Here is a 57,671-nt window from a genome sequence, read left to right as displayed (position 1 = left end):
GGTCCTCGGCCCGGGAACGCCTGGACGCGGTGGCCTCCACGACGGACGGTTTCAAGCTGGCCGAGCTGGACCTGGAACAGCGCCGGGAGGGCGACGTGCTCGGTGCCACCCAGTCGGGCCACCGCTCGCACCTGCGACTGCTGTCGCTGCTGCGCGACACCGACCTGATCCGCGACGCCCGCGCCGAGGCGATCGCCCTGGTCGAGGAGGACCCGGAGCTGGCACGGCATCCGGCCCTGGCCGCATCGGTCGCCGCGCTGGTGGACGAGGAACGCGCCGAGTACCTGGAGAAGGGCTGACCGGCCGGCGTTGCGTGCTCTCGGTGCCGGCACCCGTCGCTTTGTCGGGTGCCGACCGATCAGGCTGTCAGTGGCTCCGCCGGACCGGACCACTGTCGTGGCCCCTGTCGAAGCTGGTGACGTAGACGATTCACGGCGGTGTGCCTCGCCTCGCCTGTCGGGCGTGGCTCCTTTGGAGCTGATGACGCAGGCGATTCACGGCGCCGTGCCTTGTCCGCGCCTGTTCGTCGGGGCTCCTGTCGAGCTGATGACGTAGACGATTCACGGTGCCGGGCCTCGCCTCGCTCGCCCCTTGCGGCTGGCCCCGGTCGCTCCCTGCCGTGCCGTCGCACCCTGCCCGGGCGTGCCACGGCATCGCCCCGCACTCGCCCGCGCTGAATCGTTTACGTCATCAGGTCTAAAGGACGCGCAGGGGTGAAGTGCGCCCTGCACGGCTACGTGCGCCGCGCCGACCGCCCAACCGCGAGCCGAGCGCCCCAACCGCGCCCGACCGCGTGCCGACCGCCCGGACCGCGCCCGACCGCGTGCCGACCGCCCGGACCGCGCCCGACCGCGTGCCGACCGCCCGGACCGCGCCCGACCGCGTGCCGACCGCCCGGACCGCGCCCGACCGCGTGCCGACCGCCCGGACCGCGCCCCGACCCCGCCCTGACCGCGCGCCACCACGGCGCAGGTGCCGACCGCGCGCCGGAGGCGCAGGCCGGGTGAGCACCGGTCGAGCTGATCCGCAGCTGGGCGCCATCGCGGACTCCGACCGGGACGGGGCGGGAACGGCGCGAGGGCGCGCCGACCGGTCGGTCGACGCGCCCTCGGCTTCAGGCAGGTGGTGCTCAGGCGGTGAAGCGCACCCGGCGGCGGCGGGCCACCACGAACAGGATCGCGCCCGCGGCCAGCAGCACGACGGCACCGGCGGCGATGCCACCGGTGGCGGCGCCGGTGACCGGGAGGCCGCCACCCTCACCCTCGTCGCACTTCTTCGGCTGGGTGTACTCGATGGTCTCGGAGCCCTCGACCACGTCGTAGGAGACGGTGACCTTCAGGCCCGCGTACGCGTCGAAGCTGACCGAGCTGGTCTTGCCCGGGGTGGACTCGAGCTTCTTGGTGACGCCCTTCTCGGTGGTGAACGTGGCGGTGAAGGGGATGCCCTTCGCCGGGTTCTCCACGATGAAGGTCATCTCGTCGCAGGTCTCCTCAAGCCGGAACACCGGCTCCTCCGGCGCGCTCGGGGTGCTCGACGGGGTCGCGGTCGGGCTGGTGCTCGACGGCGACGGGGTGACCTCGGGAGACTTGGTCGGCTCCGGGGACTTCGTCGGCTCCGGGGTGGTCGGCGACGGCGACGGCGACTCGGCCGGGCCGCAGTCGCCGGCGGGCTGCGCGGTGACGGTGCGCTCCTCGGTGATGATCCGGTCGCCCCGGTCCCACCGAGCCTCGACGGTCAGCTTCAGCTCGGGCAGCGCACCGGTGAAGGTGTGCGACTGGGTGCCGGTCAGCACCCCCTCACCCTTCTTCGGCAGCGGCGCGTTCAGCGCCAGCGCGCCGGTGACGTCACCCGGCACCGTCGAGACGAGCTTGGTGATGGTGCCGGCGAGGTCGGTCTCGCTGTTGCCGACGGTCCAGTTGACAGTGATCTTGCCGTCCAGCGCGGCGCAGAAGGTGCCCGACGGCTCGGGGTGGTGGGCCATTGCGGGGCCGGCGACCGTCGCGACGCCGGCGAGGCCGATCAGCGTGCCGGCGGCGATCGCCGCGACGCGCCGGAACTTCAGGCGGTTCACGTGTACTCCTGACGGGGGGAGGTGCGCGGGGTGTGCGGCCGGGAGGCGGGAGCCGGCGGGACCGAGGGTCGTGGCTCAGCGCGGCCTCCTCGGGCCACGGCGCGTCCGCGCGAGCGTACGCGCCGGGTGACTGTACCGACGGGTAGCGGGCCGCCTCGCAGCCGACGGCGGTTGTTGCCGTTTCGAGATCATCGATATACCGACCGTCACCGGACGACTGCAACCAGGTCCATGGTGGACGGCGGGTACGCGAAGGGCGCGCCGACCGGTGGAGTCGGCGCGCCCTCACGGGGACCACAGTGGATCAGGCGGTGAAGCGGATCCGTCGGCGTCGCGCCATGACGAAGAGCACCGCGCCGGCCGCCAGCAGGGCGAGCGCGCCCGCGGCGATGCCGCCGGCCGCCGCGCCGGTCACCGGCAGGCCGGGCTCACCGCCGCCCGTGCCGCCCTCGGCGCAGTCCTTCGGCTGTTCCCAGGCCAGCGGGCCGCCGGAGTCCAGGTCGCCGGTGACCGTGACGGTGAGGCCCTTGCTGGCCTTGAAGCTGACCGACCCGGTACGGCCCGGCTCGACCGTCAGCGTCTTCGCCTCGCCCTTGCTGGGGGTGAAGGTCGAGGTGAGGGTGGCGCCGTCCTCCGGGTTGCTGATCTGGAAGATCATCGCGTCGCAGGTCGACTCGAAGCCGGCTTCCGGAGCACCGACCTCGGGCTGCTGGCAGTCCTCGGGCTTCTCCCAGTCGCCGGAGAAGTCCGGCATGCCCTTGGCGGTCACGGTGACCTTCTGCGCCTGCCCGGGGTTGAGCTTCCGGGTCTCGATCTTGCGCATGGGGACGGTGACGGTCTCGGTGAAGCCGCCGCTGCCGGTGATGGTGAAGGTGGCCGCCGCGTTGCCGGTCCGGTTGACCAGGGTCAGCTCGACGCTGCCCTCGCAGTCGGACTCGGCGATCACCTCGGGCACAGCCGAGCAGGTGCCGGAGCCGCCGTTGTACCAGCCCTGCGGGCCGGTGGAGCGGGCGCCGATGCCGGCGGAGCTGCCGACCTTGCGGTTGCCGTACCGGTCGCTGGTGTCGGTCAGCGGGTCGATGATGGTGCTGCCGAAGACGAAGTCGACCTGGGTGTAGCAGTTCGGCACCTCGACCCGGAAGTCCAGGGTGGCCACGCCCAGGTCACCGGCGCCCACGCCGACGAACTTCTTGACCGACTTGTCGAGCACGTACTGCGGCACGGCGAACTTCGCCGACGGCGTCACGTACGACACCAGGGCCAGCTCCTGCTCCTCGCCGGCGCAGAGCGGGCCGTTGGTCAGGGTGATCGAGGCCTCGCCCTTCGGCCCGTCGAAGGTGTGCGTGTACTTCGCGTCGGCGGCCTTGACGCAGTCCGGCGCCGGCTGGGTCGGGCTGCTCGGCGAGGCGGTCACGGTCGGGGAGGCCGACGGCGAGGGCGACGTGTTGGTGGCGCTCGCTGGCGCCGTGAAGGCGAACGCCGTGGCGAGGCCGGCCAGCGCGGCGGCGGCCACGGCGAGCGGTCGCCGGGGCGACAGCTGGGGACGGATCACGCGTACTCCCGGGGTGAAGAAGCGTCAGGGTGCGGCGTGGGGTGGCGGTGCTCTGGTCGTGGTCGCATGCGGCACGTCCCGCGACGGCGCGCTCCCCGCGCCCTGCGGCCGGCGGAGGGTCGCCGGCACCCGGCCGACCCTAGTGAAATCGCCACCCACGGCACAGCGCTCAGGATCGGCTAAGAATGATGTTATAAATCTGAGATCATTGATGAACCGGTCGTGATCATCCAGGCACCCGATCGGGACGGACCGTGTCGGCCGGCCCGGCCCGCCCGTCGCGTAGCGTCATCGTCATGAGCAGGGGGAGACCGTGACCCGGATCGTCGCCGGCACGCTCGGCGGCCGGCGGATCGCCGCGCCGCCCGGCGCCGGCACCCGACCCACCTCGGACCGGGTCCGCGAGGCGTTGTTCAGCGCGGTGCAGGCCGAGATCGACCTGGTCGGCGCCCGCTTCGCCGACCTGTACGCCGGCTCCGGCGCGGTCGGGCTGGAGGCGCTCTCCCGGGGCGCCGAGCACGTGCTGCTGGTCGAGTCCGACCCGCGGGCCGCCCGCGTGATCAGGGAGAACGTCGCCGCGCTCCGGGCCACGCCGGCCGCCCGACTGGTCACCGGCAAGGTGGCCGGCGTGCTCGCGGCCGGCCCCGGCGGCGAGCCGTACGACGTGGTCTTCGCCGACCCGCCGTACGCGGTGCCCGACGCCGAGATCACCGCGATGCTGGCCGCCCTGGTGGAGCACGACTGGCTGGCCCCCGGCGCCCTGGTGGTGGTGGAGCGTTCCAGCCGCACCGGCCCCGTCGAGTGGATGCAGGGCGTCACCGCCGAGCGCAGTCGCCGTTACGGCGAGACCACGCTTTGGTACGGTCGCCGATCATGAGACGTGCGGTGTGTCCCGGCTCGTTCGACCCGGTCACCAACGGACACCTCGACATCATCGGACGGGCCAGCCGGCTCTTCGACGAGGTGATCGTCGGCGTGCTGGTAAATCAGGCGAAGAAGGGCCTGTTCACCGTCGAGGAGCGGATCGACATGCTCCGCGAGGTGACCTCCTCGTATGAGAACGTCCGCGTCGAGTCCTTCCGCGGCCTGCTGGTCGACTTCTGCCGGGCGCAGGAGGCCAGCGTGCTGATCAAGGGCCTGCGGGCGGTCAGCGACTTCGACTACGAGTTGCAGATGGCCCAGATGAACATCGGCCTCGCCGGGGTCGAGACGCTGTTCATGCCGACCAACCCGCTCTACTCGTTCCTCTCCTCCAGCCTGGTCAAGGACGTGGCGAAGTGGGGTGGCGACATCTCCGCGCACGTGCCGGACGTGGTGCGCCACGAGCTGGTCGCCCGGCTCGGCCCGGAGCACCGGGGCTGACGTTCGCCGCGCACCGCCGCCCGCCGGAACCGGCGGGCGGCTCGTCGCGACGCGCCGCGCCGGGGCGGATGGGGCGAGGCTCGCCCGCACACGACATCATGAGTGGAGCGGGAATCCGGCCGTAGCCCGCATCATGTAGGTCGGCCGACGAACGACAGGAGTGAGGTACCGGTGGACCCGCTCGATCGCATCGACGAACTGATCGCCATGGTGGAGCAGGCCCGCTCCGTCCCGATGTCGCGGAACAACTGCATGGTCGACCGGGGCGAGATGATCGCGGCCCTGGACGAGCTTCGCGGCGAACTCCCCGCCGACCTGCGTCGCGCCGCCGCCCTCCTGGAGGAGCGGGACAAGATCATGGAGGCCGGCAAGCGGGAGGCCGACCGGATCATCAGCGAGGGTGAGGCGGAACACGCCCGCCTGGTGTCGGTGAACGAGATCACCGTCTCGTCGGAGCACGAGGGGGCCCGGATCATCGCCGAGGCCCGGGCCGAGGCGCAGCGGCTGCGCGACGAGGTCGACGACTACGTCGACACCGCGCTGGCCAATTTCGAGCAGTTCCTCACCCGGGCCCTGGCCTCGATAGAGCGTGGCCGGGACAAGATGCACGCGCTGCGGGAGATCGGCACCTTCGGTGGGGATGAGGCGGAACGCCCGCTACCCTTTTGAGCGGCACCTCATCGCACCGACACACAGGTCGGGCGCTGCCCCCGGTTCGACGGTGGGGCGGTCGCCCAGGTAACCTTTTTTGTCGGCCTCTCACCGGCCGGAGTCTGACTATGCCCAAACACTCGCCATCGACACTCAACCCCAGGTCGCCGCTGGTCCTCGACACGAGGGACCTGCCGCGTCGGCCTGGCGCGTTGCGTACGGTCAAGCGGGTCGCCCCGGCACCGGCGGACCTCGGCGTGGAGTTGATCGGCGTGCCGGAGGGCGCGGACCTCGACCTCGACCTGAGGCTGGAGTCGGTGTCCGAGGGCGTGCTCGTCTCCGGAACCATCAGCGGTCCCGTCCGGGGCGAGTGCGGCCGGTGCCTGCGCCAGATCAACGACTCGGTGGTCGTGAACATCCAGGAGCTGTACGCGTACGAGAACAGCACCACGGACGACACGACCGACGAGGACGAGGTGGGCCGGATGCAGGGCGATCTGATCGACCTGGAGCCGGCGCTGCGGGACGCGGTGGTGCTGACGCTGCCGACGAACCCGCTCTGCCGGGAGGACTGCCCAGGACTGTGCCCCGAGTGCGGGGTGCACTGGGACGATCTGCCGGCCGACCACAGCCACCAGCAGATCGACCCGCGTTGGGCGGGCCTGTCGCAACTGAACCGTACAGAGGAGTAGGAACCGTGGCCGTCCCGAAGCGCAAGATGTCGCGCAGCAACACCCGGTCCCGCCGGGCGAACTGGAAGGCGGCCGTGGTCGCGACCGTGGCCTGCCCGCAGTGCAAGTCGGCCAAGCTGCCGCACGCCGCGTGCTCCGTCTGCGGCACGTACAACGGCCGCCAGGTCCTCGAGGTCTGAGACCTGGACGCCGAGTGACGCCCCCGACCACGGGTCGGGTGGCGCGCGCACCCTGGCGATCGCCCGGTGCCCCGGCTCCCTCCGACGCCGGCCGGCCCGCTCCGGCCGGCGTTTCGATGGAGCCGGGCACCGCGCGGATCGCCGTTGACCTCCTCGGCGGGGACGACGCCCCCGCCGTCGTGGTTGACGGCGCTCTGCGAGCCGTACGCGCCGATCCGGACCTGCACCTGCTGCTCGTCGGCCCGACCGAGGTCGCGGCCGCGCTGATCGACGCCCTCACCCCGGAGCAGCGCGCCCGGACCACGCTCCGGCCGGTGCGGTCCGCCGCCGGCCCGGCGCACCACGCGCCGCGCGCCGACAGCACCGTCCGCGCGGCCGTCGCCGCCGTCCGCGACGGCGCCGCCGACGCGCTGGTCTCCGCCGGTTCGACCGGCGCCACCGTCTCCGCTGCCGCGCTCGGCTTCGGCCGCTGGGCGGAGGTCCGTCGGCCGGCCCTGGTGGCCACCCTGCCGGCCGTCGCCGGCCCGGTGGTCCTGCTCGACGTCGGCGGCTCCCTGGAACCCCGCCCGCTCACCCTGGCCCGGCACGCCGTGCTCGGCGCCGCCTACGCCGCGCTCACCCACGCCGTCGACCGGCCCCGGGTGGGCCTGCTGTCGGTGGGCACGGAGGCGGGCAAGGGCGACCGTCCCCGCAAGGCCGCCGACGCCCTGCTCGCCGCCGCGTCGCTGCCCTGCGGGGCGCGCTACGTCGGCCTGGTCGAGGGGTACGACGTCTCCCTCGGTGAGCGCGCCGACGTCATCGTCACCGACGGCTTCACCGGTAACGTGCTGCTGAAGGCGATCGAGGGCGCGTACGCGATGGCCGGCGGCCCGCCCGCCGGCGGCGGCGCCCCCCGGGCGGCGGCCCTGCTCGGGGTGGCCGGGACGGTGGTGGTGTGCCACGGCGCCGCCGGGGCCGACGACGTCGCCTCCGGCATCGCCCTCGCCGCCCACCTGTGGCGGCGGGGCACCAGTGAGCGGGTCCGCGCACTGCTCGACGGCGCCGTCTCCTCGCCGGTCGGTGACCGCACCGAGGACGTACGACCGTGAGCGCGAGAACGGGGTTCGCGCCCCCGGCAGTTCCGAACGAAGAGGTAGGCCCATGACGAACGACAAGCGGCGGCGTGCTCCCCTCGATCACCTCGAGGCGGCGTTCGGTGTGACGCTCGACCCCGAGCTGCTGGAGCGGGCACTCACCCACCGCTCGTACGCCTACGAGAACGGCGGCCTGCCCACCAACGAACGGCTGGAGTTCCTCGGCGACTCGGTGCTCGGGGTGGTGATCACCACCGCGCTCTTCCGCAACCACCCGGACCTGCCCGAGGGGCAGCTCGCCAAGCTGCGGGCCAGCGTGGTGAACATGCGCGCCCTGGCCGACGTGGCCCGGGGCCTGGGGCCGGAGGGGCTCGGCGCGTACCTGCTGCTGGGCAAGGGTGAGGAGAGCACCGGCGGCCGGGACAAGGCGAGCATCCTCGCCGACACCCTGGAGGCGCTGCTCGGCGCGATCTACCTCCAGTACGGCCTGGAGACCGCCGCGATCGTGATCCACCGGCTCTTCGACCCGCTGATGGCGGAGTCGGCCGGCCGGGGCGCCGCGCTGGACTGGAAGACCAGCCTCCAGGAGCTCACCGCCGCGTTGGGGCTGGGCGTCCCGGAGTACCGGATCGAGGGCACCGGCCCGGACCACCTCAAGACCTTCACCGCGTGGGTGGTGGTGGCCGGCAACCGCTACGGCGGGGCCGAGGGGCGCAGCAAGAAGGAGGCCGAGCAGCGGGCGGCCGAGGCGGCCTGGCGGGAGCTGACCGCGCAGGCCGAGAAGGAGCAGGCCGAGCGGGCCGCGGCGGAGGCCGGGGCGGAGACCGACCCGGCCGAGGCGGGACTGGGCCGTGCCTGAGCTGCCCGAGGTCGAGACGGTCCGGCAGGGCCTGGCCCAGTGGGTCACCGGCCGCCGGATCACCTCGGTGGAGGTGCGCCACCCGCGCGCCGTCCGGCGGCACGTCCCGGGCCCGGCCCACTTCGCCGACGTGCTGGCCGGCCGTACGGTCACCGACGTGCGCCGGCGCGGCAAGTACCTCTGGCTGCCGCTGGACAGCGGCGACGCCCTGATCGGTCACCTGGGGATGTCCGGCCAGCTGCTGCTGCAGCCGGCCGGCGCGGCCGACGAGCTGCACCTGCGGGTCCGGTTCCGGTTCGCCGACGACGGTCCGGAGCTGCGCTTCGTCGACCAGCGCACCTTCGGCGGTCTCTCCGTCAGCGAGGGCGGTGCCGAGCTGCCCACGGAGATCGCGCACATCGCCCGGGACCCGATGGACGAGGAGTTCTCCGACGCCGGGTTCGTCGCCGCGCTGCGGCGGCGGCGTACCGAGGTGAAGCGGGCGCTGCTGGACCAGACGCTGATCTCCGGGGTGGGCAACATCTACGCCGACGAGGCGCTGTGGCGGGCCAAGCTGCACGGCGCCCGCCCGACCGACGCGCTCACCGCGCCGGCGGCCACCCGGCTGCTCGGCCACGTCCGGGACGTGCTCGGCGAGGCGATCAAGCAGGGCGGCACCAGCTTCGACGAGCTGTACGTCAACGTCAACGGCGAGAGTGGCTACTTCGACCGGTCGCTCAACGCGTACGGGCGGGAGGGTGAGCCCTGCCGGCGGTGCGGTACGCCGATCCGCCGCGAGTCGTTCATGAACCGGTCGTCGTACAGCTGCCCGCGCTGCCAGCCGCGGCCCCGGGGCGCCCTGAAGGGGTGACCCCGAGCCGGCTCGGGGTTGCGCCGGTGTGCCATCCCCGGGCGTGCCGGAGATCGGCCTGGTTTGTCCGGCTGTCCACTCCGCTCACCCGCACGGCCGGGCTGCGCCGCCTCCGGGAGGAGCCGGGGCGGATCTCCGATGTCCGCGCCCGCCGGTTTCCCTAGTGCGGTGTCCACTAGCGTTCACCGGGTTTCCGGTGGTCGTTGTGGATCCTCGCTTTTCGAGCGAGCGACTCCCCACGAATGTGGTGGGGCGGGCCTCCGCGGGCCAACTGATCCTCGCGCCGCCTGTGGTGGGCGGCGGGGATCACGCCGGGACCGGCCGGCACCGGGCAGGTGCCGGCCGGCTCGACGGTGCGTGAGCACCTCGGGCAGCGCAACGGCTGCTGGGGTGGTGGGTCCGCCGCCCGGGCTGCGGGTGGCGATGCTGGCGGCCGCGACCAGGTCGCGGTGCCCGGAGAACTGGCAGTGCGGGCAGGACATGCTCCGCCCGCGCGGTTTCGGCACCCGGCGGTGACAGACCGGGCAGGTGGACGAGGTTCCCCGTTCGTCAACCAACCGGACGGTGATGCCGGCCAGGGTGGCCTTGTCGGTGAGGATCTGCAGGAGCCGGCCGATCTGCCACTGCCGCAGCCGCAGGTTGTGCCGCCGCCCCGCCGCGATGTCCAACACCCCGCGCGGGTCGCCGACATGCAGCACACCCACCCGCCGCCGCACCGCCCAGGACACGACCGCGGTAGCGGCTTCGTGCTGGGCCTGACGCACCCTACGCCGGTGCCGGCCTTCCACCAGGCGGACGCGGCGCCGGTGCTGGCGCCACCGCCGCGACCCCCGCTGACCCGGTTTCGGTGCGCGGCGGGCCACGGCCCGACGGCGGGCCTTGCTGTCGGCCAAGTGCATGCGGTGCTCCGCGCGGACAGCCCGCCCCGACACCAACAACCCCTCACCGTCCGGGCCGGCCACCGCATACGGGTGAATGATCCCCACATCCACCCCCGCCACCCGGCCCGGGTCCGGCCCCTCACCCGGCGGATACACCGCCACCGGAACCTCGGCGCTCACGTCGAGGAACAGCCGGCCACCCTCACACAGCAGGGTGACCGAGCGGACCTGCTCGACCGGTTACGGCACCTCCCGCGCCAGCGTGACCCACAACGACGACGTGCCCCTGGCCGTGGGAAGGCGGACCCGACCGCCGTCAAGGGTGAATGTGCCGTGATACCAGCGCACCGGCATCAACGCCCGCCGACGACGCGGAAACCCCGCCGACACGTCACCGTCGCGGCGGCGCTTCGCCGCAGCGAACCACGCATCCGAGAACCGCCGAAACACCGACCGGGCACCCGTGCTGTCCAACTCGCCGAACGTGCCCGGCCCCGACCCGGACAACTCCCGACACAACTGCTGATAACCAGCCAGCGGCGCATCCCGGCGACGCCGTCGCCACGCGTTGACCTCCAGGACACACGCCCACACGTCACCGGCCGAGCGCAGCAACCCGAAACACCGCCGCCGCTGCCCAGCCGTCACCCGCAGAGCTACACGAGCCGTGCGATACACCACCCGAGGCCCGGTGGGATCCCGACGGCGAGGCACAACCACACCCAACCCCACGGGTACGACAAAATCCAGCAGGAGCCAACCCGGCGAACGTTAGTGGACACCGCACTAGCGTCGACACCGTCGGCAGCGGGCCGACGCGTGGAGGGGGCCCGGGCGATGGGCAGGAGACCGGTGACGGTGCGATTGGCGCGTCGTGGTGCTCTTCGGGCTCTCCATGGACTACCACGTCTTCGTGGTCAGCCGGATCCGTGAGGGGATCCGGGCGGGCATGTCGAATTCCGAGGCGGTGGCGTACGGGATCACCTCGTCGGCGGGCGTGGTGACCAGCGCGGCGGTCGTCATGGTCGGGGTGTTCGGGATCTTCGCCTCGCTCAGCACGATCGACATGAAGCAGCTCGGCATCGGGCTGGCCGCCGCGATCCTGCTGGACGCCACGATCATCCGCGCGGTGGTGCTGCCGTCGCTGATGACGCTGCTCGGCGACGCCAACTGGTGGGCCCCGCGGTTCCTGCGGGAGAAGCCGGCCACCCCACCGGCCGACCCACCCGCCCCGACCCCGGAGCTGGTCGGCGCCCGCTGAATCCGACGCCGAAGAGGCCCCTGCTCACGCAGGGGCCTCTTCGGCGTCAGGCGAGCTGGCAGGGGTCGCGCCAGGCGTCCAGGGACCGGTTCTTGCGGATGGAGGCGAAGCCGTACCCGAGGGTGGTCACGCAGAACGTGGCGGTGTGCCCGGTGTACTCGACGTGGAAGACCGGCTTGTCCGCGTCGGCGAAGGGCAGCAGCTTGGCGCAGACCTTCAGCCGGACGCACTCCTCGACGACGGCGAAGTCGAAGTCGGGTGCGAGCGCGGCGACCTGACCCACGTCGTTCATCAGCCCGGGGGAGAGGTCGAGCTTGCGGGCCAGCACGGCCAGCCGCCGGTTGAACGTCAACTGATCGTCGAAGGTAAGCGGGAAGCCGGAGCGGTGCGCGTACCCGTCGGCGTCGGCGAGCGCCACCGCGCCGAAGCCCTTGCCCCGGCAGAGCCGGAACCGGTCGGCCAGCACCGGCTCCAGCACGTCCCACCGGCGTACGTCGAGCCAGCGGCGCCGCTGCGTCCGGTCGGTGGGGGCGCCCCGGAGCGCGGGCGGGAAGCGGGTGGCGTCCGGGTCGGTGCCGGCGTACGACCCGACGTGCACCTGGCAGACCAGCCGGCGGTCCCGCCGGCGCAGCGCGGTGGTCTCCTCGGCGGTGGTGCGTACCGGGTCGAGCAGGAAGACGTCGGCGGCGACGTCGGTGTCGACCGGGCCGTCGAGCTGCCACTGCCACTGCCACCGGTGCGCGTACTCCGCCGGCCACGGCGTCGGCGCGCCCGGCGGGACCAGTGGCCGGTGGCAGGCGAACACCGGGCTGAGCAGGGTGAGCGCGACGGCGGCCGGCAGGGCCCGGCGGACTCCGCGCCGCGTCGGCGGCCGCCGGCGCACGGCGGCCGGCAGCGGCCCGCTGCGCCGCGCGGACGCTGGCAGCCGGATCCGCATGGGCAGCTCCCGGGTCGTCGGGCGGCACCGCGCCGCCCACGCGCCGTGCCGTCCGGCGCGGCGCACCTCACCCGGTCAAACGAAGCGCCCCCGCCGACGACGCGGTCGCGTCGTGGACGGGGGCGCCCGGGTTACGCCTCAGCGCGGTGCGGCGAAGACCTGGGTCCAGTACGGGCCGTTGCTGCTGGCCACGCCGACGCCGATCTCGGTGAACGCGCAGTTGAGGATGTTCTCGCGGTGCCCTTGGCTGTTCATCCACGCCCGCATGACCTCGGCCGGGGTCTTCTGGTTCCAGGCGACGTTCTCGCCGTAGGTGCGCCAGGTGTAGCCGGCCCGCTCGATCCGGTCACCGGCGTCGCTGCCGTCGCTGCCGGTGTGCGACATGTTCCGGTGGTCGGCCTGGTCCTGGCTGTGCCGCTGGGCGGCGGTCATCAGCTTGTCGTCGATGCTCAGCTTCCCGCAGCCGGCCTTGGCCCGCTCGGCGTTGACCAGGTCGACGACCTCCCGCGCCTGGCTGCTGACGCCCGGGCTGACGGAGTTCGGGGTGCCGGTCGACGCGCTGCCGGTGCGGTTGGCGCCCTGCCGGGACGCGGCCGTGGTCCGCTTCGGCGCGGGCGTCGGCTTGACCGTCCGGCTCGGCGACGGGGTCGGGCGGGCGGTGGTCGGGGAGGCGGTCGGGGAGGCGGTGGCGGTGCCGGCCAACGCGTCGGCCGGGGTCCCGGCGTCGGGCACCAGCGGGGCGGCGGCGATGGTGTCGTCGACCGAGGCCGGGTCGGTCGCACCGCTGTCGTCACCGCCGGCCAGCGCCAGCGCGCCCACGCCGAGGCTCACCACCAGCGTGGCGGCCGCGGCGGCGCCGCCGAGGACCAGCGGGCGGGGGAAACGGCCGCGCTGCCGGTGCCGGCCGTGCCCCTCGGCGGGCGGGTCCGCGTCCACGGCCCGCAGGCCGCCGGTGGTGTGCCGCCAGTCCGCGGGCGGGTCCGCGTCCACGGCCCGCAGGCCGCCGGTGGTGTGCCGCCAGTCCGCGGGCGGGTCCGCGTCCACGGCGCGCAGGCCGCCGGTGGTGTGCCGCCAGTCGGCGGGGGGCGCGAAGGGGGGCGCCGTCGGGTCGGGCCGACCGGCCGGCGGGGTGGTCGGGGCCGGGTCGGACTCGGCGTAGGGCCGCTCGTCCCGGCTGGTCCGCCACTGCGCGGTCGGGGCGTCCGCCAGGTCGTCGCCCGGCAGCTGCGGCTCGTCGCCGAACAGGTACGCCGAGCGCGGCTCGGGACGGTCGGTCAGCCAGGCCGGTGGCTCGTCGGTCGGTGGTTGCGGGCGCCGGTTAGCGCCATCCGGGTCGATCGGGTCGGTCCAGCCGTACACGCCTGTCGCCTCCACGGGTCGGTTGTGGGCCGCGCTGACGCTACGGGTGGGCCCTGAGCTGCGGCAACGTGGCTAAGGAAGAGTTAAGGCGATGTCGACTCACGTAGTGACCGTACGCACATTTCCCGGCGTACAGTTAAGGAGTCCGGACAGAGCGTGTCCGAGCCTTGCGGCCCCCGGCAAGTGGACAGGGTAGACGTGGAGATGATCTACGGCCTGCGAGAACTTGACGAAGAGGGGGGTGGCGGCTCAATATATAGGTGTCGCCAGTCGCGCCCAGTCATGCCCGGATTATGCCGGGGTGGCAGTCGCGGACAGTAATTGGGCGCGCGTTGGCCGGCCTTTCCGGCAGCGCATATCAAGGAGTCAGCATGGCGAAAGCCCTCTACGGCCACGTAGGTGCAGCGCCCGACCGGCGCCTGCTCGACGAGGTCACCCGTCTGCGGTCCAGGGTCCAGGCACTGGAATTCGAGATCACGCGGCTGCGTGCCGACAATGATCGGCTCGCTGCGGCCGCCGCGGAGGCCGACGACCTCCTCCGGCTGGCCGAGCCGGCCCTCACCTGATCGACGGGATCCGGTAAAACTGAATCGCACCACCGCGAAAACGCGCGCCGACACTTATGTGCCGGCGCGCAGCTCTGTCTCCCGCGGTTTTCCGCCCGCAATTTTACGATCTTGCACGGGTCGTCCTCACCATTCGCCGGCCGTATCCGCACGTTCCGCCGCCCGACGTGGGGCGGGTCGCGTGCCGACGGGCCGTCGCCGAGGGGTTAGTCTGCGGGTTCACCAGGTCCGCGCAGCCGGCGACGGTACGGCGGCCACCGGACGAGGATCGAGAAGGTGCATCTCAAGAGCCTGACGGTGAAGGGGTTCAAGTCCTTCGCCTCCGCGACGACGCTCAAGCTGGAGCCCGGGATCACCTGCGTGGTGGGCCCGAACGGCTCCGGCAAGTCCAACGTCGTCGACGCCATCGCCTGGGTGCTGGGCGAGCAGGGCGCCAAGGCGCTGCGCGGCGGCAAGATGGAGGACGTCATCTTCGCCGGCACCGCCGGGCGGGCGCCGCTGGGCCGGGCCGAGGTCACCCTCACCATCGACAACACCGACGGTGCCCTGCCGATCGAGTACACCGAGGTCTCCATCACCCGCCGGATGTTCCGCTCCGGTGAGAGCGAGTACGAGATCAACGGCGACTCCTGCCGCCTGCTCGACATCCAGGAACTGCTCTCGGACTCCGGCATCGGCCGGGAGATGCACATCATCGTCGGCCAGGGCCGGCTCGACGGCATGCTGCACGCCAAACCGGAGGACCGGCGGGCGTTCATCGAGGAGGCGGCCGGCGTCCTCAAGCACCGCAAGCGCAAGGAAAAGGCGCTGCGGAAGCTCGACGCCATGCAGGTGAATCTCAACCGCTTGACCGACCTCACCGCCGAGCTGCGCCGCCAGCTCAAGCCGCTGGGCCGGCAGGCCGAGGTGGCCCGGCGGGCCGCCGCCATCCAGGCCAACCTGCGCGACGCCCGGCTGCGGCTGCTCGCCGACGACCTGGCCACCCTGCGCACCACGCTGGACCGGGAGATCGCCGACGAGACCGCGCTGCGCGAGCGGCGCGAGCAGGTCGAGGCCGAACACAGCGAGGTGCAGTCCCGCCTGGGCGAGCTGGAAGCGGCCCTGGCCGAGGACGCGCCGCTGCTCGCCGCCGCCCAGGACACCTGGTACAAGCTTTCCGCCCTGCAGGAACGGTTCCGCTCCATCGAGCAGCTCGCCCGGGAACGGCTGCGCCACCTCAGCGCCACCTCCGACGACGAGCGGCCCGGCCGCGACCCGGAGCAGCTGGAGGCCGAGTCGCAGCGGGTCCGCGAGCAGGAGGAGGAGCTGCGCGCGGCGCTCACCGACGACCAGATCCGGCTGGCCGAGGCGGTGGAACACCGGCAGGAGCTGGAACGGCAGCTCGCCGCCGCCGAGCGGGAACTGGTCGCCGCCGCCAAGGCGATCGCCGACCGCCGCGAGGGCCTGGCCCGGCTCACCGGGCAGGTCAACTCGGCCCGGGCCCGCACCACCAGCGCCGGCGAGGAGATCGAGCGGCTCGCCGCCGCCCACGCCGACGCGCTGGCCCGCGCCGACAAGGCCCAGGCGGACCTGGACGCGGTGGCCGAGCAGTCCACCGAGGCGGACCGGGACAACGCCGAACTCGACGAGCGGCACGCCGAAGCGGTCGCGGTGCACGAGCGGGCCCAGGCGGCCGTACGGTCCCTGGTCGACGCCGAGCGGGCCGCCGAGAAGGACGCCGCCACCTGGAAGGCCCGCGAGGAGGCGCTCGTCCTCGGCCTGCGCCGCAAGGACGGCGCCGGCGCGCTGCTGGCCCGCGCGGGCGAGGTGCCCGGCCTGCTGGGCAGCCTGGCCGGCCTGCTCACCGTCGCCCCCGGCCACGAGGCGGCCCTCGCCGCCGCGCTCGGCGGGCTCGCCGACGCGGTCGCGGTCAGCGGGGTGGACGAGGCCGTCGAGGCGATGCGGCTGCTCAAGATCTCCGACGCCGGGCGGGCCGGCCTGCTGGTCGGCAGCCCCGCCGGCCCAGGCATGGACGGCCCGGCCGACGCCCTGCGCCCGAAGCTGCCGGACACCGCCCGCTGGGCGCCCGACCTGGTCGAGTGCGCCGCCGAGATCCGTCCGGCCGTGCACCGGGCGCTGCGCGACGTGGTGCTCGTCGACGACCTCGCCGCCGCGGCCGACCTGGTCGCCGGCAACCCGGAACTGCGCGCGGTCACCCCGGACGGCGACGTGGTCGGGGCGTACGCGGCGGCCGGTGGGTCGGCCAAGGCGCCCAGCTACATCGAGGTGCAGGCCGCCGTTGAGGAGGCCCGTACCAACCGGGCCACCGCCGAGCGGACCAGCACCGAGCTGCGTGGGCAGCTCGTCGACGCCCGGGCCGAGGTGGCCGCCGCCAAGGAGGCGGTGCAGCACGCCGCCGCCGCCAAGCGGGAGGCGGAGAGCCACCGCAACGCCGCCGCCCGCCGGCTCGCCGAGCTGGGCGCCGCCGCCCGCTCCGCGAAGGCGGAGACCGACCGGCTCGGCGAGTCCCGCTCCCGCGCCGAGGCGGCCCGCGAACGCGACCTGCTCGCCCTGGCCGAGCTGGAGGAGCGGCTGCGGCTGGCCGAGGACACCCCGATCGACGCCGAACCCTCCACCGAGGAACGCGACCAGCTCGCCGCGATGGTGCCCCGGGCCCGGCAGAACGAGATGGAGGTCCGGCTCGCGGTGCGTACCGCCGAGGAGCGGGTCTCCTCGATCGCCGGGCGGGCCGACTCGCTGGCCCGGCAGGCCACCGCCGAGCGGGCGGCGCGCGAACGGGCCGCGGCCCGGCGGGCGGCGCGGACCCGCGGCGCGGCCATCGCCCGGGCCGTGGTGGGCGGCGCGCGCGAGGCGCTCACCCGGCTCACCGCCTCGATCGCCGCGGCCGAGGAGCACCGCGACGCGGTGGCGCGTGAACGCGCCGCCCGCGAGGCCGAACTCCAGGAGGTACGCGGCGCGGCCAAGCGTCTCGGCGCGGAGCTGGAACGGCTGACCAGCCAGGTGCACCGCGACGAGGTGGCCCGCGCCGAGCAGCGGCTGCGCATCGAGCAGCTGGAGGCGAAGGCGGCCGAGGACTTCGGCCTGGACGTGGAGACGCTGGTCGCCGAGTACGGCCCCGCCCAGCTCGTCCCGCCCACCCAGGTGGACGTCGCGGCGGCCGAACGCGACGGCCTGCCGGTGCCCGAGCCGGTCCGCTACGAGCGGCCGGTGCAGGAGAAGCGGGCCGCCAAGGCGGAACGGGAGCTGGCCCTGCTGGGCAAGGTCAACCCGCTCGCGCTGGAGGAGTTCGCCGCGCTGGAGGAGCGCTTCAAGTTCCTCTCCGAGCAGCTGGAGGACCTGAAGGCCACCCGGCGGGACCTGCTCACCGTGGTCAAGGACGTCGACGACCGGATCCTGGAGGTCTTCGCCAGCGCGTTCGCCGACACCGCCCGGGAATTCGAGCAGGTCTTCACCGTGCTCTTCCCCGGCGGCGAGGGTCGGCTGATCCTCACCGACCCGGAGGACCTGCTCACCACCGGCGTCGAGGTCGAGGCCCGCCCGCCGGGCAAGAAGATCAAGCGGTTGTCGCTGCTCTCCGGCGGCGAGCGGTCGCTGACCGCGGTGGCCATGCTGGTGGCGATCTTCCGCGCCCGGCCCAGCCCGTTCTACATCATGGACGAGGTGGAGGCGGCCCTCGACGACGTGAACCTCGGCAGACTGATCACGCTGCTGGCACAGTTGCGGGAGAAGAGTCAGCTGATCGTCATCACGCACCAGAAGCGGACGATGGAGATCGCCGACGCGCTCTACGGCGTGACCATGCGCAGCGGGGTCACCCAGGTGATCAGCCAACGGCTCAACCGGGCCGACGAGGACGAGCGGCCTGGCCGCGGCGAGGAGAACGGGTAGTGGCTCGGGAACGCGCGACGGCGCTCCTGCTGGACTTCGACGGCGTACTGCGCCGCTGGGACCCGGCGGTCGCCGCCGGTGTCGAGCGCGAGTACGGCCTCTCCGAGGGCGTGCTCGGCGAGATCGCCATGCAGTGGGGGCGGCTCCAACCGGTGTTGACCGGGCGGGTCAGCCACGCCGAGTGGGTGACCAGCGTGGTGGACGCGCTCAGTGCGTCGGTGGGCAGCCCGGAGCGGGCCCGCGCCGCGGTGGAGCAGTGGCAGCGCTACCGGGGCGAGGTCGACCCGGAGGTGCTGGCGTTCGTCCGGGAGGTCCGCGCGGCGGGCGTCCCGGTCGGGCTGGGCACCAACGCCACCGACCTGCTCGACGCCGATCTCGCCGCGCTCGGCCTGGTCGGCGAGCTGGACGTGGTGGTCAACTCCTCGGTGATCGGCGTGCACAAGCCGGCCAAGGAGTACTTCCAGGCGGCCTGCGGGGCGCTGGACACCCCGCCGGCGCGGGTGCTCTTCGTCGACGACGAGGACTGGGCGGTACGCGGCGCCCGCGCCGCCGGCCTGTCGGCGCACCGGTACAGCGGCCCGGCCGACCTGCGCTACCTGCGGGCGGCGCTGGCGCACTGAGGCGGTGCCGCCGAGGGGGCGGCATCCCCAGCGGGGTGATGCCGCCGCCTCGGTCTGGCCGACCACGGCCGGTCAGCAGAGCCCCGGCACCTGGGTCACCGTGAACGGCGGCGTCGGCGCGGTCGCGTTGAGCTGACTGTTGACCCAGAGCAGCCGGTCGGCGTCCCGGGCGATCGTGGTCGGCGACCGGTCCAGGCCGGCCGTGCCCGACTGCCGAACGACCCGCGCCGTCCGGCGGTCGGCGTCCAGCAGCGCCACGTTCACCGCGAAGCTCCAGCCGCCCGCGCCGTCGGGAAAGTTCACCACCCCGTAGAGGCGGTCGCCCTCGATCAGCAGCCCGTCGGCGCCCAGTTGGCCACCGGCCACCTCGACCACCGTGGCCGTGCGGGCGGCCAGGTCCACCCGCCAGAGCCGCTCGCTGCCCGGCTCGCCGGTGCCCTGGTCGGCGACGAGCGCGACCCGGCCGCCGGCGGTGACGACGATCCCGTTCAGGAAGCCCGGCGCGGTCGGGAAGGCCGAGGCCGGAACCCACGGCACCAGCTCCCCGATCCGCTCGCCGTCGAGCGCGGCCCGCCAGAGCACCCCGCCCGTCGAGTCGGTGAGGTACACGGCGTCACCGGTCACCGCCAGGTCGTTGAGGGCCGCGCCGGTTGCCGCCCGGCGGGCCAGCAGCCGCCCGTCCGGTGCGTGCACGAACAGGGTGCCGGTGTCCCAGCCGGCGACGAAGATCCGGTCGCGCCGGTCCAGGTGCACCCCGGCGGCCCGGGTACGCCCGTCCGCGCCGGCCGGCAGGAAGGGGCGCAGCTCCCGGTCGCGGACGTGGCCGCGGTAGACCGCGCCGTCGGTGACGCTGGTGACGTAGATGGTGCCGTCGCCGGCGACGGCGATCCCCTCGGGCCGCACGCCCGGGTCCCGGGAGACGACGTACGTGGCGGGACGCGGTTCGGCGGCGAGTGCCGGCGCGGAGACGGCGGTGGACAGGACGGCGAGGCCGGCGGCGGTCGCGGCGAGAAGTTTCCTCATGGGTGCAGCGTCCGGGCCCGGCCGCCCCGTGCTCGATCCCCTTTCAGGGCTGGCCGAAAGGCGGCTAGCGTGCTCGCCATGATGACCCTGCACCTGAACGCGACGGACCTCAGCCGCACCGTGCTGCGCTCCGCGCCCTCGGTGCTGCTGGAACTCGTCGCCGCCGGCCAGCGGCTCTTCGAGGCCACCGTCCCGGAGCACCTCACCGGCTGGCGGGCCCGCACCCGCGCCGCCCTGCGCCCGCAGATGCGCCCGTACCTGGACCTGTGCCGGCTGTCCTGGTGGCTGCCGGACTTCCTCACCCCGCCGAGTTTCGGCACCGACCCGGCGACCGCTCTCGACGAGGTCTGCGCCACCCCGGCGGCGAGGCTCGACGCCGAGCTGCGGCCCCGGATCGAGGCCGGTGACCTGCCGGCCCGGGTCGCGCCCCTCGCCGATGGGAACCCGGCCGCCCGGCAGCGGCTGCGGGCGGCGATGGTGGCGTTCCACGACGTCGCGGTGGCGCCGTACTGGGCGACGATCACGGCGGCGGTGCGGGTGGACCGGGCGGTGCGGGGCAGCACCATGGTGGACGCGGGCATCGACCGGGTGCTACGCAACCTCAGCCCGTACCTCTACTGGAAGCCGAGCGGGGAGCGGTACGAGCTGTCGTACGAGTGCGGCTTCGCCACCGAGATCGGCCTGGCCCCGACCGGTCGGGGCGTGACCCTGGTGCCGTCCTACCTCCTGGCGCGCCCGTGCGTCCTGGACGACCCGACCGGCCCAATGGCCCTGGCCTATCCCATCCGGCCCGGTCAGCCGGAGCTGACCAGCCGCCGGCCCCTCGCCGATCTGCTGGGACGGACCCGGGCCGCGGTGCTGGGCGCGATCGTCGACCGGCCCAGCACCTCGCAGGTCGCCCGGACGCTGGGCATCTCCGTCGCCTCGGCCAGCCAGCACGCCGCGACGCTGCGCCAGGCCGGTCTGATCACCACGCACCGGACCGGCCCCGCCGTGCTGCACACGCTCACCCCGCTCGGGGAGGACCTGCTGCGGGGTGGACGGGCGAGCTGACCGGCGCCCGGTGGCGGGTCACTCGCCGGTGACGCCGTCGATGCGCTCGCGGATCAGGTCGGCGTGGCCGTTGTGCCGGGCGTACTCCTCGATCATGTGGACGTAGACCCAGCGGACGCTCATCTCGTCGGCGCTGCCGTCGCGGCGCCGGCGCAGGAAGGTCTGGTCCAGCGACAGGCCGGCGGCGGCCTTGCGGGCGGCCTCGACCTCGGTGGCGAAGGTGGCGAAGTCGGCCTCCGCGTCGGCGTCGGCGACGGCGTTGAAGTCGGCGTCCGGGTCCTCGTCCGTGCCGTAGATGCCGGTGATGTCCTGCCCGGCGGCCCGGATCGGGAACCACCAGCGCTCCACGTCCGCCATGTGCCGCACCAGGCCGAGCAGAGTCAGCCCGGAGGGCTCCACGCTCGGCGTCTTGAGCTGCTCGGCGGTCAGCCCCGCGCACTTGAGCAGCAGGGTCTGCCGGTGGTAGTCGAGCCAGCCCTCCAGCATGGTGCGCTCGTCGCCGACGTACGGTTCGTTGGTCCGGTTGATCTCCGGTGCTCTCCAGGTCATCCCGACATCCTTGCCGTCGGGTGTGACACCGGCCAGTGCTTATCAGGGCACCACGACGACCGGCCAGCGGCCGGTGCGGACCAGCCGGGTGGCGACCGAGCCGACGAGACGGTGTCCCGCCTGCCCCGAGGCCCCGACCACCACCAGGTCCGCGCGGGTCTCGTCGGCCGCCGCGCACAGCTCGGTGTACGCGTCCCCGCGGCGGACGCAGGAAGGTGACCGGCAGGCGACGAGCCGGGTCAGAAGGTCTCGTTGAACCGGTGCAGCAGCCGGGCGAACTCCGCCACGTCCTGCCGCGGCCAGCTCTCCATCGTCCGGCGGATCTGCCCCAGCCGGGCCGCCCGCGCCGTGTCGAAGCGGCGGGTGCCCTCCTCGGTGAGGCTGATCAGCGACGCCCGCCGGTCCTCCGGGTCCGGGTCCCGGCGGACCAGGCCCAGCCCCGCCAGGCCGTGGATCTGCCGGCTGAGCGTGCCCTTGCCGATGCCCAGCCGCACGGCCAGGTCAGTGAGCCGGATCGACCCGGAGCGCCGGAGCCAGAGCAGCAGCCCGTACGCGTTCGGCTCCAGGTTCGGGTGCACCTCCCGGGCGATCTCCCAGGACAGCGCGCGACCCCGGCGCAGCAACGCGGTCAGCTCGTCCTCCACCGCGCGCAGGGTCTCCGGCAGATGCTCTTCCACGGAGCAGAGCGTACGGGGCCGGCTCAGTCCGCCGGGGTGAGCCGCTGCCGGGCGACCTCGCGCAGGTGGCCGTCGCTGGTGGTGCCCTCGATCAGCACCTCGGCCTGGCGGCCGGTGTGCGCCAGCGTCGCCACCGCGTTGCCGAAGTACGGCCCGGCCAGCTTCCGCCAGCGCACGCTCGGCCGGCGTACCCCGGCGGAGCGGGCCAACGCCCGGGAGGCCGCGGCCGGGCCGGGGGACCAGCCCAGCTTCATCAGCGGTCGCATCCCGGCCGGCACCTGGTTGTGGATGGGGGAGCAGGTCAACTGGTGCACCGGGGTGCGCACCGACCGGTCGTCGAACCGGGCCCGCGCCACGTACGAGTGGTGCACGTCTCCGCCGAGCACGCTGATCGAGGCCGGCGGCGCATAGGCGGGGCCGGCGCCGATCCGCTCGCCCGGGCCGCCCGGGGCGCCGCTGCCGAGCCGGGCGAAGAGCGCGCCGAGCGCGTCGAAGGAGCGGCTGAACGCGGCCCAGTGCTCCAGGTCGAAGGCGCGGCGGATCCGCTCGGAGAGCGCCGCCACCCACGGCCGGTGCGAGTCCGCGAGCCGCTCGTTCCACGCCTCGACGTGGTGGATCCCCGGCGGCAGCAGCCAGGGCAGCGAGGCGCCGACCACCAGGTGGTCGTAGACGCCGTGTGCCCGGTCCAGGAACCAGGACCACTCGCCGGGCGGCAGCATGGCCCGGTTGCCCGGTTGCAGCACCCGGCTGCACCGGTTGTCCAGCATGACCAGCCGGGTCCGCCCCAGGTCGAGGGCGTAGCTCCACTGGTACTGCACGGCGCGCCAGCGCTCGGTGTCGTGCGCCTCGTCGGCCTCGGCGTCCACCCGCTCGCCGAACTCGCGCAGCACAGCGGTGGCGTCCTCGGCGGCGACCACCTTGGCGTAGAGCGGGTCCTCGGCGATCTCGTCCGGGGAGAGGTTGCCCAGGTGCTGGTAGACCCAGTACGAGGCGAGCCCGCTGCGGATCCGCTCGGCCCACCAGGGCTGCGCGCGCATCTCCGCCCGCCAGGATTCGGAGGTGTTCCAGTCGTCGATCACCTCGTGATCGTCGAAGATCATCACGCTGGGCACCGTGGAGAACAGCCAGCGGATCTCCGGGTCGCGCCAGGACTCCAGGTAGAGCTTGGTGTACTCGTCGAAGCTCACCACCTGGTCGCGGGGGGCGTCCTTCGGCCGCCGGCGACGCCGCTTGAGCAGTCGCTTCACCGTGGGCGAGGTCACGTCGGCGTAGACCTGGTCGCCGAGCAGCACCAGCAGGTCGGGCAGGTCCGCCGGGTCCGGGTCGGCCATCAACCGCCGGGCGTACGCGTCGAGCGCGTCCGGGGGCAGCCGCCGGGTGGTGGCGTGCTGGGTGGTCTCCCGGCACGAGCCGAAGACCAGCCGCACCGGCTGGTCGAGATCATCGGCGGCCCGGGTACGGATCACGCTGGGCGGGAAGCCGTCGCGCGGCACCGGCCAGGCGAGCTCGTCGTCGAGGAGCACCTCGTAGCTGGTGGCGCTGTCCGGGGTGAGCCCCTCCACCACCACGAGCGCGTAGTGGTGGTCGTACGCGGAGAAGGTCGGCGCGGAGCCGACGGCCCCGTCGGCGGTGCGGACGGTGACCACGGCGGGCGCGCTGGTCTCGACCCAGACGGTGGCCCGCGTGCCGACCACCCGCCGCAGCAGGGGGCCGATGAGCAGGCATGGGGCGGGCATGGCGAGACCTCCGAGGTGAGCGGACTTCATCTTTACTACCCCGCCGGCGGTCGCACCACTGCTGGCTGTGGCCGAGCCTACCGCCGGGACCGGCCTACCCTTCGGGGTGCGGTCGATGAGACGCCGCCGCCGGCATCTGACAGGATTTCGGCATGACGGAATACCTCCTCATCGCGCTCGCCTTGCTCGCGGTGCTGATCCTGGGCGGCCTCAGCCTGGTGGTGCCCCGGCTGCGCCGGCGCCCCGAGCCGCCGCTGCCGGAGACCGAGGTCGACACCCGGGCCGAGGAGGATCTGGCCGGCCCGCCCGTCGAGGCGCCCGAAGCGGAACTCACCACGGGCATCCTGGTCGAGCCGCCGGTGGTCGCGCCCCCGCTGGAGGTGCCCGAGCCGACCGCCGGCCGGCTGGTCCGGCTCCGCTCCCGGCTGTCCCGTTCCCAGAACGCCCTCGGCAAGGGCCTGCTCGGCCTGCTCAGCCGCGACCACCTCGACGAGGACGCCTGGGAGGAGATCGAGGACGCCCTGATCACCGCCGACGTCGGCATCGACGCCACCCGCGAGATCGTCGACCGGCTCCGCGAGCGGACCCGGGTGCTCGGCACCCGCTCGGCCACCGAGCTGCGCGCGCTGCTCGCCGCCGAACTGGTCAACGCCCTCGACCCGAGCCTGGACCGCTCGCTGCGCACCACCGGCAAGGAGGGGGTGCCGGCGGTGCTCCTGGTCGTCGGCGTCAACGGCGCGGGCAAGACCACCACCTGCGGCAAGATCGCCCGGGTGCTGATCGCCGACGGCCACAGCGTCACCCTCGGCGCGGCCGACACCTTCCGGGCCGCCGCCGCCGACCAGCTGGAGACCTGGGGCGGCCGGGTGGGCGCCATCACCGTGCGCGGCGCGGAGGGCGCCGACCCGGCCAGCGTCGCCTTCGACGCCGTCCGCGAGGGCATCGAAGCCGGCACCGACACGGTCCTGATCGACACCGCCGGCCGCCTGCAGAACAAGGTCGGCCTGATGGACGAGCTGGGCAAGGTCAAGCGGGTGGTCGAGAAGCACGGCCCGATCGACGAGACCCTGCTCGTGCTGGACGCCACCACCGGCCAGAACGGCCTGGAGCAGGCCCGGGTCTTCACCGAGGTGGTCAACGTAACCGGGGTGGTGCTCTCCAAGCTCGACGGCACCGCCAAGGGGGGCATCGTGATCGCCGTGCAGCGCAAGCTCGGCATCCCGGTCAAGCTGGTCGGCCTCGGCGAGGGGGCGGACGACCTGGCCCCGTTCGACCCGGCGCAGTTCGTCGACGCGCTGCTCGGCACCGAGCCGCTCGCCCGGGACGCGTAATCTCGCAGTGACGACTGACGATCGCGCGTTCGCCGGGTGGCGTGACCCTCGCCACGCGCCGCCGGCCCTGGGGAGACCGTACGTGACCTCGCAGGAGATCCCGCTGCACGGCGGGAACGTGAGCACCGTGGTCCGGGTCGGCGACACCGTCCGGCGCAACGCCGGGCCGTGGACGCCCTCGGTCCACGCCCTGCTGCGCCACCTGGAGTACGTCGGGTTCACCGGCGCCCCCCGCGCGTTGGGCATGGACGAGCGCAACCGGGAGGTCCTGTCGTACCTGGAGGGGGAGTGCGGGGAGTACCCGCTGGCCCCGCACTGGGTCACCGACGAGGCGCTGGTGACGGTGGCGACGATGTTGCGGATGTTCCACGACGCGCAGTACGGCTTCGCCCCGCCGCCCGGGGCGGTCTGGCGCTCGTTCGGCCCGCCCCCGCCGGACACCGAGGTCATCTGCCACCACGACGCCGCCCCGCACAACGTGATCTGGCGGCCGGACGGCACCCTCGGGCTGATCGACTTCGACCTCGCCTCGCCCGGCGCCCGGATCTACGACGTGGCGTACGCGGCCTGGACCTGGGTGCCGATCTTCTCCGACCGGGACTCGATCACCCTCGGCTGGAAGCGCCCGGACCGGCCGCGCCGGCTGCGGCTCTTCGCCGACGCGTACGGGCTGATCCCGCGCGACCGGCACCGGCTGATCCGGACCATCCGCAAGCGCATCGTCGACCACGTGGAGGGGATCCGCCGGATGGCGGCGGCCGGCGAGCCGGCGTTCGTCCGGATCGTGCACAAGGGCCACCTGCGGCGCCCGATGCGCGACCTGCGGCTGCTCGACTACGAGCGGCACGCCCTGGAGTACGCCCTGCGCTGAGGCTGTCGACCCGCGAAGAGTGGCCGTTCCGCCCGGAACGGCCACTCTCTTCGATGCCGGCCCGCATGATCGACGTTCTTCACACGCCGGAAACAACCCGTCACGTGTCGGAAATCGAGCGGTGTCGGTGAAGGAAACAGGCGGCGGCGAAGCTTCCCGCCAACCGGCTGACGGGCGATGCTGCCAGGTTCCAGTCGGATGGGAGGACTTCCACACCGAGAGGAGGCAGCGTGGAGATCAACACCGGCAACACCGCCTGGTTGCTCCTGTCGTCTGCGCTCGTGCTGCTCATGACGCCGGGGCTGGCCCTGTTCTACGGGGGGCTGAACCGGTCCAAGGGCGTACTCAACATGATGATGATGAGCTTCTCCGCGATCGGGCTCATCTCCGTACTCTGGGTCATCTACGGCTTCACCCTCGCGTTCGGCACCAACGACAACGCGGGCGTCAACAACGTGATCGGCAGCTTCACCCAGTACCTCGGCACCGAGACCGACTTCATCGGCGAGGAGTGGCTCTTCCTCGGCGCGGGGACGGGCATCCCCACGTACGTCTTCCTGGTCTTCCAGATGATGTTCGCCGTCATCACGGTGGCCCTGATCAGCGGCGCGGTCTCCGACCGGCTGAAGTTCTCCGGCTGGCTGCTGTTCGCCTTCGCCTGGTTCACCCTGGTCTACATCCCGGTCGCGCACTGGGTCTGGGGTGGCGGCTTCATCGGCGCCAAGATCAAGGCGCTGGACTTCGCCGGTGGCACCGCGGTCCACATCAACGCCGGCGCCGCCGCGCTCGGCCTGGTGCTGGTGCTCGGCAAGCGGCTCGGCTGGCCCCGGGAGAGCTTCAAGCCGCACAACGTCCCACTGGTCGCGCTCGGCGCCGGCCTGCTCTGGTTCGGCTGGTTCGGCTTCAACGCCGGCTCCGAGCTGACCGTCGACGGCACCACCGCGGTCGCCTTCGTCAACACCCAGGTCGCCACGGCCGCCGGCCTGGTCGGCTGGACCATCGTCGAGTGGCTGCGCAACGGGAAGCCGACCCTGGTCGGCGCCTCCTCCGGTGCCGTCGCCGGCCTGGTCGCCATCACCCCGGCCTGCGGCTTCATCGCCCCGCTGCCGGCGGTGCTGCTCGGCCTCGTGGCCGGCGCGGTCTGCGCGGTGGCGGTCGGCCTGAAGTACAAGCTCGGTTTCGACGACTCGCTCGACGTGGTCGGCGTGCACTTCGTCGCCGGCTGGATCGGCTCGCTCTCCATCGGCTTCTTCGCCACCCTCCAGGTCAACTCGGCCATTGAGGGCCTGGGCGGCAGCGAGGGCCTGTTCTACGGCGGCGGGCTCACCCAGCTCGGCCGTCAGGCCCTGGCCAGCGGCATCGTCTCGGTCTACTCCTTCGCGGTGGCCGTGGTCCTCGCGCTGGCGGTCAAGGCGCTGATCGGGCTCCGCTCCGACGCCGAGGACGAGGTCGCCGGCATCGACGTGGCCGAGCACGCCGAGAGCGCGTACGACCTGTCGCCGACCACCGGCAGCGCCGGCGGTGGCGCGTTCGCGATGGCCGGGCTGACCCCGGGCGCCGCGAAGCCGGCGTCGGACGCCGCCGGTGAACCGGCCACCGAGCCGGTTGACGAGAAGGTCGCCGGTTAACGTTCCAGGGATGGAGGGGTTGGACATGAAGCTGGTGACCGCGGTCATCAAGCCGTACCAGCTGGACGCGGTGAAGGAGGCCCTGCACGCCCTCGGCGTGGCCGGCCTGACCGTCAGCGAGGTCCAGGGGTACGGACGGCAGAAGGGGCACACCGAGGTCTACCGGGGTGCCGAGTACACGGTCGAGTTCCTGCCCAAGATCCGGGTCGAGGTGCTCACCGACGAGATGGACGTCGACAAGATCGTGGACGCCATCGTCGCCGCCGCCCGCACGGGCAAGATCGGCGACGGCAAGGTCTGGGTCACCGGGGTCGAGGAGGTCGTCCGGGTCCGTACCGGCGAGCGCGGCCTCGACGCCCTCTAGGAGCCACCATGACCTCGTTGATCAAGAGGAATGCGTCAGGACAGTCTACGAACGGTGACGCAAACCTCTTGATCAACGAGGTCGGTGGCATCGGGGAGGCGGCGCGGCGGGAGCGGGCGGCGGGGTTCGACGCCTGGTTGGGGTTGTTGCTGCCGGGGCGGGACGGGATCGCGCTGGTCGCCGTCGGTGGGCTGGGGCGGCGGCAGTGCGCGCCGTACGGCGACCTCGACCTGGTGCTGCTGCACGCCGGGGTGCCCGGCGTCGACGAGCTCGCCGCGTCGCTCTGGTACCCCGTCTGGGACGCCGGGGTCCGGCTCGACCATTCGGTACGCACCGTCGCCGAGGCGCTGTCGGTGGCCCAGGACGACGTCAAGGTCGCCCTCGCGCTGCTCGACGCGCGTTTCGTCGCCGGCGACCGGGCGCTGGCCGACACCCTCGCCCGCACCGCCATCGACCACTGGCGGCGCACCGCCGTCCGCCGGCTCCCCGCCCTGCGGGAGATCACCGAAAGTCGCTGGCGCACCCACGGCGAACTGGCCTTCCTGCTCGAAGGAGACCTCAAGGAGGCCGCCGGCGGGCTGCGCGACGTGGGCCTGCTGCGGGCCATCGCCACCGCCGGCATCACCGACGCGCTGCGCCCCGCCGTCCGCGCCGCGCACCTGCGCCTGCTGGACACCCGCGACGCCCTGCACCAGCAGGTCGGCCGCCGGGTCGACCGGCTCATCGCGCAGGAACGTGACGGCGTGGCCGGGCTGCTCGGGCTACGACAATCCCCACCCGGCGGGTCCGACGACGCGCAGCAGTCCGTGGTGAGCGACGGCGACGTCCTGCTGCGCCGGGTCGCCGGGGACGCGCGCACCGTCAGCCACGCCCTCGACGACGCCTGGCGCGCCGCCGACCGGCTGCGCTCCGGCCGCCGCCGCGGTGGCGACGGGCGCCCCGTCCGCCGGCCCGTCGCCCGGGACGTCGTCGAACACGACGGGGAGCTGGTGCTCGCCCGCACCGCCATCGGCGCCCGCCCCGACCCGAGCCTGTCGCTGCGGATCGCCGCCGCCGCGGCCACCACTCGGCTGCCGATCGCCCGGGCCACCTGCGAGTGGCTCGCCGCGTACTGCCCGCCGCTGCCCGCGCCCTGGCCGCCGGCCGCCCGCGCCGCGCTGATCACCCTGCTCGGCGCCGGTCCCGGCCTGGTGCCCGCCTGGGAGACCTGCGACCGGTACGGCCTGATCGACGGCTGGCTGCCGGAGTGGACCCGGCTGCGCAGCCTGCCCCAGCACAACCCGGTGCACCGGTTCACCCTCGACCGGCACCTGGTGCAGACCGCGTACGAGGCGAGCCGGCACACCCGTGACGTGGAGCGCCCCGACCTGCTGCTGCTCGGCGCGTTCCTGCACGACATCGGCAAGGGACTCCCCGGCGGAGGTGCCGCCGGGCGGGCCGGCAGGCATGAGCCCGCCGGCACCTCCGCAGACCACAGCACCGTGGGGGCGCCGGTGGCCGAGGCGGTGGCCGCCCGGATCGGCCTGCCCGCGCCGGAGGCGGCGCTGATCGGCGCGCTGGTCCGGCTGCACCTGCTCCTGCCCGACGTGGCCACCCGGCGGGACCTCGACGACCCGGTGACCATCGCCGGGGTCGCCGAGCGGGTCGGCGACACCACCACGCTGGAGCTGCTGCACGCCCTGGTCCGCGCCGACGCGGCGGCCACCGGGCCGGCCGCCTGGTCGGACTGGAAGGGGCGGCTGGTCGCCGAGCTGGTCGCCCGGGTGCGTACCGCGCTGGACACCGGCGCCCTGCCCGCGCCCCCGGCCCCGGACCCGGCGCTGGTGGCGGGGCCGCTGCCGGTCGTACACCTGGCGGAGGACCGGGTGTCGGTGGCCGCGGCGGACCGGCGTGGCCTGCTCGCGACGGTGGCCGGGTGTCTGGCCCTGCACCGGCTGGAGGTGCTCTCCGCCGACGCCTCCACGGTCGACGGCCGGGCCCTGGTCGAGTGCCGGGTGCAGCCGCGCTACGGGCTTTCACCCGACCCGATCGCGCTCCGCACCGACCTGCGTCGCGCCGTCGACGGGGACGTCTCGGTCACCCAGCGGCTGCGCGGCCGGGCCCTCGCGGCGCGCGGTGAGGGGGCCGCCCCGCGGGTGGTCTGGCACCGGGAGGCGGCCACCGACGCGGTGCTGCTGGAGCTGCGCGCCGCCGACGCCGCCGGCCTGCTCTACCGGGTCACCTGCGCCCTCGACGAGGCCGGCGCCCAGGTCCGCGCGGCCCGGATCTCCACCCTCGGCGGTGACGTGGTGGACGCGTTCTACCTCGTCGGCGGCTGGCCCTCCGATGCCGAGCGGGCCCGGCTCGAAGCCGCCGTGCTGGCCGCCGTCTGACCCGGCCCGGCCGCCGGGTACGTCCCGCAGCGTAGGCGCGACGCCGCGTCCGGACGGACGACCGAGCCGCGGTGCCGGGGCAGAATGACCGGCATGCGCCTGCGGGACCAGCCCGGCGGCCGACGCCAGGAGGCGGCGGCCGACCTGGCGCTGGCCGTGCTCCTGCTGCTGCTCGGGCTGCTCGCCACCGGCCCGGCCGGCCGTAACCAGCCCGACGCCGCGCCGGTCGACGCCGGCTGCCTGGCCCTGGTCGCGGTCGCCGCCCTCGTGCTGGCCGGGCGCCGCCTCGCCCCCCGCGCCACCCTCGCCGTGGTCGCCGCCGCCGTCTCCGCCTACCTGGTGCTCGGCTACCCGTACGGGCCGGTGCTGCTGACCTTCCTGGTCGCCGTCTACACGGTGGCGGTCCGGCTGCCGATCCGGCCGGCCGCCGTCGCCGCGGCGGCGGCGCTCGTCGTGATCCTGGTGCACGTCTTCTGGTCCCGGGGCGCCTCGCCCGGCCTGGCCGGGGTGCTGCCCGGCTCGGCCTGGGTCGTCGTACCGTTCGCGCTGGGGGTGGCGGTGCGGACCAACCGCGAGACCGTCACCCGGACCCGCGCCGAGCAGGCCCGCCGGCAGGCCGACGAAGAGCGGCTGCGCATCGCCCAGGAGGTGCACGACGTGGTGGGACACGGGCTCGCGGCGATCAGCATGCAGGCCGACATCGCGCTGCACCTGATGCCCAAGCGCCCCGAGCAGGCCGAGGTGGCGCTGACCGCGATCAGCCGGACCAGCCGGGAGGCGCTCGACGAGCTGCGGGTCACCCTCGGGGCGGTCCGGCGGGGCACCGAGCGCGGGCCGGTGCCCGGGCTGGCCCGGCTCGACGCCCTGCGGGAACGGCTGGCCGGGGCGGGCCTGACCGTGGACCTCCGGGTGACCGGCGAGCCCCGGCCGCTGCCCGCCGCCGTGGACCTGGCCGCGTACCGGGTGGTGCAGGAGGCGCTGACCAACGTGCTGCGGCACGCCCGGGTGACCGCCGCGCGGGTGACCGTCGACTACGGCGGGGAGGAGCTGGTGGTGGAGGTGACCGACCGGGGAGTCGGCGCGACCGGCGGGGCGGGGCACGGGCTGGCCGGAATGCGGGAACGGGTCACCGCGCTGGGCGGCGCGCTGACCGCCGGCCCCGGCCCCGACGGTGGCTTCCGGGTCCGCGCCCGCCTGCCGGTGGCGGCGCCGGCATGATCCGGGTGGTGGTCGCCGACGACCAGGACCTGGTCCGGATCGGGCTGCGCGCCCTGATCGAGAGCGAGGACGACCTCACCCTGGCCGGCGAGGCCGCCGACGGGCTGCGCGCGGTGGCGCTGGCCCGGGAGGTACGCCCCGACGTGGTGCTGATGGACGTCCGGATGCCCGGTGTCGACGGCATCGAGGCCACCCGCCGGATCGTCGCCGACCCGGAGCTGGCCGGTACCCGGGTGATCGTGCTGACCACCTTCGAGCTGGACGAGTACGTCTTCGACGCGCTGCGCCACGGGGCGAGCGGCTTCCTGACCAAGGACACCCCGCCGGCCGAACTGCTGCGGGCGGTCCGCCTCGTCGCCGAGGGGGAGGCGCTGCTCTCGCCGTCGGTGACCCGGCGGGTGGTGCGGGAGTTCGCCACCCGACCGGCCCGGGTGCCCCGCCCGCACCCCCGGCTGGACACCCTCACCGAGCGGGAGCGGGAGGTGGTGGGGCTGGTCGGCGAGGGGCTGAGCAACGCCGAGATCGCCGACCGGCTGGTGGTCAGCCCGGCGACCGCGCGTACCCACGTCAGCCGGGCGATGGTGAAGCTGGCCGCCCGCGACCGGGCCCAGCTGGTGGTCTTCGCGTACCAGTCGGGGTTGGTCTCGGGCTAGCTGTACTGCCCGCCCAGGCCGTTCGGCGCGACGACCGGTGATCGCCGACTCCTGCAGAGGGACTTGTCGATGGTCAACGCCTTGGCGGCCGTCACAGCAGCTCGTCCAGGAGGCGGCCAGGCAGAGCCGCGAGCGCGCCGCTGCGGCCCTGGCCGGGCTGGGCAACACACGTGCCTACGCAGACAAGAGCAAGGCGTCTGCGGCAGCCTGACCCGGCACAGACGAACGGCTCGGACCTCCAGGTCCGGGCCGTTCCCTGTCACCGCTAGCCGTTCTCTTTGACGTACACCCCGGCACCGGGCAGCGACTCCGTGAGTCCCTGCATCTTCAAGATCAGAAACACTCGGTCGGCAACGAAGCTGGACACCTTGTAGTGCTCGCACAGCTCGGCCCGGCTGGGCAGGCGTGAGCCGGGCGGGAACTCCCCGGACTTGATCCGGTTCGTCATGTCCTCGGCTACGCGTTGGTAGGCGTACTGCGGTGGCACTGGTGGTTCCCTCCGGTCGGCATCTCCTACTCAATCACCCATGGTGAGAGCTTGACTAGCAATGGATAGCCATGGCAGGTTCGATGGCGGGTCCCTCCGGTCGGCAACCAACGGGACCTCGGATAGCGGTCCGGGCACCTGATCGGGGATCGGTGCCCGGACCTGCTCCTCTGGAGGTGGAGCCGTGCCCATGGATGACGGACCGATCACGCCTGCCCTGGTGCTCTGGACGGCCAAGCGGGTGATCACGGCGCACCGGGAGCAGCCGAGCGAGCACCGGGTCACTGGGCGCTGCGGGCAGTGCCGGGACGACGGGTGCGACATGCTGACGTGGGCCCGGGGCGTGGTCCGGGCGCACCGGCGCGGGGGCAACGCCTCTGGCCCCATTGAGGGAGCCGCTGTCGGGACGACGCTGAAGGCTCCGCCATCCGGCACCGTCGGGGCATGAACGTGCCAGTCAGACCGAAGGGTTCAGCAAGCGGTACGGAGGCTTGACCGCCGTCCACGAACTCGACCTGACCGTGCGGGCCGGCGAGGTGTACGACTTCCTCGGTCTGAAGGCGTCGGCAAGACCACCACGCTCCGGATGCTGCTTGGTTTGGTACGCCTCACCGTGGGCACCGTACGGCTGCTCGGCCGACCCAGCGCGTTGCGAGCAGTGGCCCTGCCCGTGGGGCTGGGCCTGGTGTGGATGCTCACGGTGCAGAACCTGCCCGCCGCGATCGCCGCCCTACTGCAGGAGCTGGGTGCAGCGGGCGTTGCCCGGTCCAACGCGAATTTCCTCGCGGCGGCGCTCGGGGCCGCCGGGGACACCCCGGGCGTCGGGGCGACGGTCGGCGGCGGGTAGGCGGCGCTGGTGGCAGCGGGGCGCCGGCTCCGCGGAGCGGGTCAGCAAACGGGACCGGGCTCCGGTCAGCTACCGGGAACCTTCTGCGGGTGGGCGGCCAGCCACTCCTGGATAGTGTCGTCGCGGATCGCGGCGAACATCTCCTTCGCCTTCGCGTCGTCCAGCTTCACCGCGGAGCCGGCGTGGGTCTTCAGGCTGGCGCTCGTGTACGGCACCGTCGCGAACTTGATGTTCGCGGGCTTGATGTCCCGGACGACCGACGCCAACTCCTGCAGGTCGAGGGACTTGTCGATGGTCAACGCCTCGGCGGCCGTCACCACCAACTCGTCCAGGCGGAACGGGTTCTGCAGTATGCCCTCCGCGGCGACCTTCTCCGCGATGGCCTTGACGACCAGCTGCTGGTCGTGGATGCGCCCGAAGTCCCCGCCCGGCACGGCCTTGCGCTGCCGCATGAACTCCTCGGCCGCCGCCCCGTCAAGCTGGTGGCAGCCCTTCTCCCACACCTTGTCCGAGAAGGTCGACCGGACCGTGTACGGAATGCAGACCCGTACGCCGTCGACCGCCTCGACCATCTTGTGGATGCTGGCGAAGTTGGCGATCATCGCCCCGTCGAACTTGACCCCGGTCAGCTGGGTGAGGGTCTTCGCGGCGTGGGGTGCGCCACCGAAGGCGAACGCGGCGTTCAGCTTGTTCATGCCACCGTTCCAGCCCTTGGCCGGAGGAACGTAGACGTAGCTGTCCCGCGGGATCGATACGATGGTGGCGCGGTCGAGGTTCTTGCTCAGGTGCACCAGCATGATGGTGTCCGACCGCTGACCGTTGACGCTCCCCTCGTCGGGCCCGCCCTCCCGGCTGTCGCTGCCGAGCAGCAGCAGATCGAGTGGCCCCGACTTCCAGCGCTGCTCGTCCTTGGGCGCAGCGATCGGCCCAAGGATGTCCTCGTGGTGGGTCTTGCCTTCATAGCGGCCGACGAGGAGGAGCGTGCCGGCCCCGCCGCAGATTCCGCCGATGAGCACGAGCGTGAGAAGGACAATGACGGCCTTCTGCCACTGTTTGAAGGAACGCCAGCCGCGCCTTCTACGCTCGGATGAGTCCGGGCCAAGCGGGCTTAACACGTCTGACATGTATTCCTCAATTACTCGCTTTGTCGGCGCACACCTTCCCCCCGATCTAAGCCGCAATGGGAGTTCTTCTCAACCCCGGGGCGGCGAGGCATGAACGGGTCAGGCAAATGCTCAGCCGAATAGCGGCGCCAGGACCAGCCAGATGGGTGGCATGAGTAACCGATTAGTCAGGGTTCGCGCCGATCTAGACAGCCTGGGCTTACCCAAGCTCCCCAAACGCTACATGCGCGGACATTCCGAGCTCGGTGGCGCCCGCCGCGGATACCGGCGGCTGGCGATCAGGACCTCGTGAATGGTGCGGAGTATGATCTTGACGTCGAGCCAGAGCGACCAGTGCCCGGTGTAGTAGTTGTCGAAGCGCGCCCGGTCGGAGATGGGGGTGGCTCCCCGCAGACCGCTGACTTGAGCGAGCCCGGTCAGGCCTGCGGGGACCCGGTGCCGGTGGGCGTGGGGCGCCGGTCGACGTCGTCGAGGCGGATCGCCTCCCATTGCCCAAAGTCGGCGGGCCGACACCGACGTCCATGACCACGTCGATGACCGTTCCGCGTACGCAGGTGACGTACTTGGCTTGGCTCGCACGTCAAGCGCCTCGTCTTCTGAAAGGACGACGAAGTCGACGGCCACCCAGAGCTCCAGGGCGGTCAACTTGTAAACTGCCCATCCAGGCTGCCTGCAAGGGTCCCCTGGAACCTCGGGAAATCAACATGACGCAACACGTCGAATCCCAGATTGGACGGCTCCACTGAAAACGACCAAGACCGCCACGGATCGGGCCAGTAGCGAGAATGCCGATCCTCCATCCGAGTCGACAACGGCCGCGCCCGGCCGCACGATGAAGCGGCTTGGCCTCGTGATGTCGTTGACACTCATCTCGCAGGTACTGGCAGCATGCACGGCGCTATTACTCCCCGTACTTGGACTATCGACTGCAGACATATATGCGATTGGCACGCAAGTCGCACTTACGGGGCTCAACGGGGTTGCTATTGGAGTCGTATACAACGTCGCCGTCGGTCGCCCCCAGTTTACAGCTTGGCGAAGATCGAGCAGTATCGCGACTAGTGTGACCCTCGTTCTGACGGCAGGGCAGATTGGCCTTCTCAGTCACACGGGGTTCATGGACGGCCATAACAGCAGGGAAACGATTGTCATCCTTGCATTGCTGGGATGCGGTGGGGCTGTCACGGCTGCCACTGCGGTCAATGGCGTGCGGCGGGCCTGCCTCGGAAGGCCAGTCCTCTTCGCAGCAATAGCGATCGCGCCGAACTTCGGACTGTTGCTGGGAACGGGTTTACACCTCGCGTTCTGGCGAAACGGAGGGCCTTCCTTTGTCAACATGCTTCCGGCACTCGGATGGGCTTCCGCCGCAGTCGGCCTCTACGCATTCGCACGTAGGCTCAAGGTGCCAGAAATCTCGCTGGCCCCATCCGTGGCCAAGACCGATTCGATGGGCCGGCACATCATCGGATTGGCGATTGGAGTCATAACGAGCTCGATCCTGCCCATGCTGTACATGGCCGCTGTCGCCCAGCTGGAGCCGGGCACAGTATTCCTTACATCAACGATTGGCAAGATCGGTAACTCGGCGACAATGCTATTTGTAAACTCAGTATTACTAGTCCGATACAACTGGGTGGACACCCGGGCACCACTCCGCGCTCTTCCAGTTGCACTGACTATCGCATTCACGGCTCTTGTGCCAGTCGGTATTGGCCTTCATTCGGCGAATTCTAATGAGTACGTATCAAGAGTAGTAGTAATAGTTGCCTGGCTCTTGATGCTAGCCGTCAGTGCAATCACCGTTCGCGAACTCAACGCACAACGACAGGGGGGAGCGCTACTCACTAAGGCTATCGTAGACCTCGTTCTTGCCTCGAGCGCCGCGTACCTTCTACTGCGGAATCCAACGTTCATTGGATACTTCGGTGCCTTTGCAGTATCTCAGGCGGTGACCACAACCATCGGAGGATTCGCCCTAAGGCAGAGACTTCTTGGATATGCGGGCATTGGTTCGCTTGGCGCCGCATTCGCTCTTCTGCTGCTGGGCTGGTGACACACCAACTAGCTAGCTGTTGTCGGGCTTAGCAAAGAGCCACTCGGCCGCAAGGTTTCGTCCATCACGCTCGGGCAGAGAGCTGAGAATCTCAGATCGTGGGCGCGCGCTCCGCCAAGCTTCCCGAATCGCGGCACTTAATGCCCCGACCGGCAGTTCCGATGGCACAACGCGGTGGCCATGCCGGTCGAGCCAGTCCGCCAGGCCAGTCTCATCTGTGGTCACGATTTCGCAGCCATGGGCAAGTGCCTCCACGATCGGAAGGCCGACCTGCTCACGCCAATGAGGAGTGCGAAGTGACGGCAGCACCAGCACACGAGCGCTGCGATAGGCGTGGTGAAGATCGCTCCGCTCGAGATCGACTACCAGGCGAGCCGATGGCTGCGTACGAATCCACTCAGTAATGACATCTTCCATCTGTCCCTTTCCTACGACAGTTAGCGTCACACCAGGCAAGTCACCAGTAACAGACTCCCACGCCGCCATCAGCTCTGCGACGCCCTTGCGCTGCTCGAGCGCACCGACGAACAGGACTCCGTGGGACTCAATCGAGTCGTCGCAGGAGCAGGCCGGCTCCAACGGTGAGAACGTTGCCAGGCTTAAGCGATGACGACTCGCAACGAACCGGCTGTAGTTCGCCGCCGCACCCTCTGTGCCGAAGGCCATACCGTCCACTCGGCTCACCAAGCCATTAACCGCAAGTCTAAACAACAGACGCGAGATGACGTGTGCAATGCGAAAGTGTCGCGCGAAAGAGGCCTCGGCATCACCGTTCTCAATCGCGTAACACACGATACGAACACGACGACGACTGCGTAAAGACGCCAACAATGCGCCGCAGTAGGCGGCTATTATCGTCGGCCACGCGCGAAGGAACATGGGCTCGTTCACCTCGATGACCTCTGGAGTGGACTGCGCCAGACGCCAAATCATTGCGGTCCTACTCATCTGAGTGGCGTCAACTTTGCTTGCCTGAGCCTCATCGAAGTCGAAACTGCGGTGTCGGAAGAAGAGTTGCGTGTTCGGCAGCAAAGCAAGGCGATCGAGGTGGGCGGTGCGCGCTTGCTCGAATACCTGAATCCTCACGTGATGACCCGACACCCTACGCTGCCTTTCGATTTGCCGTCACCCGGCTGATATGAACATCGTGAGGCGCGTGGCCTCGCCGTTTCTGTCTGACCGCCATAACCGACGCCCCAACGGCAAGATACCAAAGGGGGCCAAGCGAATCCCAGGCATGCAATGCGACGAAGAGTCCAGAGAACGTGATTACCAAGGCGCAAAGGCCAAATGTTCTCGAAGCACAGTAGCCTGCGGCTGAGATCCACGCTGCGATCACGAACAAAGCGATACCCGCCCATCCGAATGTTATGGCAAGATAGACGAGTTCGGAGTCTACCGTCGCAGCCAGGTCTCGCACGCCAAAGAGCTCGCTTGGCAAGAGCCACACCCCATAAGGGATCGAACCAAGCCCGATGCCAAATGGTGCAGCATTGAGGATGTCAGGCAGCAGCGCGTATATCCCCGCCCTGTAGGCGGAGCTGTATGCGGCTCCTGTCAAGCCACGGACCTCTGGAGTCCAAACAACGAAGGAGGCGAGCAGCACGCCGCCAACGATCACGACACTGGCCCACTTCGCGAGGGACGGCCTTCTCTGAATGAGAGCGACGACAGGCGGTACCAGATCAAGCGCAATCACCAAGATTGCGATGATCGTGGGACCGCGGCTGCCCGAGCTAATTGAGCCCGCCAAAAGTATGACGCTAGGAAGAACGGCCAGCCTCCACCGGGTTTCCCTTACCAGAGGGACAACGCCCGCCAGCAGCGTGCCGAACACCAGTACCTGCTCCGAGCCCACCAGCGCACGTGCTTGCCCTTCGCGCTGGAAGCGGGCAAAGTCGTAATCCCGCCCCAAGACAGACGTGGCAGTTGCTGCCTCGACAACAGCTAGTGCAGCGGCCAACATTGCCACCGCCACGAACGCTCGCGCGTAGATGTGCCTATGTGATGAATTGAAGAGCAGTGCTCCAACAAGCAGATACAGCGGAAGTGTGATAGCTAAGCGGACGCCGTTGACTGCATACATTGGATCATCATTCGGCCCGACCAATGCAATGCTCATGACTACGCCGAGATATGCGCTTCCGAGGCCGAACACCAGCCCAGCTGTCCTGTGGCTTGCCTGCCTCGCCACCTCGACAACGACGAAGAGCCACCCGACGGCGATCATCACAAGACGGCTTGGCGCTACTGTTCCTACGATCGCGGGGAACAACACAGTAAACGCCATCGAGGTGCCGACGAAGCCACTCAGCACTGCTGCGCCACTGGCTGGCACGCCCTGGGCTGGCCGTACAGAGGTGCGCATGCAGGTTACTCTGCGCTCTTGATTCGGTTACCATCGAGAAGTCGAAGCTTCCAGGCTGCAAGCCAGCCGCCGACCATCGCAGTGACCTCGCCGAACCGGGCTCGCCCCAATAGGGCCTTAGCAGAGTGCCGCGCAATGTCAGTCGGAGTAGACACAAGAACGCGAATCATAGAGGCGTGACGAAACATGAAAATTTGCATGTTTCGACCTCTGTACCCGAGCGGCGTGCCATGCGATTGCTGCCTCGCCACTGAACGCCGGTCACACACAACCTTCCATCCTTGATGACGCAAGGTTGTGTGGAAGTCAAGTTCCTCAAAGTATAGGAAGTACAACTCCGGCAGGGCCATTCCCGAAAAGACTTTGGATCGATATAGGACGAGTGCTCCGTCCAGCCAGTCGCACTCGATCTGATTGGCCGGTATCGCGCTACGAGAACGGCCGTGTTCGGCGTGCCATGGGTGCATCAGCCAACTCGTCAGGAACCCGCCGGCCGACCAGACCTTCTCCGACTCACCTCGTAGTAGCAGGGGTCCAACGGCGCCTGCGCTAGGTTGCTCCGACATGGTGTCTACCATGCGTCGGACGCTGTCTGGATCGATTCGGATCTCGTGGGTTGCCACTAGCACGTAGTCGGGTGGAACGGACCGCTCGCCGAGGAGGCGGCGTCCGTGATTGACGGCGCTTGCGTACCCCTCGTTGGCGACGGTGACGACCAGCGCACCCTCTGGTGCGCTGGCCTCAAGCGCCGCGACCGTTCCGGCGTCCTCGCTGTTGTCGACAATGACGATATTGCTGCGAGGCACACCTGCCCGCACCAGGTCCTGCAGCGTGTTGCCAATCGTAGATAAGGATTGATGGTGAACCACGATCGCCGCTACCGTTGAAATCTCGTTCATCGTCCTTGTCGCTTCCGAAGCCGCCATACGCGTCCGGCAGGATACCCCGCCATCTTCGCGACGTCGCCTGTGACGACGATGACGGGAACAAGACAGAGGGCTTTCAACCACTCAGGGCCTGGCAACGTGCGACCCGACGTGAGCCTCCGCACGTACTTTTGCAGGTAGGCCACGGCGCCAACGAGGACGATGGGGACGCTCCACACGCCGACTGTTGGAATCAGGATGACTACGCCGCAGTAGACGCCATACCGTATCGCATGTCTTTTCGGCCAAAGTCCAGCCTTTCCGTCCCCTCTTGCATAGCGATAGTACTGCTTGGCGAAGGATCGAAGGTCCGCCCGAGCATCCCATGCTGCAACTGCGTCCGGAACGAAGACGAACTTGGCACCCAACCTCTTGAGCTCCAGGTCAAGTACCAGGTCTTCGCAATAGTCAAGCCACTCTGGATAACCCCCCGCCTCTCGCCACCGATGGCGCCAGAAGCCGACGGATCGGCTAGAGGGAAGGAAGGTGGCCGGCCGGATTTCAGATAGCTTGGGCGTGATGACGTGAGCAAGTACCGTCTGAAACCGCGTCTCGCCGTGCGGTTCGAAGAAGCCAGCTGCGACGTCAGCTCCACCATTGAGCGCCTGCCACAGCAGTTCGACCCAGCGGTCCGTCAGAAGAGTTCCACCGTCTGTAACCAGGATCGCTTCGTTAGCTGCGGCAGCGATCGCCGCATTTCGGCCCTGGGAGATATTAGCGCCGGGCCTGGTGAAAACGTTGAGCGTCACTCCCGAAGGTGGGACCCATGACTCGAGCAGGTCGAGCGTCCCATCGTCCGATCCACCGTCGACGATGACGATCTCGTCCGGAAGTACGCTCTGCCGGCCCAGCTGGGCGAGGAAACTAGGAAGTGAACTGGCCTCGTTGAGCACGGTCATGACAAGTGAGGCCGGAACGATAGCATCCACGGGGGGCCTCAACGTCCCCGTCCCAGCCAAGAGGCCATCGCATTGGTGGCCATCGAAACAACCAACCGTGCACCGATCCCGGCGTAGACAAATGCATCGACAAGGCGATACCGGCCGCTTTGATGCTTTCGATAGAAGATGGCCATGCTGCGATGGAAATGCCAATTCAGAAAAGGACCGCGCCGTTTGCCCGAACTCGCGCCCTTGAGGTGCGTCACTGTGACGCGGCCGTCATATAGGACCGACCATCCTCGATCGGAAAAGCGCTTACACCAATCAAGATCCTCCCCGTACATCCAAAACTGTTCGTCAAAGAGTCCGACGTCCAAGAGCGCTTCGCGCCTGACGAGCATGAATGCTCCGTTGACGGCGTCGACGTAGCCCGCTGCGTTCTCATCGACATGGGGTGCGAGGTACCGCGACCGACTTCGTCGGTGCGGGGTGAAGTAGTCCAGGGCGTCCAGTGGTGACGGAAACGAACGCTTGGACGCGTGGTCAAACGTCCCGTCCGCCTGAACAAGCCTGCAACCCAGGAGCCCAATTCTCCGTTCCGCTTTACTAGATCGAATTAGATGCTCAATGACGCCAGAGGGTACTTCCGTGTCGGGATTGAGGACCAAGATCCATGGCGCCACGACCGTTCGCAAGACTTGATTGTTGGCGACCGCGAATCCAGCGTTGTCCGCTCGCCGGTGCAATCGAACCCAGGGGAACTCTGCCTCAATGAGATCCGGAGTTTCATCTGGACTTGAATTGTCTACGACGTGTACAACCGTATCGATCGTGGGAAGCACGTTCGCCTGAAGTGATCGGAGGCAGTTACTTACGGCGACGGGGCCTCCGTAGGTAACTATCACTACTTCCAGTGCGGGCGCCCGCGGTCGATCCAGTGCTGCAATCCCGTCAGCCGCGGAGTCACTCTCCACCTTGTTCCCTTTCCGTCCATCTCGCACAAGTCATGGCGCGTACCGTTGTACGCCCTTCGATCGGGAGTATAGGTCCTCATTTCGGATGGACTCGCTCGGTCATTTGTCCGAGGGTCATGGATTGGGAGTTCGTTATGTTAGGACGTCCAGGCGCTGCATGTCCATCGTGTGTCAGTAGGCAGCCTTCGAAGCGGCTATCTCGAAGTTCCTCCTGTCATCGAACCAAGCGGCCACTTGGTAGTCTGAGCCGGCTCGTCTTCGCCGATTCGGATCCTTCGGAGCAATATGGACATGTCGCAGTACTTGCGCGCTGTGCGGGCGCAGTGGCTCCTAGTGGTCGCGTTTTTGATTGTCGGCGGCGTGGCGGCTGGAGGATACTCTTGGTTCCAGACGCCGCTCTACCGTGCTGACGTACAGCTCTTCGTCTCGATCAATGACCGCGATGTTGGCGCCTCGGAACTCAGTCAGGGTGGCGCCTTCGCCCAGCAGCGGGTGAGGTCTTACGCCGACATCGTCGACAGCCCCATAGTCGCAAGCGCCGTGATCGAGCAGCTGGGCCTCCCGTATACACCAGCGAAGCTCGCTAGCAGGATCGAAGCTTCGTCACCGCTTGGGACGGTCCTGCTTGACGTGTCGGTCACCGATCCATCACCCGAACGGGCGCGGGATATCGCCAACACCGTGGCAACGGAGTTCACCAAGTTCATCACAGACCTTGAGACCCCTGTCGGTGGGTCAACGTCCCCGGTGAAGGCCACGGTCACTAAGAGCGCCTCGCTGCCGGAGGCGCCCGTCTCGCCACGAACGCAGCTCAACCTTGCGCTTGGGATTCTCGTGGGCCTGGCTGCTGGCGTCGCCGTCGCGGTCCTGCGTCATACGCTGGACACGACCATCCACGGCCGGCGAGAGGCCGCCCTGGTGGCGGACGCGGCCGTCGTGGGCGAGATTGGGGACGACCCGAAGACGAAGGTGCGAGGGCTGATCGCCGACGACCCGACCGGACTGCGGGCCGAGGAGTTCCGCCGGTTGCGGACCAACATCCGCTTTCTCTCGATCGACGGGCGAATCGGCAGCTTTGTGGTTACGGGCTCGGTCGCCGGCGAGGGCAAGTCCACCGTTGCCGCCAACCTGGCTATCGCGCTCGCCCAATCCGGCGAGAGGGTCGTCCTCATCGACGGCGATCTCCGCAAGTCGAGGATTGCCACACTGTTCGGGCTGCCGGGTGGCGTCGGCCTCACCAGCGTGCTCGTCGGCGACGTGCCGATCGAGGCCGCAATGCACCACTGGCGGCGCGAGCTGCCGCTCTACGTGGTGACCTCCGGTCCGACCCCGCCAAACCCCAGCGAACTGCTCGGCACGCGCCGCCTCGCCGACATGGTCGCGGGCCTGGTGGCGAGCGGTATGGTTGTGATCTTCGATGCGCCACCGCTGCTGCCGGTGATCGATGCTGCAGTGCTGGCGCGGGCCACCGACGGCGCGCTCGTGGTGACCCGGGTCGGCTCGACCAAGACCGACCAGCTCGCGACCTCGATCGAGGCCCTTCGGCACGTCGATGCCCGCATCCTCGGGGTAGTGGCGAACCGGGTCAAGCGGAAGAACAAGGACGGCTACTACGCCGACCAGCCCGGCGGGTGGACGGGGGCTGCGGCTGCCAAGGCTGCCCAGGCCGTGATGGCGCCGCCCAATACCGATCGTGCGCCGGCGGCCACGGTGGCGCCCCCACAAGGTCGAGCGACCCCCTTACCGCCGGCCCGGCACCAGCAACGCCCGGCGGCCGGCAGGTAAATCGACGAGACGCAGCATATCTCGGTCGGGAGCTGCGAAAACGGACCTGGCGGGTCTGAGAACCGCGAGGATGGACCTTGGTGATCGGAGAGCCTCGGCCGCCACGCCGCTGCTTCCCGTGACCGGTGCGGCCATCGTCGCCCAATGAGCCCTCTTCATCGTGATCATGCTGGTCACGATGAAGAGGGCTCAGCGCTACACCACGCCCAGAATCGCCTCGATCGCCTCTTCGATCTGGTCCGCCGCGACGCGGTAGTCCTGTCTGGTGCCACCCATGGGATCGGCGATGTCGAAGCTCTCGGGCGGCAGCGGCTGCAGGTAACCGCGCCGCTGCTTGACCACACCAGCCAGGTTGGCGGCCCGTTCGACCGCGTAATGTCCGGGCACCTCGTCGGGTTTGAGCCCGCGCACCAGCCACGCCAGTTCTCGCCAGGTGAACGTGTAAGGGAGGGCCTTGGGTACCTGGGCGACAACCTCGTCACGATGCTTGCGAGTGGCGGTGAGGACGAGGTGCGCACGTGCCACAGCGTCCAGGTCGAGCAATTGTGAGACGAAATGGTCCGCGGGCACACCGCGACGTTCCAGCTCGGCAATGGCGAAGGGCTGCATCTGCCGGCCGGGCGGCCCCTGGGTGCCGCCGCTCGTCACAAAGATCGATTCGGCTGCCCGGCCGTATCGGTCCCGGAGGCCGGCCTCCATCAGCCGTAGGGCAATTGGTGACCGGGCCTGGTTCCCGGTGCACACGTGAATGATGCCCCCCATTGCAGACCTTCCCCCATCGCCACGGCCAGCAGGGAGAAGGATACCTACCGTGCGGGCCGCGGCCTCGGGGGAGAGTGAGGCCAGGCACGTGCGTCTATCGCTTGTAGTAGTAGCACAGGTACGCTCCGTAATGGACCTCGCCGCAGCATCGAAAAGTCGGTTCAGATTCGCCTGCGGGGCGGATAACCGGTCCACCGAACAGCCCACGGGGTTCGCCTTTTCGCTGCTAGCGGCGGCTCCTGTCCAGGTTAAGATCACGAGCGCTGCATGCGGGGAGATTCGCATCTGGAGTAACGTGTACGTCCCCGGCGGCGCTCGTCACAATGACGCGTGGCTCAGGCCCGCGGATTGACGTGCCATTCGCGGGGGAGACGCGCAAGGTGGGTTCTGGACAGACAAGCTTGTCGACGAATGTGTTCATGCCTCCCGTGCAGATGAGCCGGGGCGCGGTCGACGCGGAAACTCTCGACCTGCGGATACCGTCCGGCGGACTGCGGGGAGACGGCACCCAGCCGCCACCGGCCACAGCTCCTGAGCGGGCGACGATCGGCTATCTCCGGGCTTGGATGCTCGTGCTGCCCGTGGACCTCGCCGTCATGTTGGCTCCGGTGCCCTTCAACGCCGATCACTGGCGTGGGCTGACGGTCATGGGTCTCCTGACCATCGCCCTGCTGGCCTCCGGCGGCCTCTACCGATCCCGCCTGCACCTGTCGATCCTCGACGAGGCGCCGGTGATTCTCAGCCGTTTCCTCGTGGCAGCGTCGCTGGTCGCCTTCGTCGCGGCCCTCCGGCACGAGAGCTTCGCCAACTTCGGAAGTCTCCTCCGCGCGGCCGCGGTCATGGTCGTACTGCTGCTCGTCGGCCGGGGCCTGTCAATGTGGACGATCATGACGGGCCGCCGGCGACGGATAGTTGGTCACGCGACCATCCTCGTCGGCAGCGGGCCCGTGGCGGCGGACCTGGCCGAGGTGCTGGCCCGCTACCCCCAGTACGGGCTGCGGGTCGTGGGTTTCGTCGACAACCCGCACCGCACCGATCACGCGGTGCACGACCTGACGCACCTCGGTGACCTGGACGACCTCACCGTGGCGATGGCGCGGGCCAAGGCTGACGTGCTGCTCATCGCTGATCCGAACATTACCGACAGCCGGTTTGCGGGGCTTCTCCGGCAGGCTATGGCCACCACGTACGACATCCTCGTCGTGCCGCGTATGCACCAGTTCCAGACCCAGACTGCGAGGCCGGACCACATCGGGGCGATCCCGGTGATGCGTATCCGCCCACCTCGGTTGAGCGGCTGGCGGTGGGCCCTCAAGCGATCGGTTGATGTCGTCTTCAGTGCTCTGGCGCTCCTCGCACTCGCTCCGGTCCTTGCCCTCTGTGCGTTGGCGGTGCGGATCGAAGGCGGGCCCGGGGTCCTGTTCCGTCAGCAGCGGGTGGGCCGGCACGGCAAGCTCTTCGAGGTCCTGAAGTTCCGTTCCATGCGTCCCGCCAGCGAGGCCGAGTCGCAGACCACCTGGTCGGTGGCGAACGACAGCCGGGTGGGGCCGGTGGGGCGCTTCCTGCGGCGGACGTCGCTCGACGAGCTGCCCCAGCTGTGGAACATCCTGCGGGGCGACATGACGTTGGTCGGCCCCCGCCCGGAGCGGCCGCACTTCGTCGAGGTGTTCTCCGCCGCCCACAGCCACTACTCGTGGCGTCACCGCGTCCCCGCCGGTCTCACCGGGCTGGCTCAGGTCAGCGGGCTGCGTGGCGACACCCCGATCTCCGATCGGGCGCGCTTCGACAACTACTACATCGAGAACTGGTCGCTGTGGCTGGATTTCAAGATCCTGCTGCGGACGATCCGCGAGGTCATGGTCGCCGGAGGCCGGTAGCGGGGAAGCTGGTCGGGGTTGGTCAGCTCATGATCGTCTGGCTGAACGGGGCGTTCGGGGCGGGGAAGACCACGGTGGCGGCCGAGCTGTGCCGGCGGCTGCCGGGCGCGCGGCGGTTCGACCCGGAGTGGGTCGGCCACCTGCTGCGGCGGACCCGTCCGGTACCCACCGGCGACTACCAGGACCTGGCCGCCTGGCGGCGCTGGACCGTCCGGGTCGGCGGGCTCGTGGCCCGCGGCGGCCGGCCGGTGGTCGTGCCGATGACCCTGCTCCGGCCCGACTACCGGGCGGAGATCCTCGACGGGCTGCGGGGCCGGCGCGTACCGGTCCGGCAGGTGGTGCTGCGGGTGCCGGCGGACGTGCTGCGCGCCCGGATCGACGCCGACCGGGTCGAGGCGGGCGCCCGGGGCTGGCGGCACCGGCACGTCGAGCGCGCGCTGGTCGAGCTGGACGACCTCGCGGGGCGGGAGCCCGACACGTTCGTGGTCGACAACCATGGCCGGTCCCCGGCGGAGGTTGCCGCGGACATCTGCACCCGGCTGGCCTGCGCGACTGATCCCCCGCGACGGCTGAATCGTCTACGTCATCCGCTCGACAGCGTCTCCGGAACCCTCTGCCCCCTCCGAGCGACGACAGGACGCCGCCCGCCGCATCCCGCCGTCTCCACGGCAGCCCGAGTCAGGAGAGCGAGCGCCGAGCCCCGGCCGCCAGGACCCCCGGAACGACCGGCCGTGCGGCCCGGCCCCGGCGGCGGGCCCCGGGCGGGCCGGCGGCTGGGCCGGGCTGGTACGCAGGTGCGGGCGGCGGGCTACCCTAGCGGTGGCCGACCGCTGTACACCGGCCGGGTAGTGCCCGCCGTAACACTGACAAACGGGATGTTCGCGTGTTTGACACCTTGAGTGACCGCCTGTCCGGGATCTTCACCAAGCTCCGCGGCAAGGGTCGGCTCACCGACGCCGACATCGACGCCACCGCGCGCGAGATCCGCATGGCGTTGCTGGAGGCGGACGTCGCGCTGCCCGTGGTCAAGGGCTTCATCGCCAACCTCAAGGAGCGGGCCCGCGGCGCGGAGGTCTCCGAGGCGCTCAACCCGGCGCAGCAGATCATCAAGATCGTCAACGAAGAGCTGATCAACGTGCTCGGCGGCGAGGGGCGGCGGCTCCAGTTCGCCAAGCAGGCGCCGACGGTGATCATGCTGGCCGGTCTCCAGGGTTCCGGTAAGACCACGCTCGCCGGCAAGCTGGCCCGCTGGCTCAAGGCCCAGGGTCACCAGCCGCTGCTGGTCGCCGCCGACCTCCAGCGCCCCAACGCCGTCGGGCAGCTCCAGGTGCTCGGTGGCCGCGCCGGCGTCGAGGTGTACGCCCCCGAGCCCGGCAACGGCACCGGCGACCCGGTGCAGGTCGCGCGCGCCTCGATCGAGCACGCCCGCCGGGCCGCCCGGGACATCGTCATCGTCGACACCGCCGGTCGCCTCGGCATCGACGCCGAGATGATGCAGCAGGCCGCCGACATCCGCGACGCGGTCGACCCGGACGAGGTCATCTTCGTCATCGACGCCATGGTCGGTCAGGACGCGGTACGCACCGCCGAGGCGTTCCGCGACGGCGTCGGGATCACCGGCGTCGTGCTGTCGAAGCTCGACGGCGACGCGCGCGGTGGTGCCGCGCTGTCGGTCCGGGAGGTCACCGGGCAGCCGATCCTCTTCGCCTCCACCGGCGAGAAGCTGGAGGACTTCGACGTCTTCCACCCCGACCGGATGGCCAGCCGGATCCTCGGCATGGGCGACGTCCTCACTCTGATCGAGCAGGCCGAGCAGGCCTTCGACTCGGATCAGAAGGAGAAGATGACCGCCAAGCTGATGGGCGGCGAGCAGTTCACCCTGGAGGACTTCCTCGACCAGCTCATCGCGGTCCGCCGGATGGGCCCGATCGCCAACGTGCTGGCCATGATGCCGGGCATGGGGCAGATGAAGGACCAGCTCGCCGAGCTGGACGACAAGCACTTCGACCGGGTCACCGCGATCATCCGGTCGATGACCCCGGCCGAGCGCACCAACCCGAAGATCATCAACGGCTCCCGCCGGGCCCGCATCGCCACCGGTTCGGGCGTCACCGTGATGGACGTCAACCAGCTGCTCAACCGCTTCGCCGACGCGCAGAAGATGATGAAGCAGATGGGCGGCATGATGGGCCTGCCCGGTGCGGGCCGGCGCAAGGCGACCAAGTCACCGAAGAACAAGCGCAAGGGCACCAAGGGTGGCGGTCGGCCGCGTACCGGGGCGGGCGCCGGGCTGCCGGGCGGCTTCCCGGGCGGCATGCCGCAGCTCCCGCCGGGGCTGGACCCGGGTGACCTGGCCGGCGGTCAGGGCCTGCCGCCGGGCTTCAAGCTCCCGAAGATCGACTTCAACAAGCTGGGCAAGGGCGACAACCGCCCCCGTTGACGCGTGGCGGTGGCGGTGGGCGACGAGATCAACAGGGTGGTGCCGGCAATGCCGGAGCTCAGCGTGCGCGCGTGGGACTCCTTGCCGGAGGCGGATTAACCGCACCGGACCGACCTGCTCAGCGACGGCCGGCTCCCGCCCCCTGCGGCAGTCGTGGGGCCCGACCGGAGTATGGCCGGGCCCCACGCCACCCCCTGATCAGGACACCAGGTCCGGGCGGTTCGTCACCCGCAGCGCGTTGATGATCGGCTGGCCGTAGCCCTTGTGCGTCACGAACCGCACGTTGAGCTGGCCGTCGGTCACCCGCACGGTGTACGACCTGGTGAGTGCGGCGAGACTGCCGACCTCACCGGCCACGTCGAGCGACGGCAGCACCTCCTGGCCTTCGAGCAGCACGTCGAAGACCCGCTTGTCGGGGGCCTGCCTGCGTACCTCGGCGAAGTCCAGTTCGACGGTGTAGACGCCGTCACTGAGCCCGTCGACGCGGTACTCGTACATCCCCTCCCGCAGGTCGGCGAAGCGGGCTGGATCATTGGTCCCGGTGATCGGGCTGCTGGTCGACTGCCGGTTGGAGTTGCCCAGGTACCCCGCGCCGCCGGCGGCCCACGGCTGGTCGGGCGACCACGTCTGGCCCTCCACGTCCGTCCGTCCCGCCTGCGCTCCCGCGTTGATCGCCAGGGCGTAGCTCGGCACCACCAGGGTGACCGGGATGACCAGGACGGGCTGGCGGCCGCTGGCCGAGGCGACCCGCACCTTGGCCTTGTGGTAGGTCCCCGGTGCCAGGCCGGAAGTGCTGACCGCCACGCCGACGGTGTGCCGGCCGCCGCTGGCCAGCGTGCCGCTGGCGCCGGAGAGGCTCAGCCAGCCGATGTCCTGCGGCACTCCGTCGGCGTTGAGTTCGGTGACCGTGAACTCGGTACCGAGCGCCCCGGTGTTGCTCAGGCCGATCTCCCGGGCCCGGGTCTGCGCCGCCGGGGCGACGACGGCCAGCTCGGTGACCGGGGTGCCGACCCGGGCGGTGCGCAGCGCCGCCGAGCGGACCTCCGCCCCGCCGGCCGCCACCGCGACCGCGGCGTTGGCGCTCTCGTAGTGCTCCTTCTCGACGCTGAGCTCGATTGCGCCGGCCGGGGCCTGGATCAGGTACGAGCCGTCGGCCTCCGTGGTCTCCGTCGCGGTCGCCCCGCCCACCCGGGCGGTCACCGTGGCACCGACCACCGGTTGCCCGTCGTTGCCGTCGGTGACCACACCGGTCAGCACGCCGTTGCGGGTGGTGCGGAACGCGATCGCGGTGCCGTCGGCGACCGCCGCGGTGTTGTACGAGTACTCGAACCCGACGGTGCCGTCGACGTTCTCCAGTCCGATCGTCGCGCCGGTGCCGGTTTCCGGGCCGGTGCCGGCGATGTCCCGGTACCGGTAGGTGATCGAGCCGTCCTCGCCGATGGCCGCGCTGAAGGTCAGTCGCGTCGAGCGGTCGCTGAAGATGGAGACGTTGCGCCACTCCACCAGGAAGGAGCGGTGCGGCTTGACCCCGGTGACGGCGGTGTAGATGCCCGAGTCGGCCTCCACGTAGAGGTCGTCCCAGAACGGGAAGAGCGCGAGGTCCGGGTTGGTGGTGTTCGGCAGGGCGGTGTTGGCGCGGCTGGTCGACGAGGTGCCGAAGCCGAGCACGCCGTTGGTGCTCACCCAGGCGTCCCGGTACGACCTGCCGTAGAGCGGCACCCGGAAGGGCAGCGTGACGGCGCTGGCCCGGTCGTCCCCGGTCAACGGCATCAGCTCCGTGCCGCTGACGAAGGAACCGCCGGCCGCGCCGCAGGCGTAACCGAAGGCGTCCACCCGGTCGGGCATGCCGACGTCCAGGACGGTGTCCGCGTTGACCGTCGCCGGACGGGTCACCACGTCGGCGCAGCGGTAGGCGTGGGCGAAGCGGACGTCGTACTGACCGTGCGGCACCCTCACCTGGTAGCGACCCTGCTCGTCTGCGGTCGCGGACAGCGGGGTGCCGAGGATGGTGACGCTCGCGCCGCCGGCCGGACCGGCCGAGGTGGTCACCGTGCCGCTGAGCGTGGCCGACGGGGCCTGCTCGACGGTGATGTCCGCCTCGACGGACTGGTTCTCGGTGACCGTCACCGACCTCGTCGCCGTCAGGTAGCCGAACTTGCTGACCGAGACGGTGTAGTCGCCGACCATCAACCGGTCGAACCCGTACGACCCGTCGGCGGCGGTGGTGGTGGTCCGGCCCATCGGACCGGCGACCGTCACGCTGGCCCCGGCCAGCGCGTTCCCGCCCGAGGTGACCTGGCCGCCGAGCGCGCCGAGTGCGCCCCGAGGGGTGGCGTTGACCGCTGCGTACGCGTCGAGCCGACCCTCGCCGAAGACGTTGTTGTCGTCCACCGTCCCACCGCAGGTGAGGGCGTTGACGTCGATGGCGGTGTCGTCCAGGATGCGCCTGGTCTCGGTGATGTCTCCCTGGATGGCCGGCGAGGCCGACCACATCAGCGCCACGGTCGCCGCGGTGTGCGGCGAGGCCATGGAGGTACCGCTGAAGGACGCGTAGCCGCCTCGCACGGACGAGCGGACGTTGGCGCCCGGCGCGGCGATGTTCGGCTTGATGTCGCCGTTCTCGCCGGAGCCCCGGCTGGAGAAGCTTGCGATCGCGTTGTTCACGTCGAACGCGCCGGAGCTGTAGCTGATGGTGTAAGACCCGGGGCTGCCGGAGGTGTTGCAGCTCGGGCCGCTGTTGCCGTTGGAGAAGGCCGGGAAGATGCCGGCGGCCAGCCACGACGAGACGGTCTCGGTGTACCACGGGTCGTAGACGCTGGAGCCCCAGGAGTTGTTCACGACGTCGGGGGCGAGATCGGGGCGGGGGTTCGCGCCGGTGAGGTCGGTGGGCGCGACGATCCACTGGCCGGCGGCGAGCAGCGATGCCCGCGAGCAGCTGGTGGTCTCGCAGCCCTTGGCGGCGATCCACTTCGCCCCTGGGGCCACGCCGATCACGTTCGCGCCGTCCGCGCCGACCATCGTGCCCATGGTGTGCGTGCCGTGGTCGTTGTTGTCGCACGGTGCCGCGGTGGGGCAGACGTCGGCCGGGTCGAACCAGTTGTAGTTGTGGTTGGTGGTTCCATCACCGTTGCGGCCCCGGTAGCTGGCCGCAACGGCCGGGTGGGTGGCGTCCACCCCGCTGTCGATGTTTGCCACCACGATGCCCTCACCGCGTACGCCCAGCTCGTTCCACACCCGGGGGGCGCCGACGCGGTCGATGTTCCACTCCACCGCGTCGGTGCTGGGGACGACCTCGCCGGGCAGTGGTTCGGGGATGTGTACCGGGTCGTCCGCGAGGATCTCGGCGACGTCGGAGCGTACGGCGATGTCGCCGAGCAGGTCGGCGTCACCGGTCACCTTGATCGTGTTGGCCAGCCAGAAGGGGGTGAAATCGGCGCCCCGCGTGGCGAGCATCGAGCGCAGGCCGGCCTGGCTGCGGTTGGCGTGCTCGGTCTTGATCCGGTAGACGTGTGCGGCCTTGTCGGCCTTGTGGCGGAGTTTGGCCGCGCCGGAGAGGTTGGCCTTGCTGTCCAGGAAGACCCAGAAACTTGACTTGCCGTCCTTGGCCAGCTGGCTGGTGACCTTCTTGTCGACCTTCGCGGCCACCGCCTGGGCTTCGGCCTTTTCGGGGGTCTGATCGGGGCGGGCGGCGGCGGGTGGTGCGCCGGCACCGATCGGGAGGAGGAGACCGGCCGCCAGGCCGGCCGCTGCCGTACGCCATCGTCGTGATGCCACTGTCTCGACGCTCCTTTTGTGAGGCGAAACTGTGCGAGCCCTGAGGTGCGGGCGCTTTCGCAGCATCCTGGCGATGAAGGATCTTTTCATCAAGACATGCTTATATAAACAAATCTGTCAATCAACCGTTCGTCTCTTAGCGTGCTCTCCCGGCTACCGTGCGGAATCGGGGTGTCAAAGCGCCTCGCCCCGGGCAGACGGGAAGGTTGCTCGGGGGACCGCTCCTGACATGGAGACGGAGGACGGATGCCTGGGCAGGTCCGCGGCGTGGCCGCCGGACGACGAGGGTTCGGTTTCTCTGGCTGGTCGGCGACCGGGTCACCTTCGAACCGGTGCCCGACGCGGAGGCCGTCGTGGACGGCGGGTTGGTGCTGCCCGGCCAGATCGATGCGCACTGCCGGATCGGCATCGCTCCCGGTGGCCTGATCAGCTCGCGCGACGAGGCCCGGGAGCTGGCCCGTACCGATGCCGCGACCGGCCCGGGCCGGTCGCGGCACGTCGCCCCCGGGGGGTTTACCTGCGCGACATCGGCGTGGAGGTCGGCGCGGCGGAGGTGGCCGCGACCGTGACGGCGCAGGCCGCCGCCGGCAAACGGCTGGGTGGCGGTGGTCGCCGGCTTGCAGCTGCTCAACCGCTCTGCCGACGCGCGGAAGATGATGAAGCAGATGGGGGCGTTACTGGGGCCCGCCCAGGTGATGGCCGGCGCAAGGCGAGCACGTCGCCGAAGAACAAGCGCGAGGGCACGAAGGGTGGCGGCCGGCCTCCGTCGCCGGCAGTCGGGGGCGCGTCGGGTCGGCCGGGCGGCGGCCGCTACCGCCACCCGGCCGCGGGTCACCGGTCCGGCGACCGCTTCGGTGGGCGCTGACCCGTGAGGCTGGCCCGCCGCGCTTCCTTCTGCTCGGCGCGGCGCCGCTGCCGCGGTGTCAGCTGCGGCCGGCCACTCTGTCGCAGGTAGTTGGGCACCCGTCGGTCGTTCGGAATCGGCATGCTCATCGGGCGACCTCCTCGTCGGCGTGGATGGCGAGGGAGATGTCCCGCAGCGCGGGCACCTCCTGCCGTTGCGGCTCCCGGGTCAGGGTCGCGGTGAACCGCTCCGGCGCGACCTCCAGGTACGGCGGCGCGTCGCCCTCGGCGTACTCGGCCATGGCGGCGGCGACGGGCGTTCGGCACTGCCGGTCCGGGCGCACCTGGATGGTCTGCCCCGGCTGGACCAGGTACGAGGGCCGGTTGACCTTGCCGCCGTCGATGGTGAAGGCGTTGTGGGAGACCAGGTCGCGGGCCTCGTCGACGGAGCGCGCGAAGCCGGCCCGGTGCACCAGCGCGTCCAGCCGCTGTTCGAGCTGTCCGACCAGATTCTCCGCCGTGTCGCCCGGCTGGCGGCCCGCCGTCACCACGGCGCGGGTCAGTTGCCGCTGGCGTAGCTCGTACGCGCCCCGGACGTGGTGCTGGTCGCTGTCGCTGAGCTGGTACCCGCGCGGGGCACGTCGCGGTCCGCCGCGGACGCCGATCGGGTGCCGCTGCCGGCGCAGCAGGTAGCCGAACGCGGGGTGGATGGGGATCTCGCCGGTGGGCGAGGGACGTACCTTCGTCCGCATCGTTCCTCCCTGACCTCTCGGGGTCCTGTCACCCTCCACCGGCACCGGGTGAGGCGGCCCCACCCGGTCCGGGTGAGCGTGCCGCCGATGACCACCGCGCGGGGGCGGCTTCGGCCCGGCGACGCGCGGCGGGGGGAGATCCGGTAGGACTGTGCACATGGCTCTGCATGTGCGCGGTGTGCTCCTGCCGGACGACGAGGTCCGGGACCTGTGGCTGGTCGGTGACCGGGTCACCTTCGAACCGGTGCCGGACGCCGAGACCGTGGTGGACGGCGGGTTCGTGCTGCCCGGCCTGGTCGACGCGCACTGCCACATCGGCATCGCCCGCGGCGGTGCCCCGATCACCTCGCTCGACGAGGCCCGCCGGTTGGCCCGTACCGACCGGGACGCCGGCGTGCTCGCCATCCGGGACGCCGGCTCGCCGTTCCCGTACCCGGAACTCGACGACGAGCCGGACCTGCCGCGACTGGCCCGCGCCGGGCGGCACGTCGCCCCGCCCAAGCGCTACCTGCGCGACATCGGCGTGGAGGTCGGCGCGGCCGAGGTGGCCGCGACGGTGGCGGCGCAGGCCGCCGCCGGCAACGGCTGGGTCAAGCTGGTCGGCGACTGGATCGACCGGGGCGTCGGTGACCTGGCGCCGTCCTGGGACGCCGACACGATGACGGCGGCCGTCGCGGCCGCGCACGCCGCCGGGGCCCGCGCCGCCGTGCACACCTTCTCCGAGTCGGCCGTGGAGATCATGGTGCGGGCCGGCGTGGACTCGGTGGAGCACGGCACGGGCCTGAGCCTGGACCTGATCGACCTGATGGCGCGGCAGGGCACCGCGCTGATTCCCACCATGATCAATATCCGTACCTTCGGCGGCATCGCCGACCAGGCGAGGGCCAAGTTCCCCGGGTACGCCGACCACATGCTCTCCTTGCGCGACCGCTTCCCCGAGGTGGTCCGGGCGGCGTACGAGGCAGGCGTGCCGATCTACGTCGGCACCGACGCGGGCGGCGGCATCGACCACGGGCTGGCCGCCGAGGAGATGCTGCTCCTGCACGAGCAGGCCGGGATGTCCGCGGTGGACGTCCTCGCCGCCGCCTCCTGGGGGGCCCGCGCCTGGCTCGGCTTCCCCGGCCTGGTTGAGGGCGGCCTGGCCGACCTCACCGTCTACCCCGAGGACCCCCGCCGGGACCTGCGCGTGGTCCGCACCCCCACCCGCACCATCCTCCGCGGCCACCTCATCCACTGACCCCCCGCCGCCCCGACGCGGGGTGCCGGAAAGTGCGCGGATCTTGGGCGGGGGCGTGGGAGGGGAGGGGTCAGGGGGTTGTGGTGAGGAAGAGGTGGAGCGCGAGGTCGGCGAGGGAGGACGCGGTCTGGTCGATGGGCGCGCGGGGCAGGACGATGTGGCTGACCACCAGGCGGACCACGGTGTCGGCGGCGAAGGCCAGCGCTGCCGGGTCGGCGGCCGGCAGGTGTTCGCCCGCCCACTCCAGCAGGGCGCCGGAGGCCTCGGTGAGCACCAGTTCGGCGCGGGTGGTCAGGTACGGCAGCAGGGCGTCGGAGCCGCCCCGGGCGCTGGTCAGGATCGCCTTGATCAGCGGGTTGCCGGCCGCCTCGGTCAGCGTGTGCCAGATGGCGGCGTACGCGCCGGCCCGGACGTCCGCACCGTGCTCCCGCAGGGCCGTCCGCACGTCGGCGACGAACCGGTCCACCTCGCGTCGCGCGAGCGCCTCGGCCAGCCCCGCCTTGCTGCCGAACTCGTTGTAGACGGTCTGCCGGCTCACCCCCGCCGCGACGGCCACTCCGCCCATCCGTACCCCGTCCCAGCCGGACGCGACGGTCTGCGCGCGGGCGGCGTCGACGATGCTGTCGCGCAGCCGCTGCCGGGCGGAATCCCTCAGCTCACCCATGGTGGTCGAAGTCTACGGTCGCCCGGCCGGCCCGCCGCCTGCCCCGGCCCGCCGCTGCGAACCGACCCGCCCGGACGCGGCGCGCCGCCTCCCGAGCGCAGCGGCGACGCGGACGCCGCCTAGGATGTGCGGTCATGGCACGCGTGCTCACTCCCCGTGCGGAGGACTTCCCCCGCTGGTACCAGGACCTGATCGCCAAGGCGAAGCTGGCCGACAACGGCCCGGTCCGCGGCACCATGGTCATCCGCCCGGCCGGCTACGCCATCTGGGAGCGGATGCAGGCCGAGATGGACGCCCGGATCAAGGCGGCGGGCGCGGAGAACGCGTACTTCCCGCTCTTCATCCCGGAGAGCTACCTCAAGCGGGAGGCCGAGCACGTCGAGGGCTTCTCGCCCGAGCTCGCCGTGGTCACCCACGGTGGCGGCAAGCAGCTCGCCGAGCCGGTGGTGGTGCGCCCCACCAGCGAGACGGTGATCGGCGAGTTCATGGCCAAGTGGATCGACTCGTACCGGGACCTGCCGCTGCTGCTCAACCAGTGGGCGAACGTGGTCCGCTGGGAGCTGCGCCCCCGGATCTTCCTGCGGACCAGCGAGTTCCTCTGGCAGGAGGGGCACACCGCGCACGCCACCCGCGAGGACGCCCGCGCCTACGCGCGGCGGATCCTGCACGAGGCGTACGAGGACCTGATGGTCAACGTGCTGGGCATCCCGGTGGTGGTCGGCCTGAAGACCGCCCGGGAGCGCTTCGCCGGCGCCACCGCCACCTACACCTGCGAAGGCATGATGGGTGACGGCAAGGCGCTCCAGCTCGGCACCAGCCACGAGCTGGGGCAGAACTTCGCCAAGGCCTTCGACATCAGCTACTCCTCCGCCGAGGGCGGCCGGGAGCACGCCTGGACGACCTCCTGGGGCACCTCCACCCGGATGCTCGGCGGCCTGATCATGGCGCACGGCGACGACAACGGCCTGCGGGTGCCGCCGAAGCTGGCCCCGGTCCAGGCGTACGTGATGATCGTCAAGGACGGCGAGGGTGTCGCCGAGGCGGCGGCCAAGCTGCGCGACGCGCTGCGTGACGCCGGCATCCGGGTCGCGCTCGACGACCGCACCGACACCGCGTTCGGCCGCCGGGCCGTCGACGCCGAGCTGCGCGGCTATCCGGTACGCGTCGAGGTCGGCCCCCGTGACCTGGCCGCCGGCAACGCGGTCGTGGTCCGGCGTACGGACGGCTCGAAGGCCCCCACCCCGGTGGCGGACGTGGTCGGCGCGGTGCTGGCCGCCCTGGAGACCGACCAGCGGACGCTGCACGACCAGGCCCTCGCGCACCGCGAGTCCCGCACGGTCGAGGTGTCGACGCTGGCCGAGGCGATCGAGGCGGCGGCCACCGGCTGGGCCAAGGTGCCGTGGTCGGCGGTCGGCGTGGCCGGTGAGGCCGAGGCGAACGGTCAGGGCGTCACCGTGCGCTGCCTGCTGCGCGCCGACGGCTCGGTGCCCGACTCGGAGGACGAGTCGGACCTGGTCGCCATCCTGGCCCGCGCCTACTGAGGTGCGCCCGGGCGATCCCGCGGACCGGTTCGCGCCGGGGCGGCTGATCATGCATCGGAA

50 protein-coding genes and 3 pseudogenes (2 of these 53 running past the window's edge) are annotated in these 57,671 nt (G+C 71.1%); 31 read left to right on the top strand and 22 right to left on the bottom strand.

The features are described from left to right. Positions 1-299 carry the end of an ATP-dependent DNA helicase RecG gene (gene recG, locus V6U88_RS06910; protein WP_334450907.1) on the top strand. Its footprint begins 1,903 nt before the window's first position, so the window shows 299 of its 2,202 coding nt (coding positions 1,904-2,202); the start codon falls outside the window, past its left edge; it ends in the stop codon at positions 297-299. A gap of 830 nt (positions 300-1,129) precedes the next feature. Here the strand turns inward: recG and V6U88_RS06905 are convergent. Both V6U88_RS06905 and V6U88_RS06900 read right to left on the bottom strand, forming a co-directional pair. Beyond that, positions 1,130-2,071, bottom strand: coding sequence for a cell wall anchor protein (locus V6U88_RS06905; protein WP_334450906.1), 942 nt, complete (start codon positions 2,069-2,071; stop codon positions 1,130-1,132). Between the two features lie 304 nt (positions 2,072-2,375). Next, complete coding sequence (locus V6U88_RS06900; RefSeq protein WP_334450904.1) at positions 2,376-3,623, bottom strand: cell wall anchor protein; 1,248 nt, start codon at positions 3,621-3,623, stop codon at positions 2,376-2,378. Positions 3,624-3,936: 313 nt separating this feature from the next. Here V6U88_RS06900 and rsmD point away from each other — a divergent pair, with 313 nt between their 5' ends. The 8 genes from rsmD (at position 3,937) to mutM (ending at position 9,289) form a co-directional block, all read left to right on the top strand. Next, complete coding sequence (gene rsmD, locus V6U88_RS06895; protein WP_334450902.1) at positions 3,937-4,500, top strand: 16S rRNA (guanine(966)-N(2))-methyltransferase RsmD; 564 nt, start codon at positions 3,937-3,939, stop codon at positions 4,498-4,500. Then, complete coding sequence (gene coaD / locus V6U88_RS06890) at positions 4,497-4,985, top strand: pantetheine-phosphate adenylyltransferase (RefSeq protein WP_334450901.1); 489 nt, start codon at positions 4,497-4,499, stop codon at positions 4,983-4,985. The genes rsmD and coaD overlap by 4 nt, the downstream gene beginning before the upstream one ends. 171 nt (positions 4,986-5,156) lie before the next feature. Beyond that, on the top strand, positions 5,157-5,654 hold the full coding sequence (locus V6U88_RS06885; protein WP_334450900.1) for a hypothetical protein: 498 nt from the start codon (positions 5,157-5,159) through the stop codon (positions 5,652-5,654). Positions 5,655-5,764: 110 nt separating this feature from the next. Further along, positions 5,765-6,328, top strand: a complete 564-nt coding sequence (locus V6U88_RS06880) for a YceD family protein (protein ID WP_334450899.1) — start codon at positions 5,765-5,767, stop codon at positions 6,326-6,328. Positions 6,329-6,333: 5 nt separating this feature from the next. Continuing rightward, a complete protein-coding gene (gene rpmF, locus V6U88_RS06875; protein ID WP_088963525.1) occupies positions 6,334-6,507 on the top strand; it encodes a 50S ribosomal protein L32 in 174 nt (57 codons plus the stop codon). Between the two features lie 116 nt (positions 6,508-6,623). Further along, positions 6,624-7,595: a phosphate acyltransferase PlsX gene (locus V6U88_RS06870; RefSeq protein WP_334450892.1), complete on the top strand. Its 972-nt coding sequence runs from the start codon at positions 6,624-6,626 to the stop codon at positions 7,593-7,595. A 52-nt stretch (positions 7,596-7,647) separates the two neighbouring features. Then, positions 7,648-8,439 (top strand): ribonuclease III, encoded by a 792-nt coding sequence (gene rnc, locus V6U88_RS06865; protein WP_334450890.1) that lies wholly within the window; start codon positions 7,648-7,650, stop codon positions 8,437-8,439. Continuing rightward, entirely contained in the window at positions 8,432-9,289 is an 858-nt protein-coding gene (gene mutM / locus V6U88_RS06860) for a bifunctional DNA-formamidopyrimidine glycosylase/DNA-(apurinic or apyrimidinic site) lyase (protein WP_334450888.1), read from the top strand. The genes rnc and mutM overlap by 8 nt, the downstream gene beginning before the upstream one ends. Positions 9,290-9,471: 182 nt before the next feature. On the opposite strand, the gene V6U88_RS30240 is transcribed toward mutM, so the two are convergent. Then, complete coding sequence (locus V6U88_RS30240; protein WP_442934587.1) at positions 9,472-10,380, bottom strand: RNA-guided endonuclease TnpB family protein; 909 nt, start codon at positions 10,378-10,380, stop codon at positions 9,472-9,474. Positions 10,381-11,044: 664 nt separating this feature from the next. On the opposite strand from V6U88_RS30240, the pseudogene V6U88_RS06855 reads away from it, so the two are divergent. Beyond that, a pseudogene (locus V6U88_RS06855) lies at positions 11,045-11,431 on the top strand (MMPL family transporter); the annotation flags it as partial. 46 nt (positions 11,432-11,477) lie between these two features. Here the strand turns inward: V6U88_RS06855 and V6U88_RS06850 are convergent. Continuing rightward, the gene (locus tag V6U88_RS06850) at positions 11,478-12,368 is read right to left on the bottom strand and encodes an endo alpha-1,4 polygalactosaminidase (RefSeq protein WP_334450886.1); all 891 of its coding nucleotides are present in this window, start codon (positions 12,366-12,368) and stop codon (positions 11,478-11,480) included. Positions 12,369-12,506: 138 nt separating this feature from the next. After that, positions 12,507-13,742, bottom strand: coding sequence for a CAP domain-containing protein (locus V6U88_RS06845; RefSeq protein ID WP_334450884.1), 1,236 nt, complete (start codon positions 13,740-13,742; stop codon positions 12,507-12,509). Between the two features lie 356 nt (positions 13,743-14,098). Between V6U88_RS06845 and V6U88_RS06840 the strand changes: the two genes are divergently transcribed. The 3 genes from V6U88_RS06840 (at position 14,099) to V6U88_RS06830 (ending at position 18,801) form a co-directional block, all read left to right on the top strand. Further along, positions 14,099-14,293, top strand: a complete 195-nt coding sequence (locus V6U88_RS06840; protein ID WP_030487463.1) for a hypothetical protein — start codon at positions 14,099-14,101, stop codon at positions 14,291-14,293. 276 nt (positions 14,294-14,569) lie between these two features. Beyond that, positions 14,570-18,181, top strand: a complete 3,612-nt coding sequence (gene smc / locus V6U88_RS06835) for a chromosome segregation protein SMC (RefSeq protein WP_334450877.1) — start codon at positions 14,570-14,572, stop codon at positions 18,179-18,181. Beyond that, positions 18,181-18,801, top strand: coding sequence for an HAD family hydrolase (locus V6U88_RS06830; RefSeq protein WP_334450875.1), 621 nt, complete (start codon positions 18,181-18,183; stop codon positions 18,799-18,801). The genes smc and V6U88_RS06830 overlap by 1 nt, the downstream gene beginning before the upstream one ends. A gap of 72 nt (positions 18,802-18,873) precedes the next feature. Here the strand turns inward: V6U88_RS06830 and V6U88_RS06825 are convergent, their stop codons facing one another. After that, complete coding sequence (locus V6U88_RS06825; RefSeq protein ID WP_334450873.1) at positions 18,874-19,824, bottom strand: SMP-30/gluconolactonase/LRE family protein; 951 nt, start codon at positions 19,822-19,824, stop codon at positions 18,874-18,876. Between the two features lie 78 nt (positions 19,825-19,902). On the opposite strand from V6U88_RS06825, the gene V6U88_RS06820 reads away from it, so the two are divergent. Then, entirely contained in the window at positions 19,903-20,877 is a 975-nt protein-coding gene (locus V6U88_RS06820) for a winged helix-turn-helix domain-containing protein (RefSeq protein WP_334451260.1), read from the top strand. A gap of 18 nt (positions 20,878-20,895) precedes the next feature. Here the strand turns inward: V6U88_RS06820 and V6U88_RS06815 are convergent, their stop codons facing one another. The 4 genes from V6U88_RS06815 to V6U88_RS06800 all read right to left on the bottom strand — a co-directional run bounded on the left by V6U88_RS06815 (position 20,896) and on the right by V6U88_RS06800 (position 23,839). After that, positions 20,896-21,426, bottom strand: a complete 531-nt coding sequence (locus V6U88_RS06815; protein WP_334450871.1) for a DinB family protein — start codon at positions 21,424-21,426, stop codon at positions 20,896-20,898. A 42-nt stretch (positions 21,427-21,468) separates the two neighbouring features. Continuing rightward, positions 21,469-21,573 (bottom strand): universal stress protein, encoded by a 105-nt coding sequence (locus V6U88_RS30235; protein ID WP_442934586.1) that lies wholly within the window; start codon positions 21,571-21,573, stop codon positions 21,469-21,471. Between the two features lie 92 nt (positions 21,574-21,665). Further along, positions 21,666-22,103: a MarR family winged helix-turn-helix transcriptional regulator gene (locus V6U88_RS06805; RefSeq protein WP_334450869.1), complete on the bottom strand. Its 438-nt coding sequence runs from the start codon at positions 22,101-22,103 to the stop codon at positions 21,666-21,668. 23 nt (positions 22,104-22,126) lie between these two features. Next, positions 22,127-23,839 carry an alkaline phosphatase D family protein gene (locus tag V6U88_RS06800; protein ID WP_334450868.1) on the bottom strand — a complete coding sequence of 571 codons (1,713 nt, stop codon included), beginning with the start codon at positions 23,837-23,839 and terminating at the stop codon, positions 22,127-22,129. Between the two features lie 152 nt (positions 23,840-23,991). On the opposite strand from V6U88_RS06800, the gene ftsY reads away from it, so the two are divergent. The 7 genes from ftsY to V6U88_RS06765 all read left to right on the top strand — a co-directional run bounded on the left by ftsY (position 23,992) and on the right by V6U88_RS06765 (position 32,276). Next, positions 23,992-25,170 (top strand): signal recognition particle-docking protein FtsY, encoded by a 1,179-nt coding sequence (ftsY, locus tag V6U88_RS06795; protein WP_334450867.1) that lies wholly within the window; start codon positions 23,992-23,994, stop codon positions 25,168-25,170. Positions 25,171-25,177: 7 nt separating this feature from the next. Continuing rightward, positions 25,178-26,041 carry an aminoglycoside phosphotransferase family protein gene (locus V6U88_RS06790; RefSeq protein WP_210777886.1) on the top strand — a complete coding sequence of 288 codons (864 nt, stop codon included), beginning with the start codon at positions 25,178-25,180 and terminating at the stop codon, positions 26,039-26,041. Positions 26,042-26,271: 230 nt separating this feature from the next. Beyond that, positions 26,272-27,669, top strand: coding sequence for an ammonium transporter (locus V6U88_RS06785; RefSeq protein ID WP_334450866.1), 1,398 nt, complete (start codon positions 26,272-26,274; stop codon positions 27,667-27,669). Positions 27,670-27,694: 25 nt separating this feature from the next. Next, positions 27,695-28,033: a P-II family nitrogen regulator gene (locus V6U88_RS06780; protein ID WP_170285500.1), complete on the top strand. Its 339-nt coding sequence runs from the start codon at positions 27,695-27,697 to the stop codon at positions 28,031-28,033. Positions 28,034-28,041: 8 nt separating this feature from the next. Further along, positions 28,042-30,405 (top strand): [protein-PII] uridylyltransferase, encoded by a 2,364-nt coding sequence (locus V6U88_RS06775; RefSeq protein ID WP_334450864.1) that lies wholly within the window; start codon positions 28,042-28,044, stop codon positions 30,403-30,405. 93 nt (positions 30,406-30,498) lie between these two features. Further along, on the top strand, positions 30,499-31,623 hold the full coding sequence (locus V6U88_RS06770; protein WP_334450862.1) for a sensor histidine kinase: 1,125 nt from the start codon (positions 30,499-30,501) through the stop codon (positions 31,621-31,623). Then, a complete protein-coding gene (locus V6U88_RS06765; RefSeq protein WP_334450860.1) occupies positions 31,620-32,276 on the top strand; it encodes a response regulator transcription factor in 657 nt (218 codons plus the stop codon). The genes V6U88_RS06770 and V6U88_RS06765 overlap by 4 nt, the downstream gene beginning before the upstream one ends. A gap of 265 nt (positions 32,277-32,541) precedes the next feature. Here V6U88_RS06765 and V6U88_RS06760 read toward each other — a convergent pair whose 3' ends face one another. Next, complete coding sequence (locus tag V6U88_RS06760; RefSeq protein WP_334450858.1) at positions 32,542-32,763, bottom strand: winged helix-turn-helix domain-containing protein; 222 nt, start codon at positions 32,761-32,763, stop codon at positions 32,542-32,544. 586 nt (positions 32,764-33,349) lie between these two features. On the opposite strand from V6U88_RS06760, the gene V6U88_RS06755 reads away from it, so the two are divergent. Continuing rightward, entirely contained in the window at positions 33,350-33,610 is a 261-nt protein-coding gene (locus V6U88_RS06755) for a hypothetical protein (RefSeq protein ID WP_334450857.1), read from the top strand. A gap of 65 nt (positions 33,611-33,675) precedes the next feature. Here V6U88_RS06755 and V6U88_RS06750 read toward each other — a convergent pair whose 3' ends face one another. Beyond that, the gene (locus V6U88_RS06750; RefSeq protein ID WP_334450856.1) at positions 33,676-34,626 is read right to left on the bottom strand and encodes an LCP family protein; all 951 of its coding nucleotides are present in this window, start codon (positions 34,624-34,626) and stop codon (positions 33,676-33,678) included. 327 nt (positions 34,627-34,953) lie between these two features. Further along, positions 34,954-35,184, bottom strand: a pseudogene (locus tag V6U88_RS06745) (sugar transferase); the annotation flags it as partial. 613 nt (positions 35,185-35,797) lie between these two features. Here V6U88_RS06745 and V6U88_RS06735 point away from each other — a divergent pair. Beyond that, positions 35,798-36,787, top strand: a complete 990-nt coding sequence (locus tag V6U88_RS06735) for a hypothetical protein (protein WP_334450855.1) — start codon at positions 35,798-35,800, stop codon at positions 36,785-36,787. A 12-nt stretch (positions 36,788-36,799) separates the two neighbouring features. Here the strand turns inward: V6U88_RS06735 and V6U88_RS06730 are convergent, their stop codons facing one another. From V6U88_RS06730 to V6U88_RS06710, 5 genes are read right to left on the bottom strand one after another with little or no spacing between them, the layout of a single operon-like run. Then, entirely contained in the window at positions 36,800-37,873 is a 1,074-nt protein-coding gene (locus V6U88_RS06730; RefSeq protein WP_334450854.1) for a glycosyltransferase, read from the bottom strand. A 16-nt stretch (positions 37,874-37,889) separates the two neighbouring features. Further along, positions 37,890-39,104, bottom strand: a complete 1,215-nt coding sequence (locus V6U88_RS06725; RefSeq protein WP_334450852.1) for a hypothetical protein — start codon at positions 39,102-39,104, stop codon at positions 37,890-37,892. A 56-nt stretch (positions 39,105-39,160) separates the two neighbouring features. Beyond that, complete coding sequence (locus V6U88_RS06720; protein WP_334450850.1) at positions 39,161-40,054, bottom strand: glycosyltransferase family 2 protein; 894 nt, start codon at positions 40,052-40,054, stop codon at positions 39,161-39,163. Next, positions 40,051-40,980, bottom strand: coding sequence for a glycosyltransferase (locus tag V6U88_RS06715; RefSeq protein WP_334450849.1), 930 nt, complete (start codon positions 40,978-40,980; stop codon positions 40,051-40,053). Before V6U88_RS06715 ends, V6U88_RS06720 begins: the two co-directional genes overlap by 4 nt. A gap of 38 nt (positions 40,981-41,018) precedes the next feature. After that, positions 41,019-41,936, bottom strand: a complete 918-nt coding sequence (locus tag V6U88_RS06710) for a glycosyltransferase family 2 protein (protein WP_334450848.1) — start codon at positions 41,934-41,936, stop codon at positions 41,019-41,021. A 291-nt stretch (positions 41,937-42,227) separates the two neighbouring features. Here V6U88_RS06710 and V6U88_RS06705 point away from each other — a divergent pair, with 291 nt between their 5' ends. Further along, positions 42,228-43,721: a polysaccharide biosynthesis tyrosine autokinase gene (locus V6U88_RS06705; RefSeq protein ID WP_334450847.1), complete on the top strand. Its 1,494-nt coding sequence runs from the start codon at positions 42,228-42,230 to the stop codon at positions 43,719-43,721. 195 nt (positions 43,722-43,916) lie between these two features. Here the strand turns inward: V6U88_RS06705 and V6U88_RS06700 are convergent, their stop codons facing one another. Then, complete coding sequence (locus V6U88_RS06700) at positions 43,917-44,483, bottom strand: arsenate-mycothiol transferase ArsC (RefSeq protein ID WP_334450846.1); 567 nt, start codon at positions 44,481-44,483, stop codon at positions 43,917-43,919. 353 nt (positions 44,484-44,836) lie between these two features. Between V6U88_RS06700 and V6U88_RS06695 the strand changes: the two genes are divergently transcribed. The 3 genes from V6U88_RS06695 to ffh are packed head-to-tail and all read left to right on the top strand — an operon-like array spanning position 44,837 to position 48,800. Next, the gene (locus tag V6U88_RS06695; protein WP_334450845.1) at positions 44,837-46,360 is read left to right on the top strand and encodes a sugar transferase; all 1,524 of its coding nucleotides are present in this window, start codon (positions 44,837-44,839) and stop codon (positions 46,358-46,360) included. A gap of 29 nt (positions 46,361-46,389) precedes the next feature. Further along, positions 46,390-47,259, top strand: coding sequence for an AAA family ATPase (locus tag V6U88_RS06690; protein ID WP_334450844.1), 870 nt, complete (start codon positions 46,390-46,392; stop codon positions 47,257-47,259). Then, on the top strand, positions 47,244-48,800 hold the full coding sequence (gene ffh, locus V6U88_RS06685; protein WP_334450843.1) for a signal recognition particle protein: 1,557 nt from the start codon (positions 47,244-47,246) through the stop codon (positions 48,798-48,800). The genes V6U88_RS06690 and ffh overlap by 16 nt, the downstream gene beginning before the upstream one ends. Before the next feature lie 198 nt (positions 48,801-48,998). Here the strand turns inward: ffh and V6U88_RS06680 are convergent, their stop codons facing one another. After that, positions 48,999-52,574, bottom strand: a complete 3,576-nt coding sequence (locus V6U88_RS06680; protein WP_334450841.1) for a S8 family serine peptidase — start codon at positions 52,572-52,574, stop codon at positions 48,999-49,001. Between the two features lie 229 nt (positions 52,575-52,803). Here V6U88_RS06680 and V6U88_RS06675 point away from each other — a divergent pair. Further along, positions 52,804-53,185: pseudogene (locus tag V6U88_RS06675) on the top strand (hypothetical protein); the annotation flags it as partial. 378 nt (positions 53,186-53,563) lie between these two features. Here V6U88_RS06675 and rpsD read toward each other — a convergent pair. Next, the gene (gene rpsD, locus V6U88_RS06670) at positions 53,564-54,169 is read right to left on the bottom strand and encodes a 30S ribosomal protein S4 (protein WP_334450840.1); all 606 of its coding nucleotides are present in this window, start codon (positions 54,167-54,169) and stop codon (positions 53,564-53,566) included. A 157-nt stretch (positions 54,170-54,326) separates the two neighbouring features. Between rpsD and V6U88_RS06665 the strand changes: the two genes are divergently transcribed. After that, positions 54,327-55,406, top strand: a complete 1,080-nt coding sequence (locus tag V6U88_RS06665; RefSeq protein ID WP_334450838.1) for an amidohydrolase family protein — start codon at positions 54,327-54,329, stop codon at positions 55,404-55,406. 70 nt (positions 55,407-55,476) lie between these two features. Here V6U88_RS06665 and V6U88_RS06660 read toward each other — a convergent pair whose 3' ends face one another. Further along, entirely contained in the window at positions 55,477-56,070 is a 594-nt protein-coding gene (locus V6U88_RS06660) for a TetR/AcrR family transcriptional regulator (protein ID WP_334450837.1), read from the bottom strand. A 134-nt stretch (positions 56,071-56,204) separates the two neighbouring features. Here V6U88_RS06660 and proS point away from each other — a divergent pair, with 134 nt between their 5' ends. Then, a complete protein-coding gene (proS, locus tag V6U88_RS06655; protein WP_334450836.1) occupies positions 56,205-57,611 on the top strand; it encodes a proline--tRNA ligase in 1,407 nt (468 codons plus the stop codon). Positions 57,612-57,660: 49 nt separating this feature from the next. Next, a protein-coding gene (locus V6U88_RS06650) for a DUF402 domain-containing protein (RefSeq protein ID WP_334450834.1) crosses the window boundary here: on the top strand, positions 57,661-57,671 show its 5' end (the start). 610 nt of this gene lie beyond the right edge of the window; the window shows 11 of its 621 coding nt (coding positions 1-11); the start codon lies at positions 57,661-57,663; its stop codon lies off the right edge, out of view.

This window comes from Micromonospora sp. CPCC 205739, assembly GCF_036906795.1.
Lineage (GTDB): Bacteria > Actinomycetota > Actinomycetes > Mycobacteriales > Micromonosporaceae > Micromonospora.
The sequence above is the reverse complement of the archived record's forward strand: the minus strand, read 5'-3'. Positions and strand labels throughout refer to the sequence as shown.

Coding starts and splice junctions, on each gene's coding strand:
- coaD (WP_334450901.1), top strand. CDS start 4,497: ATGAGACGTGCGGTGTGTCCCGGCTCGTTCGACCCGGTCACCAACGGA.
- V6U88_RS06880 (WP_334450899.1), top strand. CDS start 5,765: ATGCCCAAACACTCGCCATCGACACTCAACCCCAGGTCGCCGCTGGTC.
- V6U88_RS06870 (WP_334450892.1), top strand. CDS start 6,624: ATGGAGCCGGGCACCGCGCGGATCGCCGTTGACCTCCTCGGCGGGGAC.
- rnc (WP_334450890.1), top strand. CDS start 7,648: ATGACGAACGACAAGCGGCGGCGTGCTCCCCTCGATCACCTCGAGGCG.
- V6U88_RS06850 (WP_334450886.1), bottom strand. CDS start 12,368: ATGCGGATCCGGCTGCCAGCGTCCGCGCGGCGCAGCGGGCCGCTGCCG.
- V6U88_RS06840 (WP_030487463.1), top strand. CDS start 14,099: ATGGCGAAAGCCCTCTACGGCCACGTAGGTGCAGCGCCCGACCGGCGC.
- V6U88_RS06825 (WP_334450873.1), bottom strand. CDS start 19,824: ATGAGGAAACTTCTCGCCGCGACCGCCGCCGGCCTCGCCGTCCTGTCC.
- V6U88_RS06820 (WP_334451260.1), top strand. CDS start 19,903: ATGATGACCCTGCACCTGAACGCGACGGACCTCAGCCGCACCGTGCTG.
- V6U88_RS06815 (WP_334450871.1), bottom strand. CDS start 21,426: ATGACCTGGAGAGCACCGGAGATCAACCGGACCAACGAACCGTACGTC.
- V6U88_RS06800 (WP_334450868.1), bottom strand. CDS start 23,839: ATGCCCGCCCCATGCCTGCTCATCGGCCCCCTGCTGCGGCGGGTGGTC.
- ftsY (WP_334450867.1), top strand. CDS start 23,992: ATGACGGAATACCTCCTCATCGCGCTCGCCTTGCTCGCGGTGCTGATC.
- V6U88_RS06780 (WP_170285500.1), top strand. CDS start 27,695: ATGAAGCTGGTGACCGCGGTCATCAAGCCGTACCAGCTGGACGCGGTG.
- V6U88_RS06775 (WP_334450864.1), top strand. CDS start 28,042: ATGACCTCGTTGATCAAGAGGAATGCGTCAGGACAGTCTACGAACGGT.
- V6U88_RS06770 (WP_334450862.1), top strand. CDS start 30,499: ATGCGCCTGCGGGACCAGCCCGGCGGCCGACGCCAGGAGGCGGCGGCC.
- V6U88_RS06765 (WP_334450860.1), top strand. CDS start 31,620: ATGATCCGGGTGGTGGTCGCCGACGACCAGGACCTGGTCCGGATCGGG.
- V6U88_RS06755 (WP_334450857.1), top strand. CDS start 33,350: ATGCTGCTTGGTTTGGTACGCCTCACCGTGGGCACCGTACGGCTGCTC.
- V6U88_RS06720 (WP_334450850.1), bottom strand. CDS start 40,054: ATGAACGAGATTTCAACGGTAGCGGCGATCGTGGTTCACCATCAATCC.
- V6U88_RS06715 (WP_334450849.1), bottom strand. CDS start 40,980: ATGACCGTGCTCAACGAGGCCAGTTCACTTCCTAGTTTCCTCGCCCAG.
- V6U88_RS06705 (WP_334450847.1), top strand. CDS start 42,228: ATGTCGCAGTACTTGCGCGCTGTGCGGGCGCAGTGGCTCCTAGTGGTC.
- V6U88_RS06700 (WP_334450846.1), bottom strand. CDS start 44,483: ATGGGGGGCATCATTCACGTGTGCACCGGGAACCAGGCCCGGTCACCA.
- V6U88_RS06690 (WP_334450844.1), top strand. CDS start 46,390: ATGATCGTCTGGCTGAACGGGGCGTTCGGGGCGGGGAAGACCACGGTG.
- rpsD (WP_334450840.1), bottom strand. CDS start 54,169: ATGCGGACGAAGGTACGTCCCTCGCCCACCGGCGAGATCCCCATCCAC.
- V6U88_RS06665 (WP_334450838.1), top strand. CDS start 54,327: ATGGCTCTGCATGTGCGCGGTGTGCTCCTGCCGGACGACGAGGTCCGG.
- V6U88_RS06660 (WP_334450837.1), bottom strand. CDS start 56,070: ATGGGTGAGCTGAGGGATTCCGCCCGGCAGCGGCTGCGCGACAGCATC.
- proS (WP_334450836.1), top strand. CDS start 56,205: ATGGCACGCGTGCTCACTCCCCGTGCGGAGGACTTCCCCCGCTGGTAC.